This is a genomic window from Pigmentiphaga sp. NML030171, assembly GCF_002188635.1.
GTDB lineage: Bacteria > Pseudomonadota > Gammaproteobacteria > Burkholderiales > Burkholderiaceae_B > Pigmentiphaga > Pigmentiphaga daeguensis.
The window spans coordinates 1-55,934 of sequence record NZ_NINX01000038.1 but is presented as its reverse complement, the minus strand read 5'-3'; the positions used below and the strand labels follow the sequence as shown (position 1 = coordinate 55,934).

Below are 55,934 nucleotides of genomic sequence, written 5' to 3'. Positions count from 1 at the left end.
TTTACCCGGTCTTGTCCGGGGTGCCGGGACCGGCTTCGCTGCGCCCCAACGCGAGCCGCCCCACCGCACCGATCAAGGACGGTTCAAGAACCTGATCCCTGCCATTCACGACCGTCGATTCCACCTAAAGCAGCGTCTGCCCCCCATCGATCACGATGGTCGAACCGGTCACGAACGCCGAGGCGTCGGAGGCCAGCCAGACCACGATCTCCTTCAATTCCTCGGGCCGCCCGATCCGGCCCAGCGGCACGTTCCTGACAAAGGCGGCGTGCTTGGCCGGATCGCTCATTTCCCCTTCAGTCAGTGGCGTCAGGAAACGCCCCGGCGCCAGGGTGTTGACGCGGATGCCCTGCGGCGCCCACTCCATGGCCAGCGCGCGCGAGAAGTTGATCATGGCCGCCTTGGCCGCGCTGTAGGGGGAGTTGTTGGGCCGGCCGCGCAGGCCGGCGGCCGAGGCGATGTTGATGATGGAGCCGCGGCCTTGCGCGTGCATGGCCCGTCCCGCCGCGCGGCAGACATAGAAGGTCGAGTCCAGGTTGGCGCCGATCAGGCGCTTCCATTCATCGTCGGCCAGTTCCAGCACGGGTTTGCGCTGGCTGCCCCCGGCCGAGTGCACCAGGATGTCCAGCGTGCCGAATTCCTCGAGCACGGCCGAGACGGCGCGGTCGACCTGCGCGGAATCGGTCGCGTCGGCGGCCAGCGGCAGGGCGCGGGCGCCGGTCGCGCGGATTTCCTCGCAGGCCGATTCGACGTCCCGTGCCGTGCGTGCCAGCAGCGCCACGTTGGCGCCGGCCTGCGCCAGTCCCATCGCGATGGCCCGGCCCAGGCCCTTGCCGGCGCCCGTGACCAGCGCGGTGCGGCCGTCCAGCCGCATGGTGTTCCACAGGGAAGCGTTCATGGGCGGGTCCTAGTTGAAGACGATGTGGGCCTGCTTGATGACGTCGGTCCAGCGCGCCAGGTCGCGTTTCAGGAAGTCCGCGGCCTGTTCGGGCGTGCCCCCGACGATCTCGGCGCCGAGATCCTTCAGGCGCTGGCGGATGTCCGGCTGCTGCAGCCCGGCGTTGACCGCCTCGTTCAGCTTGTCGACGATCTTGCGCGGGGTGCCGGCCGGCGCGAACATCATGTACCAGGCGCCGATCTCGTAGCCTTTCAATCCCGCCTCGTCCACGGTCGGGACCTGCGGCAGCAGGGCCGAGCGCGAGCGGGACGTGACCGCGAGCGCGCGCAACTGGCCGCCGTTGATCAGGGGCAGCAGCGCCGGCATGTTCTCGAAGGCCAGCTGCACGCGGCCGCCCACCAGGTCGACCAGCGCCGGCGCCGTGCCCTTGTACGGCACGTGCGTCATGTCCACGTGGCCCATCAGCTTGAACAGTTCGCCGCCCAGGTGGGACGATGAACCGTTGCCGACGGACGAGAACGCCAGCTTGCCCGGATTGGCCTTGGCGTAGGCCAGCAGCTCGGGCACGGACTTGACCGGCAGCGACGGGTTGACGACGAGCACATTGGGGACGATGGCCACGAAGGCGATGGGCGTCAGGTCCTTGATGGGGTCGTAGCGCAGGTCGGGGAACATGCTGGGCGCGGTGGAGTACGAAGGCATGCTGCCCAGCGTGATCGTGTAGCCGTCGGCGGGCGACTGGGCAACGTGGGCGGTGCCTATCGTGCCCGAGGCGCCGGGGCGGTTCTCGATCACGACGGGCTGACCGAAGCGCTGGGAGATGGCCTGGCCCAGCGCGCGGGCCAGGATGTCGTTGGCGCCGCCGGGCGTCCACGCGCTGATCAGGCGGATGGGCTTGGCCGGGTAGTCCTGGGCGGCGGCGCAGGCCGCGGCCGTCATCAGGCCAACGGCGGCCGCGATGCGTAGGGAGGATTTCATGAGGGATCCTGTCGCGTGGAGGCGGTCAAGCCGGCGTGATTTCGAAGGTGCACAAGGTCTCGACCGGCGCGGTGTAGATCAGGTCCGGCACGCTCAGGCTGGCGCGGGCCATGGCGGCGCGTTCCGGGCCGAACACCTCGACGAACAGATCGGACGCGCCGTTGGACACATAGGGTGCGCGCTCGAAGCCCGGCGCACCGTTCACGTACACCACCAGTTGCACGACCCGCACGATGCGATCGAGGTCCTTGAGCACCGCCTTCGCCTGGGCCAGGTGGTTGATCGCGCACAGTCGGGCCGACTGGTAGGCCTCTTCCACCGTGACCTTGTCGCCGACCTTGCCCAGGTAGGGAAAGTCGCCGTTGGTGTGGCCCAGGGTGCCCTGGCAGAAGAACAGGCCGCCGGCGGCCACGCCGGGGACCAGGGCCGGGTTTGCCTTGATGACGGGCGCGTCGGGCAGCGTGATGCCCAGTTCCTTCAGGCGGTTTTCGATCGCGGACATGGTGCTTGCTTCCTTGTCATTCGAGAGAGATGTTGGCGGCCTTGATGGCGTCGCGCCAATAGGTGAATTCGGAGCGCCAGAACCGGTCGAGTTCGGCGGTGTTCATGGGCGAGGGGACGGCACCGAGCTCCTTGAGCTTGGCCACCGTTTCCGGATCCCGGGCGGCGGCCAGCACGGCCGACTCCAGGCGGGCCAGCACGGCGGGCGGGACGCCGGCACGGGTGAAGATGGAGATCCAGCTCGAGTTCTTGAACGCGGGCAGGCCGGACTCGGCGATGGTCGGCACGTCGGGCAGCACGGCGATACGCTCTTCCGTGGTCACCCCCAGTGCCGTGACCTGTCCCGCCTTGATCAGGCTGATCGGACCGGTCACGTTGTCGAACACGGCGGTGATGTTGCCGGCCAGCAGGTCCTGGATGGCCGGCGCGGCGCCCTTGTAGGGCACGTGCGTCATCTGGATGCCGGCCATCTTGGCCAGCAGTTCGCCCGACAGGTGCTGCACGCCGCCGGCGCCGCCCGTGCCGAAGGTCACCTTGCCGGGATTGGCCTTGGCCCAGGCGATGAATTCCTGCAGATTGCGCGCGGGCACGTTCTTGTTCAGGATGATCACGTTGGGCAGCTTGCCCACCATGGCGACCGGTTGCAGGTCCTTGATGGGATCGTATTGCAGGTTCTTCTGTGTCAGCGGGTTGATGACCGCCGTGGTCACGATGTTCACCAGCACCGTATAGCCGTCGGGTTCGGCGCGCGCCACTTCGGCGGTGCCGATGGCGCCGGAGGCGCCGGGACGATTGATGACGACCACCGGCTTGCCGAGCTCGGTGGACATCTTCTGCGCGATCATCCGGCCCACGACGTCGGTCGAGCCGCCGGGCGCGAAGCCGATCACCAGCTTCAGCGGCCGGTCGGGAAAGGGCGCCTGCGCCAGGGCGGGCGTGCCGGCGCAGGCCAGCGTCGACAGCGTGGCGGCCAGCAGGGCGCGCCGGATGCGGGGGTGGCTGGTGCTCATGGAAACCTCCGGGTGGGAAGGGAATCAGCGCCTGATGGCGGCGCGCACGTGGGCGATGGCTTCCTGGCGCGTGCCTATCCAGATGTCGTCCGCGGCCTTGGCCTTTTCGATCAGTTGTTCGAACACATGGATGCCGGTGATGCGGCCGAACACGTGGGCGTGGATGGACGGGTCGATGCGCACGGCGCCTTTCTCGCGGGTGCGTACGTAGTCCAGCCAGTCATCGAACATCTCGACCATCATCCGCGGCGAATTGCCGTAGCGGATGTACATGGGCGTGTCGTTCAACTCCATGCCGCCTGGGAACGCGGCGATCTCGCGGTCGCCGAAGCGGACCAGGTAGGGCAGGTCGTCGTTCATGGTGTCGCCGTGCCATTGGTAGCCGGCCTCGGCCAGCAGGCGGGCGGTGCGCGGGCTGGGCGTGGCGCGCGGGCTGATCCAGCCCTGCGGCCGGCGGCCGGTGGCCTGTTCGAACAGCGCCGTGGTGCGCGCCAGGTTGGCGCGTTCCTGTTCCTCGTCCAGGTAGGCGGGGATCACGTCCATGCCGTACGAATGGGCGACGATCTCATGCCCTGCATCCGCGATGCGGCGCACCACGTCGGGATAGCGCTCGGCCAGCACGCCGCAGATGATCATCGTGCTGCGGATGTCATGCTGTTCCAGGATGTCCAGGATGCGATGAATGCCGCGGCGCATGCCGTATTCCACCCACCCCAGCGCGTTCAGGTCCGGCACGCCGGGCTTGAGCGGATTGCCCATCGGCCCCAGCGAGGGCCAGGCGCCGTCCGACCACCCTTCGCAGGCGACGCGGAAGAACACGGCGATGCGCTTGCCACCGGGCCAGAGGAAATCGGGAGGCAGGAGGTATTCCTGGCCTCCGGCATGGACGTCTAGGGTGGGTGCGGGCATGGGATGGTCCTTGCGATGGCGGGGAGGTGGCGGCCGGGAAGGTGATCAGACTTCAGCCACGCATTCGATCTCGAGCAGGAAGTCCTTGCGCGGCAGACGGGCCTCGACGGTGGTGCGGGCGGGCCATTGCATGGAGTCGTTGCCGAAGAACTCGCGGTAGATCTCGTTCATCTCGTCGAAGTCGGCACGGCGGTCCAGGAAGATGTTGACCTTCACCACCTTTTCCAGGCTGGAGCCGGCTTCTTCCAGGATGTTCTTCAGGTTGGTCAGGCATTGCCGCATCTGTGCCGGAAAGTCGCCCTTGGCCAGCTGCATTTCGCCGAAGTAGGCGGGGCAGCCCGACACGAAGACGAGGTTGCCGGTGCGCACGGCGTGGGCGTGGGGCGCCTTGGTGCGGGTGACGTTGGGGCTGTAGATGACGGTCTTGGTCATGGCGGAGATCTCCGTGTTCGATGGATCCAGGGGTGGAGGAGGCGGCGGGCGCGGGGCCCGCCGCGAAAAGGTGGTCGTTGTCCTTCAGGCGGCGCGGCGGCCTGCGCCCACGGGTGCGAGGAAGCCGGCATCCAGTTCGTCCAGCGTGTTGACGCCCAGCATGGCCATGCCGCGGTCCACTTCGTCGCCCAGCAGCCGGACGGCATGGCGAACGCCCGCAGCGCCCGCCACCGCCATCGCGTAGTTGAAGGGGCGGCCGACGAACACGCAGCGGGCACCCAGCGCCAGCGCCTTGAGCACGTCGGTGCCGCGGCGCACGCCGCCGTCCATCATGACCGCCAGGCCGCCCGCCGCCTCGACGATGGCGGGCAGGACGCGCAGCGGCGACACCGCGCCGTCCAGTTGCCGGCCGCCGTGGTTGGACACGATGACGCCGTCCACGCCCAGTTCGCGGGCGCGCGCGGCATCGGCGGGATGCAGGATGCCCTTGAGCACCAGGTGCCCCTGCCAGCGCCGGCGGATGCGCGCCACGTGTTCCCAGTTCAGGTGGTCGCGCGCGGTGAAGTCGCGCATGACGCGGGAGGACAGGATGGGGGCGCCGCGCGTGGCGAACGAGTTCTCGAAATGCGGCATGCCGTGGCGGGCCAGCGTGCGCAGGAAGGTGCCGCACAGCCAGCGCGGATGGCTCACGCCGTCCCAGGCCAGCCTCAGGCTGGGGCGCAGCGGCGTGGAGAAACCCGTGCGCAGGTTGTTCTCGCGATTGGCCATGACGGGGATGTCCACGGTCAGCACCAGGGTGCGGTAGCCGGCCTGCGCCACGCGGTCGATCAGTGGATCGATGCGCGCGGCATCGCCGGGCAGGTAGGCCTGGAACCAGGTGCCGGGCGCATGCGGGGCGACGTCTTCGAGCGGGATCAGCGAACTGCCGCTCATGATCGACGGCATGTCCGCCTCGGCCGCGCCGGCGGCCAGCACGATGTCGCCCCGGTAGGCGGACAGCGCATTGATGCCCATGGGGGCGATGCCGAAGGGGCGCGCGTAGCGCGTGCCGAACAGCGTGATCGACTGGCTGCGCCGGGACACGTCGACCAGGGTGCGGGGAACGAAGCCGTATTCGGCGAAGGCCGAGGCGTTGTCGCGCAGCGAACTGTTGCGCTCGGCGGCGCCGGCGACGTAGCCGAAGATGGGACGGGGCAGGCGCCGCCGGGCCAGATCCTCGAAGTCGTCCAGGCACAGGGCCTCGCGCAGGATGCGCGGCTCGTCCAGCCCGGCCGGCCGGGAGGACGGCTGGGCCGGAGCTGTGCCCAAAGGCAGGGACGTAGGCGTGGGGTCGGCGTTGGCGCTCATCGGGATCGCGGCGTGCGGTAGTTCCAGTCGAACGCCACTCTACGGACCCTGCTTGTATGAAGAAAGCGATAAAATCCCAATAAGCTATTTCGCTTTTTGGAAAATAGGTCCGCCCGCCACGCCATGACGCTCAAGCAACTCGAGGCCTTCTACTGGGCGGCTACCTGCGCCAGCTTCGCCATCGCGGCGGAGCGCCTGCACCTGTCCATCTCCTCGCTGTCCAAGCGCATCAACGAACTCGAACAGTCGCTGGGCGTGGGCCTGTTCGACCGTTCCGGCCACAGGGCGGAGCTGAGCGAGGCGGGGCGCAGACTGGTTCCCCGGGCATGGAACCTGTTGCAGGAGGCCGAAGCCGTGCGGCGCTGCGTGGCGGTGGATACCGGCTTGACCGGCCGGTGCCGCATAGGCGTGGGCGAGCTGACGGCGCTGACCTGGCTGCCCCGGCTGCTGAAGCTGGCGCGGCGCGAGCATCCCGACCTCGTGGTCGAGCCCATGGTGGAGGTGGGCGCGGCCCTGGAGCACGGACTGGAAAGCGGCCAGCTCGACTGCGCCGTGATCGCCGGTCGCTCGCCCCGCCCGGACATCTGTTCCGAACGCATAGGAGAGGCCCGTTTCTCGTGGGTGATCGCCTCGGATACCGAGCCCGCGGCAAGCGCGATGAGCGATCGCCTGCTGGACGCCCATCCCCTGATCACGCTGGCGCTGGGCGCCGGCACCACGAGGTTGCTGGACGACTGGTTGAACGACAGCGGACTGGATGTCCGCCAGCGCCTGATCTGCAACAACTGGGGGGCCATCGCCGGCTTGGTCAGCGAAGGGGTGGGCGTGGGGATGCTGCCCGCCGCCTGGGCCGCCGAGCTGGCCAGGCGCGGCCGCATACGGGTGCTCAAGAGCTCGCCCGCGCTGGGGCCCTTGCCCTATTCGTTCCGCTGGCGGCGGGACGATACGCGGCCGGTGGTGCCCGGCATGCTGGCCATCGCCCGCCAGGCCATCGACTTCTCGGCACGGAACCGGCTGCTGTAGGAACAGGCCCTAGTCGAGCCTGATGTTGGCGTCGCGCACCAGCTTCGCGTTCAGCTTGAGGTCCTTCGCGATCAGTGCGCCCAGTTGCGACGGGGCCCCGGGGGCGACGTCGAAGCCCATGCCGCCCAGCGTGGCCCGCGTGGCGGCCGCTTCCAGCGAGGCGTTGATCGCCTGGTTCAGGTAGGCGACCACCGCGGCCGGCGTGCCGGCCGGGGCCAGCACGCCGTACCAGGAGTTGGTCTCGAAATCCGGGTAGCCCTGTTCAGCGATGGTGGGCAGGTCGGGGGCCAGCGCGGAGCGGGCCTTGGACGTGACGCCGTAGCCGCGCAGCTTGCCGTTGGCCAGGTAGGGCAGCATGTCGGGCAGGTTGTTGAACATCAGGTCCACCTGTCCGCCCAGGATGTCGGTCAAGGCCGGCACGCCGCCCTTGTAGGGCACGTGCAGGATGTCCACGCCGGCCATCTGCTTGAGCATCTCGCCCGCCAGGTGGGCGGAGGTGCCCGTGCCGAACGAGGCATAGGACAACTTGCCCGGATGTTGCCTGGCGTAGGCGATCAATTGCGGCAGGGTCTTGGGCTCGAGTCCGGGCCGGCCCACCAGAATGTTCGCGGTGGCGCCCAGCAGGGCGACCGGCGCGAAGCCGTGTTCGGTGTCGTAGGGCAGCTTGGCGTAGAGCGAGGGGTTGATGGTGAAGCTGTTGGCCACCGTGACCAGGGTGTAGCCGTCGGCAGCGGATTTCGCCACCTGGTCGACGGCGATGACCGTGCCCGCCCCCGGCTTGTTCTCGATGATCAGGGGTTGGCCGAACCGGCCCTGCATGCCCTGCGCGACGGCGCGCACGACCTGGTCCATGGTGCCGCCAGGCGGGAAGGGCACCAGCCAACGCACCGGGCGGGCGGGGTAGGACTGGGCGTGGGCGGGCACCGCGGGCAGCAGCGCGCAGCCCGCCGCGCCGGCCATCGTCAGTAGGGCCTGGCGTCTATCCATGAGTGCGTATCCTCTCGGGAAGGGGAGGTGGACCCGCTTCGTGCCGGGCCGCGCGGGTGTTGGCAAAAGTATCGGGAGATCGGCGGCGGGCGGCAATCGTCCCAGCGGATACACTCTGTTCTCGCTGCGAGAACGGATGTCCCCATGCCTTACCTTGCCCATATCGATTTCCATGCTCCGTCGGCCGAAGTCGGTCCGCTGCTGATCGGCGTGACCCTGCTGGTGGACGGCGTGGGCGGACGCATCGTGGAGGCCGAGGCCTACGACAGGGAGGACCCCGCCTCGCACAGCTTCTCGGGGCCCACGCCGCGCAATGCCTCGATGTTCGGCGAACCCGGCAGGGCCTACGTCTACCGGTCTTACGGCATCCACTGGTGCCTGAACCTGGTCTGCCGCGAATCCGGCCACGGCGCCGGGGTGCTGATCCGCGCGCTGGAGCCGACCCATGGCCTGGACATCATGCGCGCAAGACGCGGGGTGGACGATCCGCGGCTGCTGTGCTCGGGACCGGGGCGCGTGGGCCAGGCCCTGGGCATCGATCGCAGCTTCGACGGCATGCGGCTCGATCGCCCGCCCTTCGAACTGGTGGCGCGCGAGGGCGAGCCGGACATCGCCACCGGTCCGCGCATCGGTATCTCGAAGGCGCTGGACGTGCCGTGGCGTTTCGGGATGGCCGGTTCGCGCTTCCTGAGCAAGCCCTTCCCGCGGCGCTGAGCGCCGCGCGCCGCGGCCCATAGAAAAAGCCGAAGGCGGGTTCCCGATTTTCGAATTGTTGCGGGGGGCGGGCGCGGCCACAATCGCGGTCACTCGGCATTCATGCCCATACCCATGACAGGAGACCCGCCATGCGCGCACGCATTCTTGCCGCGGCACTGGCTTGCTGCCTCGTGCCGGCAGCAAGCCAGGCCGCCCCGGCCGATACCTACCCCGACCGCCCGATCCGCCTCGTGGTGCCCTATGCCGCCGGCGGCGGCGTCGACCTGCTGGCGCGGAAATTCGCCGAGGCGCTGGGCAGCCAGGTGGGGCAGAGCGTATTCGTCGAGAACAAGGTGGGCGCGGGCGGCACGCTGGGCGCGGTGTCGGTCTCGCAGGCCAAGGCGGACGGCTACACGCTGCTGTTCGGCGGCTCGCCCATGATCACCAACAAGCTGATCAATCCCGCCGTGGGCGTGGACGTGCTGAAGAACCTGGCGCCCGTGTCGCTGATCAACATGAATCCCTTCGTGCTGGCGGTGGCGGGGACGTCGCCCTATCGATCGATCCAGGACATCCTGGCGGCCGCCCGCCAGTCCCCGGGCAAGCTGAACTTCGCCTCGGGCGGCGTGGGCACGGGCTCGCACCTGGCGGGCGCCGCGCTGGCCACGGCCACCGGCATCGACGTGGTCCACGTGCCTTATCGCGGCTCGGTGGATCTCGTGCCTTCGCTGCTGGGCGGCCAGACGCAGTTCTGCTTTCCGGTCGTGACGGCGGCGCTGCCGCAGATCGAATCGGGCGCCGTGCGGGTGCTGGGCGTGACCTCGGCCAGGCGCCTGCCCATTCTTCCCGAGGTGCCGACGCTGAAGGAGGCGCTGGGCAACGACGACACGGTGATCGAATCGTGGAACGGCGTCTGGGGGCCGGCGGGCATGCCCGCGGACATCGTGGCCAAGTTGAACCGCGCGATCCACGAGACCTTCAAGCGCGGCGACCTGAACGCGTTCTTCGACAAGAACGGATCGCCGGTGGAGCTGTCGCCGACCGCGGACGATTTCGCCGACTTCCTGGCGAAGGAAACCGCCAAGTTCTCGCGCATCGTGCGCGCTTCCAAGATCGTTCAATTCTAGGCGCATGGCCATTCTATGAACCAAGATTTCCTGCCGCTGGCGGGCGTGCGCGTGCTGGATTTCTCGCACGTCATCGCCGGCCCCCTGGCGACCTTCTACCTTGCCCGGATGGGCGCCGACGTCGTCAAGATCGAGAAACCCGCCGGCGGCGACGTGCTGCGCCGGTCCGAGCGGGGGCCGTCGGCCTTCCTGTCGCTCAATGGCGGCAAGCGCTGTGTATCGCTGGATTTCCGCACCGAGCAAGGACGCGCCCAGGTCCTGGAGATGGCGCGCGAGACCGACGTGTTCGTGGACAACTTCCGCCCCGGATCGCTGGAGCGGCACGGATTGGGCTACGAAGCGATCCGGGCGGTCAACCCGCGCGTCGTCTATTGCTCGATCTCCGGGTTCGGCCGGACCGGGCCCTGGGCCGACCGGCCGGCCTACGACCACGTCGTGCAGGCGATGACCGGCATGGCGATGATGGGAGGCATGGAAGGCGACGACCCGATCAAGACCGGTTTCCCGGTGGTCGACGCGGCCACGGGCATGCTGGGTGCGCTGGCCATCGTGAGCGCCCTGCACCAGCGCAACCGCGACGGCCGCAGCATCCTGCTCGATGTGTCCATGGCGGCGGCGTCCATGCAACTGATGTACAGCTGTGCCGTCGAGGCCCTGACCAAGGGCGTGTCGCCCCGCCGTGTCGGCAACCAGGGCTATTCGGGCAGCCCCGCCGCCGACTTCTTCCGCACGCGCGACGGCTGGATCGCGCTGGGGGCCAATACGCCCGCGCAGTTCGCCCGCCTGCTGGAGGTGCTGGGGCTGCAAGAGCTGGCCACCGATCCTGCCTTGTTCGACGTGTCGTCCGGGCCGGGCGAGCAGGTGTCTTTCCTGAGGGCGAAGGACCCCGTGTTGCTCAAGGCGCGGCTGCGGGAGCGGATGGAAGAATGGGAGGCGGCGCAGCTCGAACAGCGGCTGGCCCAGGCCGGCGTGCCGGCGTCCAAGGTCCGGTCGGTGGCGGAGTTCGCGGCCGACGCCGTCGCCAGCGGTGCGCTGGAGCCGGTGGTGCTCAAGGATGGCGAGGACAGCGCGACGGTGCCGGGGCTGGGCTTTCGCGCCTGGGCCTGAGCCGGGTCAGGCCGCCCGCGCGGCGGCCATCTGCCGGGCCGCCCAGACCACGGCCTGCCGCAGCGGTTCGACCCCGGGTAGCTGCATCACGGGTTGGCGCGCCAGGAACGCCAGCCGGCTGACCGGGATGTCGTCGGCGACGGGCAGTATGTGCACGCGGCCCATCCCGGCATAGTGGCGGACCGGCGACGACGGCGCGAAGGTCAGCATGCGGGTGGCCGCCACGACCTCCAGGTTCGTGTGATACGGGAAGGACTCGATGCGAGGTTCCGGCGGGACCAGGCCGGCGCCCAGGAACACGCGCTCGAGCACCCGTCGGGCCTGGGACGCCTTGGGCGGGACGATCCATTCCTGGTTGGCGAGATCGCTCAGCCGCAGCGAGGCATGCCGCGCGAGCGGATGGTCCGTCGCGCAGGCGAACAGCCGGCTTTCCTCGTGCAGCGGTTCGATGTGCAGGTCGGTCAGGCGGCCGCCCTGCACGGGCAACTCGTCCAGGTGGCAGATCGCGCAATCGATCTCGCTCCGGTCCAGGCCGCCGTACAGCACGTTGATGCCGCCATGCGTGATGGCGATGCGGGGCAGGGTGCCGGTGGATTCCATCCGGGCCATGGCCTGCGGCAGCAGCCAGGCGTCGAGCAGCGGCAGGACGCCGACGCGCACCAGCGGCGTGCTGCCCCGCACCACGCTTTCCAGCGCCGTGTCGAACGATGCCAGCGCGATGCGCAACTGCCTCAGCGCGAGATTGCCGGCGTCGGTCAGGCTGCCCCCGCGTGCGTTGCGTTCGATCAGCGTGGTGCCGAAGACCTCCTCCAGCGTCTGCACCATGCTGGTCACGGTGGGCTGGCTCAGGTGCAGGGCCTGCGCTACCGCGGCCAGCGAATGGTGCTCGGCCACCAGCTCCAGCAGGCGCAGGTGCTTGATGCGCAACTGGTCGCTGCGGTTGCGTCTGCTGTCGATGTTCACGTCGGCGTCTCGCGGAAAACCTAGGACGCCCGCATGGGCAGCCCCAGGTTGCTCATCAGCGTCTTGGCATTGCGAGGCGCTTCCACCTTCGCGTCATTGTCGAAGTAGCAGAACACATGGCGCCCGGCGGCGCGGCGCGGCGCCTTGCCGCCCATGCGGCGGGCGTCGCGTGGTTCGCCGCCGCGTGCCCAGGCCCGGATGCGCCGGGCCCAGCCATCCAGCGCCGCGTCGGTGTAGCCGCTGACGTACAGCTCCTGGTCGCCGTGCAGGCGGATGTAGACGAAATCGGCGGTGACGTCTTCGTAGTAGGGCCATTTGCCGGCGGTGTCAGCCACCACCAGGGCCATGCCGTAATGCCGCAGCATGTCGGTGAACGCCGGATCGACGAAACTGTCGTGCCGGATCTCGATCGCGTGACGCAAGGGCAGGCCGGGCTGGGCAGCCAGGCTGGCGCGGCCCTGCATGCGCGTCTCGTGCCGGGCCGCCAGCGCGCGGGCGTGATCGGTATCGTGCGGCAGGGCCTTGAAGAAGGTTTCGAACAACGCCGGGTCGAACCGCAGGCTGGGCGGGAACTGCCACAGAATGGGGCCCAGCTTGTCCTTGAGTTCGAAAAGCCCCGACGCCAGGAAGTTGGCCAGCGGCCGATCGATTTCGCGAAGCCGCAGGATGTGGGTCATGTAGCGCGGTCCCTTCACGCTGAAAAGGAAGCCCTTGGGCGTGTCGGCATGCCAGCGGGCGTAGCGCTCGGGCGTCTGCAGCGAATAGAACGAACCGTTCAGTTCTATGGTCGAGAATTCGCGCGACGCGTAGGCCAGTTCCAGCCGCTGCGGCAGGTCGTCCGGATAGAACACTCCTCGCCAGGGAGGGTAGCGCCAGCCGGAGATGCCCACGCGCATGTCGCCCATGGTGTCATGGACCGCCGGGAAGGCTGCGGTCACCCTGGCCCAGCGGCAACTGCATCATGACGGTATCGACCCAGCGGCCGTGCTTGAAGCCCACGCTGCGCAGCACGCCGGCGTGTTCGAACCCGACCTTGCGGTGCAGGGCGATGGAGGCCGCGTTGCCGCTGTCGCCGATGACGGCCACCATCTGGCGCCAAGGCCCTTCCTGGCAGCGCGCGATCAGGGCCCGCATCAAGGCCACGCCGATTCCGCGCCCGCCTGTGCCGTCGGCGACGTAGACGGAGTTTTCTATGGTGTGGCGGTAGGCCGGCCGCGCGCGGTAGCTGCCGGCATAGCTGTAGCCGACGATCGTGCCGTCCTGCTCGGCCACCAGGTAGGGCAGGCCAAGCTCGAGCACGGCGGCGCGGCGGGCGCGCATGTCTTCCACGGTGGGCGGAACTTCCTCGAAGCTGGCGATGCCGTTCAGGACATGGAAGGCGTAGATGGCCTGGATGGCGACCAGGTCGGCGTCGCAGGCGTCGCGGATGACGAGCGTGGGCGAGGGGGACAGGAGTGCGGAGGTGCTGGACATGGCGATGAACGTTCCTGGAGCCCGGCCGCGGCCGGGCGCAAGCCATTACTTTACCCAAGAACGCCGCCGCCCCCCATCGGAGGGCGGCGAAGTCGCCGGTCAGTTCTTGGTGGCGTACAGGTAGATCTCGGTGCGGCGGTTGGCGGCGCGGCCTTCCACCGTATCGTTGCTGGCGATCGGGTCGTTGGGGCCGCGGCCTTCGGTGGTCAGGCGCGCGGGCGAGACGCCCTTGCTGGTCAGGTAGTTGACCACCGCCTGCGCGCGGTTCTGCGACAGGGTCTGGTTGAGCGACATCTGGCCGGTGTTGTCGGTATGGCCGACGGCCTTGGCGCGCAGTTCGGGATGCTCGTTCAATGTCTTGGCGACGCTGTCCAGCACGGGCAGCAGCGCCGGCTTGAGCGCGTAGCTGCCGGTGTCGAACGAGACGCTGCTGGGCACGTTGACCTTCAGCGAACCATCGTTCTGCTCGGTCATGTCGATGCCCAGGTCTTTGGAGCCGGACTTCTCGACGTCCTGCTTGACGGTTTTCCAGTTGTAGCCGACCAGCCCGCCCGCCACGGCCCCCAGGCCGGCGCCGATGGCCGCGCCCTTGGAGTTGCCCAGCAGAGCGCCCAGCCCGGCTCCCAGGGCGGCTCCGCCGCCGGCGCCGATGGCCGTGTTGGTCTGCTGCTGGTTGGCGCAACCGGCGACGAAGACGCCAAGCGCCGCGACCAGGGCAATTTTGGAGAGGGTGTTGGTTTTCATGTTGACCTCCTGGAGTGGACTGGGCAAAAGCGCCGTTACGTATTCGCGACGCTTTAGCAGGCTGATGTTAGCCCTTCCATATGACCGGGAATCGCAACATTTTGTACGTTTTGAGGATGGTTTGCATTCTTGCCGCGGCGCTCAGCCGGCGGCGCGGCACTGGTTGCGCACGAACTGCCGGATGCGGTCCATCGCGTGCAGCGAGGCGGGCGAGCCCGGTTCGACGGTGATGAACATATGGGCCTCGTCGTCGTACTTCAGCACGTCGATCGCGCCGCCGGCCCGCCGGTATTGCTCGCCGAAGGCATCGGCGCGGAAGTGGTCGACGTTGGCATCGTCCGTGCCCTGTATTAGCAGCACGGGCGGCAGGTGGCGGGCTTCCCCGCGTTCCACGATCAACTGGGGGTTGTCCCGTTCCATGGCGGCCTCGTCCTGCCAGAAGGCGTGGTGCGCGTCCAGCAGTGGCGCGAGCCGGCGTTCGCGGGCCATCCGGTAGCGTGCCAGCGGATCCAGGATCGGCCAGCAGGCCACCGCAAAGCGGACCAGCGGCGCCGGATCCGCCGCCGCGCCAGGGGCGCCCCCCAGCAAGGCGTTCAGCATCAGCAGGTGGCCGCCGCTGGACGTACCCAGGCCGCCCACCCATTCGGGACGGCTGCCCAGCCGGTTCGCGTGCCGGCGGGCCCAGGCCAGGCCGGCGTGGACGTCGGCGAAGGTGGTGGCCGCTTCGGCCTGCGGCGGCATGCGGAAATCCAGTGCGAACGTGGCAATGCCCTCGTCCGCCAGCGCCTCGTGCATGGAGGCATTGTTCAGCCGGTTGCCCCGGATCCAGGCGCCTCCGTGCACGTCGACCAGCAGGGGGACGGCGGCATCGCAGCGGGGCCGGTACAGCCGCCCCGGCAGGGCCTGGCCGTCGAAGGCGGGGAACTCCAGGTCTTGAATGTCGAATCCGGACATGGGCGGGCTCGCTTGGAGGCGGACGTCCTGTTTTGGTCGATATGCCCCGATCTTCGCACACTTGGCGGCTTTCCGTGCTTTTCGCGGCGCGCATGCGGGGCGACGGCCGGATGCAACAGCCGGGTTACGTTTGCATTCGCCGTTTTGACGTATATCCGGCAGAATGGCTGTGCTTGCCGCGGCGGGCCTCGACCCTTCCTCCGGAAGCTGCTTGCGGGCAAGCTCACTCAAGGAGAGAGAGCATGAAACGTCGTCAGTTCCTCTACGCCACCGCTACCGCCGGCCTGCTGGTCGCCGCGGGTTGCACCACGACCGACCCCAACAAGGGCGGCGACAGCTCGCCCGCCGCCAAGCGCAGCCGGATCGATTCCGGGGTCAACGAAACGCTGAACCGCCTGTATTCCACGGTCGACGGTTCCCGCGAACTGGGCAACAAGGCCCGCGGCATCCTGGTCTTCCCCAGCGTGATCAATGCCGGCTTCATCGTCGGCGGCGAGTACGGTGAAGGCGCGCTGCGCGAAGGCGGACGCACCACCGGCTACTACAGCACCGCCAGCGGCTCGTTCGGCTTCCAGGCCGGGGCGCAGTCCAAGGCGCTGGTGTTCATGTTCATGAACCAGGCCGAACTCGACCGCTTCAAGTCCAGCAACGGCTGGACCGCCGGCGTGGACGGATCGGTGGCGGTGGTCAAGGCGGGTGTCAACGCCGCGGTCGACACCAATACCGCCCGGGCTCCGGTCGTGGCCTTCGCGCTGACCAACGCCGGCCTGATGGCCGGCCTGACGGTGGAAGGCACCAAGATCTCCAAGCTCAATCTGTAGCGGGACCGGCCGCCGGCGGATGGGGATGACCTTCCTGTCCGTCGCGGGATCCTCGCATTGCCGGTGCGGGGCGGTTCCCGGAAACTGGCGGCACCTCCGCGGACGGTTGGGCACGGCGCCCGGCGCGCGGGGGTGGAGTCCCGCCCATGTCTCTTCCTGTTTTCTCCGCCCGGCGGCGTCGGCAGCGCGGCCAGTCCATGGTGGAGTACGTCATCATCGTCGCGCTCGTGGCCGTGGCCGCGATCGCCGTCTACCAGCTGTTCGGGCAGGTGGTCCGTTCCCAGACGGCCGCGATGGCCCGCGAACTCGCGGGCGAGGACGGCTCGACCGAATCGCGGGCGGCGCAGACCGCGGCCAAGGGTGCCCGGTCCCAGACCTCCGCCCGTTCGCTCAAGTCCTTCACCGGCAACGCCGCGCAGGCGGGCGCGAACTAGATGCGCGCCGTGGATCGCTCGCAGGCCGGACAGGCGTTGGTGCTGGCGGTGGCGCTGCTCGCCGCGGCGGCCGCCGGGTTGGTGCAGCTCTTCAACGGCGGGCAGCTGCTGCGCGAGAAGGTCCGGTTGACGCGCGCGCTGGATGCGGCGGCCTATAGCGGCGCGCTGGCACAGGCCCGGAGCCTGAATTTCCTTGCCTATGCCAATCGCGCGCTGGTGGCCCACCAGGTGGGCATGGCGCATGCCATCACGCTGGCCTCGTGGGCCAGATTCGGCGATACGCAGGCGCGCCGGCTGGCGTCTTCCAATCCGCCCGCCAGCCTGATCGGCGGCCTGTTCGGCGCCGCGCATGGCCGGGCCTACCGGAGCGCCGCGGGCGCCGCCGGAGCAGGCAGCGCCGCCGACTGGGGAGACGGCGCGCTGGCCCGCGCCTTCGCCGAACACGATCGCGTCGTGCACGATGTCCTGGTGCGGGCGCAGGCGGCCGTCCAGCAATCGTTGGCCGACACCCGCATGCGGACCATGCGCGCCGTGCTGGCCGCCCACTATGACGATGGCGCCACGCATCTGGACGCATCCCTGCTGGCCGATACGCTGCCGGGTTTCCTGGTCCGGCATGGCGGCGCGGCGCGGAACCGGCTCAGGGGAATGGTGGAAGAGGCCAACGCGCACTACGGCTTTCTGTCGCCGCGCGATCACGACCGTCGCAGTTTGTTGCCAACGGAGTGGCGATGCCCCTGGCTGCGGCACGAGCTGCGGCGCCGGGGCGCGACCTCGCTGATGGGGCTGGATGCCTGGCGGTCGGTCGACACGCTGTCCTTCCATGCGCTGCGGTCCAATCGCTGGATAGGCTGCTACTACCGTGAATACCCCATGGGCTGGGGCAGCGCCAGGAGCGATGCTTCGTTGGCGGACGACGATCTGCCCCATGTCGATGAACCTCCCGAGGATTTCTCCGACCAGGATTTCTGGCGCTGGGTGAGCGGGCATACCGATTGGAACCTGCTGGATGGGGCGGCCAATCCGCTCGCCAATTCGTTCGCGTTGTCGCAAGGCGTGCTGTGGCAGGGCCGAGGACTGCCGTCGTTCGCCGGATTAGCCGGCAAGCAGGCCGGAGAACCGATTCTTCGCTTTGCCGCAAGGGCCACCCGCGATGCGGCGGCCATGAGGACGACGGACGCCGCCGGGCCACGAGGCGGAGCGGGCCGCCTGGCGTCCGGAGCGGGGCTGGGGGCGGGCGGACTGGCCGCGGTCAGCGCCGCGTCGACCTACTATCGACGACCCGTCGGGCGTGCCGACGGGGGCTCGGAGCGACCCAGTCTGTTCATGCCGTACTGGCAGGCCGGCCTGAGTCCGGTCGCGGCGGCGGAGCGCGAGCAGGCATGGCGCAGGCAGGGGGCGACGCGATGAACGGGCCCATGGAGCGCCAGTGTGGCCAGGCCATGGCCGAGGCCCTGCTCGCGCTGGGCGTGCTCGGAACATTGTGGGTGTTGGGCTCGGCACTGGGGCGGCTGCAGGATCTCGCGCTACAGACCGAGTTCGCCGGACGCCATCTTGCCTTCATCGTCGCGCAGGAGGCGCCGCGGGAAATACGCGAGCGCGCACAGGCCTACTTCTTTCATCCTGATCGCCATCGCTGGCTCAACCATGATGGATCCGCATTGCTGCCCGATCGGGCCGGACGATTTTCCATGGACCTCCGGCAGGCGGCCGGGCTGCTGCCAGACCGGGCGCAGCCCGGGGGGAATGCCGAGCCGGCGCGCATGATCAGAGGGGAGTTGTTGCCGGCGTATCCGGGGCTGGTGGCCGGGCGGGTGTCGGTGCAACCCGACGTCGCGCCGGCTGCCAGGCTGGGCGGGTGGGGAACCAGGGCCCCGCTGTCCAGCCGGTTCGCGATCCTGGTGAATGCCGGCCACGCCCGGGACGATGGCGATGTCCAGGCGCGCATCGCCGGCGCTCCCAGGGCGTGGAGCGACGCCGCGCGGCGTACGGAGCGGGCCGGCCGCGCCGTGTCGGCATTGTCGCGCGTCGATCGGCCCTGGGACCGCCCGCCGCCGCAATTCGATTGGCTCACGGCGTGGCAAGGCCTGCTGCCTTCGGACCTTGCGGGAGGCTCGCGATGATCGCCGCCCGGTGCCGCCAGCCGGTGCGAGGTGGCTTCATGCTCGTGATGGGGCTGCTATGGAGCCACGCGGCAGCGGCCCAGCCCAGCGTGCCGCCCGGCGCGGTGGACCGGGGCTGGGGAGGCCGCGTGCGCGTGAACGGCGTGCGCATGGACGTGCGCCTGTTCGAGGTCCGGCAACCGCCGCTCGAGGTCGCCGACGGCGTGGCCAGGCAGCCGGGGCTGGATCCCTGGCTGCTGCCTTTGCCCGATGGCGTGATGCTGAGCGGCATTCGAGACGAGCGCCCCTGGTTGATGCAGCTTCGCCGGTCTCGATCCGGCGCGACGCAGGGACTGCTGGCCGTCGGCCTCGATGCGAAGGCGAATGGGCGCGCCTCGCCCGCCGCGTGGACGCCACCGGGGGCAACGCTGCTGCTGGACCTGCAAACCCAAGACGAGCGGGGTCGGGTGGCCCATCGGCTTTACGTCCACGATGCCGACACCGCGACATTTTCCCGGTTGCTGCAAGCCAGGCTGACGGCGCTTGGATGGCGTGCGGCATCGGATGGAGGACTGATGGAATGGCATCGCGCGCGGCGGGTGCTGCAGCTGGTGGTGGTGGCGCGGGAGCAAGGAAGCGGCTTGCTTGCCGTGGAGATCGAGACGGGCGAATGAAGGAGCGAACGAGCATGATCGTGGCGGGCAGGAGGCGGGGCGCGCGATGGCTGCGGGGGCAATCCGCCGCGGAGTATCTCGTCGTGGCCATGTTGCTGGCCGGCGTGGCCGGCGCAGGATGGTTCGGCGAGGGGGGCGGATTGCTGGCATGGCTGCTCGAGGCCTTGCGCGGTTTTCATCTGCGTTTCGCCGGCTCGCTGGCCTTGCCGCTATGATGCCGCGCCTGCCCCGTCTTCGCGTGGACCGGAAGTGGTGGGTGCTGGCCGTGGCGCTGGGGGCCGGAAGCCTGGCCGCATGGCTTGGGCAGCGCCAGATCCAGGGCCGCATCGACGCCATCGAGGCCGATGCGCGCGCCGCGCGCATCGCCGTGGTCGTTGCCGCGTCCGACCTGGAGGCCGGCCAGCGCCTGTCGGCGGACCTGGCGGCGGTGCGCGAGATCCCGGCCGAGTGGGCGCCGTCCGGCGCCGTCGACCCCGGCAGGTTCGGCGATCTCGACGGCGCTGTGCTGGCCCACCCGGTACGGGCCGGCGAACCTCTCCTGCCGCTGCACCTGGAGGCCGGGCGCCCGGCTCCGCTGGCCGAGCGACTGGGCGAGGGGCGCCGGGCGGTGACCATACCGGTGGACGAGATCAGTTCGGTATCGGGCTTGGTGCAGCCTGGGGACCTCATCGACCTGTACGTGTCCTTCGACCATCGCGGCAAACGGACGACCATGCCGCTGCTGCAACGGATGCGCGTGCTGGCCACGGGACACCAGACCGAGACGCAGGGGGCCGGAGGCGAGGCGCCGCGCGGCGCGTTCTCCACCGTGACGCTGGATGCGACGCCGGACGAGGCGGTCAAGCTCATCATCGCGCGCGATGGCGGAATCCTTACCGCCATGCTGCGCCGTCCGGGGGACGGCAGCCCGGCGCCTGGCCGGGTGTCGGGCGGGCTCGCTTCCCTGCTGGGGCTGGGCGATGCGGAGCCGCCCGAGCCGCGCCGGCGGGCGGGCGCGACCATCATCTATGGCGACCGCGCTCCCCGCCGTATTCCCGGCCTGGGCGAGGCCGGCGAAGGGCAGGGAGGCCTGCCATGAGCGCCGCCATCATGGGGCGAGCCCTGCGCGGCGGTCCCGGTATCGTGTTCGCCATCCTGGCCTGCGCGGCGCAGGCAGCCGAGCCGTCGTCCGCCCCGTGGCCTGCATGGCTCGAGCAGGAAGAGGTGCCCGCGGCGGCACCTGCGGCCCAGTCCGGCCAGGACCTTCCGGACGTCGAGATGTACGTCGGCGAGACCCAGGTGTTCCCGGCGCCGGGCGTGGCGCGGGTGGCCGTGGGCAATGGCCGGGTCATCAACGCGGCCACGGCCGACGACAGGGAGGTCGTGGTGTTCGCCAACGCGGCCGGCACGTCGTCGCTGGTCATCTGGGACGGGGACGGCGCCATGCGGCGCATGCGCATCACCGTCGTGCCGGGCCAGTCCTCGCGCGTGCAGCGGGAGATCGAGGCCTTTCTCGCCACCATCCCATCGGTGCGCAGCCGGCTCGTCGGCGACAAGATCATCGTCGAAGGCGACGACCTGAGCGACGCGGACCAGGCCCGCATCGCGCTGCTGGCGCGCCGCTATCCGCAGGTGGTCGATTTCACCGGGCAGCTCGGCTGGGAGCGCATGGTGATGATGGACGTCAAGGTGGTCGAGATGCCGCGTTCGAGGCTGCGCGAACTGGGCGTGCGCTGGGATGGCGCGAGCACCGGCGGCCTGAACGCGGGGCTGGCCTGGGACGCCGCGGTGGGGCGGCCCCTGCGGGCGGCAGCCGGCGACGCCGCGCAACGTCCCGGAGGCGGCCCCATCGAGTTGCCGTTCCCGGCCACGTCCCCGGCGGGGTATCTGGGCATGAATGCCCTGTTGTCCGCGCGCATCCAGGCCATGGCCCAGAGCGGCGAGGCGGTCATCCTGGCCCAGCCGCAACTGTCGGCGCGCAGCGGCTCCACCGCGCGCTTTCTTGCGGGCGGGGAAGTGCCCTATGCGACGGTGGACAGGAACGGCGCGTCGAACACGACCTTCAAGCCCTATGGCGTCACCTTGCAGATCGCGCCGCGGGTCGATGCGGGCGGCACGGTGCGGTCCGTCATCGACGTCGAGGTCAGCGCCGTGGATCCTTCGGTGACGGCCACGGGCGGCCCCGCGCTCAAGGTGCGCAGGACCGCCACGGAGTTCAACGTGCGCTCGGGCGAGACGCTGGTCCTGAGCGGCTTCCTGTCGCGCGAGCAGTCCCAGGACCTGGATGGGTTGCCCGGCCTGTCCAGCCTGCCCATCCTGGGGCCCTTGTTCGGGTCGCGCAGGTTCCAGCGGCGCGAGACCGAACTGGCCATCTTCGTCACCCCGACCGTCGTCACCCAGCGCAATCCCGACCTGCGAGAGCGCATCGACCGCGGGCAGCGAGTGCTGGACGAGACCTTCGGGCCGGAACGGCTGAACGTCCCCGTGCGGCCCGACGTCCCTTTCCTGGAGCGATGATGCTGGACATCGAGATCCTGACCGACGAGGACCATGCGGCCTCGTTGAGCGTGGCGTCGCCGGCGGTGATCGGACGCGGGGATGGCTGCGAGATCCGCCTGCGCCACTGGCGGGTCGCCCGCCGGCACGCCCGGCTGGAAGAGCGGACCGAAGGCGTGTTCGTGGAAGACCTGGGATCGCTGGGCGGGACCTTGGTCAACGGCCGCCGCATCCTCCAATACGGACCCTTGTTGCCCGAGGACGAGATCGTCGTCGGCGCCGTGATGTTGCGTGTACGAGCGGTTGCCGCGCTGGCCGGCGAGGCGTCGTCGCCAGGCGGCGCGCCCCCGTCGGCGGACGGGGCGGCCGCGCCGGTTGCCCGGTCCGCCGCGGGCCACACGCAAGAAGCGGCGATGGTCGAATGGCGGCGCCGGCTGCATGCGCGCCTGCTGGAGGCCCTGGACCTGCGCCGGCGCGACGTGTCCGCCATGAGCGATGCGGCCTTGCGGCAGGAGGCCGACCGCCTGCTGGAAGCGCTGGTGCTGGATGCCGATGCCGAGATTCCCGCTGACCTGGACCGCGATGCGCTCCGCCGGCAGGTCGTGGACGAGGCGGTCGGGCTGGGCCCGCTGGAGTCCTTGCTGGCCGACCCGGACATCTCCGAGATCATGGTCAACCGGCACGATGAGCTGTATGTAGAGCGCGGCGGCGTCCTGTGCCGGTATCCGGCGGTATTCAGCAGCGATCAGTCGGTCCTGGGAGTGATCGAGCGCATCGTCTCGCCGCTGGGCCGCCGCATCGACGAAAGCTCGCCCATGGTCGATGCCAGGCTGCGCGACGGCTCGCGGGTGAATGCGATCATCGCGCCGTTGGCGCTGAAGGGGCCGGCCCTGACCATACGCAAGTTCCCCGCCCGCCGCTTGCGGATGGAGGACCTGGTGGAGGGCGGATCGCTGGATGCGCACATGGCGGCGTTCCTGCGCTTGTGCGTGGAGCGGCGCAAGAACATCGTCGTCTCCGGCGGGACCGGCTCGGGCAAGACGACGCTGCTCAACATCCTGTCGAACTTCATCCCGCCGGCCGAGCGTGTCATCACCATCGAGGACGCCGCCGAATTGCGCCTGGCGCACGAGCACCTGGTCTCGCTGGAGGCGCGGCCGGCCAACCTGGAAGGCCGGGGCGCGGTCTCCATCCGGGACCTGGTGCGCAACGCGCTGCGCATGCGGCCGGACCGCATCGTGGTGGGCGAGTGCCGGGGCGCCGAGGCGCTGGACATGTTGCAGGCGATGAACACCGGCCACGAGGGCTCGTTGACGACGCTCCACGCCAACACGCCGCGCGACGCGATGTCGCGGCTCGAGACCCTGGTGCTGATGGCGGGCATGGACCTGCCGCTGGGAGCCATACGCGAGCAGATCGCCTCGGCGATCGACATCGTGGTCCAGCAGGGCCGCAGCGCGGCCGGGCAGCGGCGGGTGACCGCCATCGTCGAGGTCAGCGGCATCGAGAGCGGCCGTATCCAGCTGCAGGAGCTGTTCCGTTTCGAGCGGCCGGATGGTGCGGTGCCCGGCGACGCCGGATACTTCCAGGGCTGCGAGCTCATGCCCAGTTTCCTCGATGAGTGGCGGGCCGCCGGCGCCGTCATTTCGCCGCAATGGTTCTGCGAGCGCACGCCGGCGCCGGACGGGCCCCGGAGCCTTGCATGAGCGCACGCGCCATCGACGCGCTCATCGCCTGCGCGGTGCTGGTCTGCGTATCGCTGCTGGTCTGGATCGCCTGCGGGTGGGTGCGCGACAGCCTTGTCCGGTACCGGGAGGTGTTCACCGAGACCGCCCGCGTCCGCATGAGCGAGTTCTTCCTGTTCGTGGACGTGAACCAGCTGTGGGTGGCGCACGTTGCGGTGGTCGGCCTGCTGGCGGCCGTCGGCGGGTGGTTCGCGCAGAGCTGGGTCTTCGCCGCCGCCGGCGCGGCGGCCGGGGCGTGGCTGCCGCGCCAGGTCGCCCGCCACCTGCGCACGCGCCGCATGCGCAGGTTCGATGCGCAATTGCCCGACGCGCTGCTGGCCCTGGCCAGCGCCTTGCGCGCCGGCGCCAGCCTGCAGGCGGGGCTGCGCCAGATAGCGACAGAAAGCGAGGCGCCGCTGGCCCAGGAGTTCGCGCTGCTGATGCGCGAGCAGCGCTTTGGCGTGAGCATGGACCAGTCGCTGGCGAACCTGCATGCGCGCGTACCCACCGAAGCGGCCAGCCTGGTCGCTTCGGCGCTGCGGATCGCCGCCGATACCGGCGGCAACCTGGCCGAGACCCTGGAGCGGATAGGCGCGACCGTGCGTGCACGGCTGCACATGGAAGGACGGGTACGCGCGCTTACGGCCCAGGGCCGCTTGCAGGCCAGGGTGGTGGGAGTCCTGCCGTGGCTGCTGCTGGCCACGCTGCATCGCCTGGAGCCCGAGGCGATGCAGCGTCTGTGGACCACTCCCGGGGGATGGGCCGTGCTGGCCCTGGTCGCGGCGCTGGACATCCTCGGGTTGTGGATGATCGCCCGCATCGTCCGGATCGACATATGACAACCGAAGGCGGACTTCATGGGGAAGGCGGCGCTCACGCGACGAGGCCGGCATGGGCATGATCGCGTTGCTGATCGGCCTGGCCGTGGCGGCGCTGGCGGTCCTGGCCTGCCTGCTGGTCATCGACCCGCCCCCCTTGCCGGACCGGACGGCCGAGGCGCCGCCGCGCGCGTTCCGGCTGGCCTGGCCCCTGGTCTCGGCGGCCGCCCACTATGGCCGGCCCTGGCTTTCGTGGCAGGGCCGGCGCCGCATCGAGTCCCAACTGGTCCGGTCCGGCCTGCGCCATGGCCTGGCACCGGTGCACATCCTGGGAGCGCAGGTGCTGTGCGCCTGCGCCGGTGGATTGGTCGCCGCGCTGCTGGCGTCGTCGTGGTCCGGGCTTCCCGCCCTGGCGGCCTGGGCCGCGGCGGGCGCGGCGGCGGGCGGAACCTATCCGCGTCTCTGGCTGCGCGACCGGGTGCGCCGCAGGCGGCGGGACATCCTGCGGGCCCTGCCATTCGTGCTGGACATGACCACCCTGTGCGTCGAGGCCGGCCTGCACGTGGGCGCGGCTCTGCAGCAGGCGGTCCAGAAAGGGCCGCCCGGGCCGCTGCGCGATGAACTGCGCCGCGTGCTGGGCGACGTGCGCACCGGCGTGCCGCGCACGCGCGCGCTCAAGGACATGGCCGAACGCCTGGAGATTCCCGAGATACGGGCCTGGACCGGCACGCTGGCCCAGGCCGACGCGCTGGGCATGAACCTCGCTCCCATCCTGCGCGCACAGTCCGACCAGCGCCGGGCCGAACGCTTCCTGCGCGCCGAGCGCCTGGCGCTGGAGGCGCCGGTCAAGATGCTGCTGCCCCTGATCGCTTGCATCTTTCCGTGTTCCTTCGTCGTGATCGGCTTTCCGATCGCGGTCAAGCTCATGGATACGGGTTGGTAGGGGCATGGCCTGGCATCGCGCGACCAGCTGCCTGGGCCGCCTGCGCGGATGGTTGGGGCAAGTCCCGCCGGCGCCGGGCGATGGCCTGTGGATCGTGCCCTGCCGGGCGGTTCACACCGTGGGCATGTCCTGGCCCATCGATGTCGTCTTCGTGGACCGGCGGGGCAGGGTGCTGCGCATCGTGCCGGCATTGCGCCCGGGCCGGGCGGCCTGTTGCTGGCGCGCGTGGGGCGTGCTCGAACTGGCGGCCGGAGAAGCCGCGAGGCTGGGATGGAAGCAGGGGATAAGAGTGAGCCGGCGCCGCGCATCGACGCCGATGCGGTCCGGCCCATGAGGCGGGTGCGGCGCGGGCCGCACCCCGCGGACGTCAGCCGCGCGTCTCGTCCAGCACGCGCTGCGCTTCCTCGCGCACGCGGGCCGGGGAGGTGCCGCCGATGTGCGAGCGCGACGCCACCGAGCCTTCCAGCGTCAACACCGCGTGGATGTCCTCGCCCACCAGCGGATGGAAGGCGCGCAGCTCGTCCACCGACAGGTCGGCCAGGTCGCAGCCGCGTTCCACGCAGGCACGCACGGCCAGCGCGACCGCTTCGTGCGCGTCGCGGAAGGGCACGCCCTTCTTGACCAGGTAGTCGGCCAGGTCGGTGGCGGTGGAGAAGCCTTGCAGCGCGGCGGCGCGCATGGCCTCGGGCTTGACCTGGATGCCGCCGGCCATGTCGACGAAGATGCGCAGGGTGTCGCGCACGGTGTCGGCGGTGTCGAACAGGCCTTCCTTGTCTTCCTGGTTGTCCTTGTTGTAGGCCAGCGGCTGGCCCTTCATCAGGGTCAGCAGCGCCACCAGGTGGCCGTTCACCCGGCCGGTCTTGCCGCGCGCCAGCTCGGGCACGTCGGGGTTCTTCTTCTGCGGCATGATGGAGCTGCCGGTGCAGAAGCGGTCGGCCAGGTCGATGAAGCCCACGCGCGGGCTCATCCACAGCACCAGCTCTTCCGACAGGCGCGAGATGTGCGTCATGACCAGCGCGCCGGCGGCGCAGAATTCGATCGCGAAGTCGCGGTCGGACACCGCATCCAGCGAGTTGCGGCACACGCCGTCGAAGCCCAGCGTGCGGGCCACGCGCTCGCGGTCGATGGGATAGGAGGTGCCGGCCAGCGCGGCGGCGCCCAGCGGCAGGCGGTTGACCCGCTTGCGGCAGTCGGCCAGGCGCTCGGCGTCGCGGCCGAACATTTCGGCATAGGCCAGCAGGTGGTGGCCGAAGGTGACGGGCTGGGCGACCTGCAGGTGGGTGAAGCCGGGCAGGATGGTGTCGGCGTGCTGCAGCGCGAGCGTGGCCAGCGCGTGGCGCAACTGGCGCAGCAGGTCGGTCAGCGTGTCGATCTCGGCGCGCAGCCACAGCCGGATGTCGGTGGCGACCTGGTCGTTGCGCGAGCGGCCGGTGTGCAGGCGCTTGCCGGCGTCGCCCACCAGTTCGGTCAGGCGGCGCTCGATGTTCAGGTGGACGTCTTCCAGGTCGAGCAGCCATTCGAAGCGGCCGGCGTCGATCTCGGTTTCGATGGCGGCCATGCCGCGGCGGATGTCGGCAAGGTCCTGCTGGGTCAGGATGCCCACGGCATGCAGCATGTCGGCATGCGCCAGGGAACCCTGGATGTCGAACTTGGCCAGGCGTTTGTCGAAGTCCACCGAAGCGGTGTACCGTTTGACGAGGTCGGACACCGGTTCGGAGAACCGGGCTGACCAGGCTTCGGCCTTCTTGGCGAACTGGTCTTGGGGGCGGGGGTCGGTCGATTTGGACATGGCGCGGATTATAAAGCGGGTTATGGCGGTTACTGTATCGGGAACGGGCTCGCCCGGGGTACTGGTGGTAGGGCGGGACGCGGCGTTCTGCCGCCGCCTGTCGGCGCAGCTCAGGACGCTGGCCAGGCGCCTGCCGTTGCATCTGCTGCCGCCCGCCGTGGGCGCCGACCAGGCGCGGCGGGCGGATCCGGCCCCCGGCGTGGCGCTGCTCGACCTGGGCCTGCCCGACGCCCAGGGCTACGCGCTGGCCCGGGCCTGGGAACGGTCGGGGCCCCGGCTGGTGCTGCTCCTGCCCTCGCTCGACAGCCTGCCCCAGGCCGAGCAACTGCGCGCGAGCGACCTGCTGGTGCCGCCGATACGCATCGACCGCCTGGAGCAGGCGCTGCGGCAAGCGCTGGGCACCGGCCCATCGCCGGACGCCCTGATGGCCCACGGGCGAGACGGCACGGTCGCGGTGCCGGTGGAAGAAGTGCTCTACCTGCGCGCCGACGGCAAGTACGTCAGCCTGCGCACCCGCCAGGGCGAATTCCTGACCGATCGCGCGCTGGCCGACCTGTCGCGCGCTTTCCCCGAACGTTTCATCCAGGCCCATCGCAACGCGCTGGTGGCCCGCTCGGCCATCGCCGGCGCGCGCCTGGTCACCCCGGAACTTACCGGGGGCGATGCCGATCCCTATTGGGAACTGCTGCTGCATGGCGTGCCCGACCGCATCGCGGTGGCGCGCCGGCGCTGGCCGCTGGTGCGGCGCTGCCTGCCGCAAGGCCGTGCGGCCCAGTCCCTTTCCCCGGAGGCGATTTGACCGATACCGCCGTCGAATTGATCGACGACCTGGGCACCCTCGATCCGGCCGCCTGGGATGCCCTGGCCGCCGGCAACCCTTTCGTCGCGCACGCCTATCTGCACGGCCTGCACGCCACCGGCTGCGCCGTCCGGCGCACGGGCTGGCAGCCCACCTGCCTGGTGCTGCGGCGGGCGGGCAAGCTCGTGGGCGCCATGCCGCTGTACGTGAAGTCCCATTCCCGGGGCGAATACGTGTTCGACCAGGCCTGGGCGGAAGCCTTCGAGCGCCATGGCCTGCCGTACTACCCGAAACTGTTGTGCGCCGTGCCGTTTACGCCCGTGGGCGGCCCGCGCCTGCTGGCGGCGGCCCACGAGGACCGGGTGCTGCTGGCCCGCGCCGCGATCGAGGTCGCGCGGCAGGCGGGCGTCTCGTCGCTGCACGTGCTGTTTCCCCGCGACGACGACCTGCGGGCGCTGCGCGAGGCGGGGTACATGCTGCGCGAAGGGGTCCAGTTCCATTGGCGCAACGACGGCTATGACAGTTTCGACGCCTTCCTGGCCGCGATGAACCACGACAAGCGCAAGAAGATCCGCCAGGACCGCAAGAAGGTCGAGCAGGCGGGCATACGCTTTCGGCACCTGCGCGGCGCGGCCATCTCCGCCGACGACCTGGCGTTCTTCTATCGCTGCTACGCCTCCACCTATGCCAACCACTGGTCCTCGCCCTACCTGAAACCGGCCTTCTTCCAGGCGCTGCACGCCGCCATGCCTGAGGCGCTGCTGCTGGTCATGGCCGAGCGGCACGGCGAGCCGGTCGCCTGCGCGTTGAACGTGGCCGCCGGCGACACCCTGTACGGCCGCTACTGGGGCTGCGTGGATTTCGTATCGGGCCTGCACTTCGAGACCTGCTACCTGCAGGCCATCGCCTATTGCATCGCCCACGGCATCGCCCATTTCGAAGGGGGCGCCCAGGGCGTGCACAAGATGTCGCGCGGCCTGCTGCCGGTGCCGACCTGGTCGGCGCACTGGGTGGCGGACGAACGTTTCGCCGCCGCCATCGCCGATTTCCTGGACCGCGAAACCCGTGGCATGAACCGGTACCTGGACGAACTGGAGTCGCACTCGCCCTTCAAGGCCCCGGCCGATTGACCGGGCAGGGCGGCTGCCGGGACGTCGGCGGGCCATCGGCCTTATGATGTGAGCTACTCCTTGGCGCTGACTTACACGATGAAAGGCAATTTCTTCAACCTCTACGCGCACCGGTTCGCGCGGGTGGCCGTGGGCGTGCCCCGCTGCCGGGTGGCCGACCCCGCGTTCAACGCGGCACAGACGCTGGACCTGGCGCGGCAGGCGGCCGCGCAGGGAGCGGCGCTGGTGGCCTTCCCCGAACTGGGGCTTTCCGCCTACACCTGCGACGACCTGTTCCACCAGGCCGCGCTGCTGGAGGCCTGCGAACGGGCGCTGGGCGACATCGTGGCCGAGTCCGCCGGGCTGCCGGCCGCGCTCATCGTGGGGCTGCCGCTAAGGGTGAACCATTCCCTGTTCAATTGCGCCGTGGTGGTGGCGCGCGGACGCATCCTGGGCGTCGTGCCCAAGACCTACCTGCCCAACTACGGCGAGTTCTACGAGGCCCGCCAGTTCACCGCGGGCGATGCCACGGTGGCCACCCACGTCGAGCTGGCCGGACAACGGGCGCCATTCGGGCCGGACCAGCTGTTCGAGGTGGCCGACGTGCCGGGGCTGCGCTTCCACGTCGAGATCTGCGAGGACGTGTGGGTGCCGATTCCGCCGTCGTCCTTCGCGGCACTGGCGGGGGCCAGCGTGCTGGTGAACCTGTCGGCGTCGAACATCGTGGTGGGCAAGTCGGGATACCGGCACCAGCTCGTCAGCCAGCAGTCGGCGCGCTGCCTGGCGGCCTACCTGTACACCTCGGCAGGGCGGGGCGAATCGTCCACCGACCTCGCCTGGGACGGCCAGTCCATCATCTACGAGAACGGCGAGCTGCTGGCCGAGTCCGGCCGCTTCCTGGACGACTCGCATCTCATCCTGGCCGACGTCGATCTCGAGCGCCTGTCGCACGAGCGCATGCGGCAGACCACGTTCGGCCAGTCGGTGCTGCGCCACAAGGCCGAGACCGAGCGTTTCCGGACGACTGCCTTCGAGATCGGCCTGGCCGTGGACCAGCCCCTGGCGCTGCGGCGCAAGGTCGAGCGCTTTCCCTACGTGCCGGCCGACCGCCGGCGCCGCGACGAGCGCTGCGACGAGGTCTACAACATCCAGGTCCAGGCGCTGGTGCAGCGGCTGTCCGCCATCGGCATGGACAAGGTGGTGATCGGCGTGTCCGGGGGACTGGATTCGACCCACGCGCTGTTGGTCTGCGCCAAGGCCATGGATCGCCTGAACCTGCCGCGCGCCAACATCATCGGCGTGACCATGCCGGGCTTCGCCACCAGCGGGCGCACCCTGCAGCAGGCGCGCGCGCTGATGCGCGTGGTCGGCTGCACGGCCATGGAGATCGACATCCGGCCCAGCTGCGCGCAGATGCTCAAGGACATCGGGCATCCGTACGCCTCGGGCCAGGAACTCTACGACATCACCTTCGAGAACGTGCAGGCCGGCGAGCGCACCAGCCACCTGTTCCGGCTGGCCAATTTCCACAACGCCATCGTCATCGGCACCGGCGACCTGAGCGAACTGGCGCTGGGCTGGTGCACCTATGGCGTGGGCGACCACATGTCGCACTACAACGTCAACGCCAGCGTGCCCAAGACCCTGATCACCCACCTGGTGCGGTGGGTGGCCGAGACGGGCAAGGTGGGTGACGGCAGCCAGGTGCTGCTGGACATCCTGGGCACCGAGATCAGTCCCGAGCTGGTGCCGGGCAAGACCGACGGCGCGCCCGCGCAGCGGACCGAACAGTTCATCGGGCCCTACGAGCTGCAGGACTTCAACCTGTACTACATCCTGCGCTATGGCTTCGCGCCGTCGAAGGTCGCCTTCCTGGCGCTGGCCGCCTGGCACGACCGCGAGCGCGGCGACTGGCCCGAGGAAGCGCACGTGCCGCGCAACCAGTACGAACTGGCCGCCATCAAGCGCAACCTGGGCATCTTCGTGCACCGGTTCTTCAAGACCAGCCAGTTCAAGCGTTCGTGCGTGCCCAACGCGCCCAAGGTCGGCTCGGGCGGTTCGCTGTCGCCGCGCGGCGACTGGCGCGCCCCCAGCGATTCCGAAGAGATCGTCTGGAAGGCCGACCTTGCGAACGTTCCCGATACTCCGCCGGACGCCTGAAGGCCGGCGCCCGGCCGGCTACAATCCCAGTCATCGCATCTTCGCCATTCCCGCCAGCATCTCGACAAAGGTCCAGCCATGAAGCAAGTCACCGCCATCATCAAACCGTTCAAGCTCGACGAGGTCCGCGAAGCACTGGCCCAGGTCGGCGTCAATGGTCTGACCGTGACGGAGGTCAAGGGCTTCGGCCGCCAGAAGGGACATACCGAGCTCTATCGCGGCGCCGAATACGTGGTCGACTTCCTGCCCAAGATCCGCATCGAGCTGGTGATCGCCGACGATCTGGTCGACCAGGCCGTGGAGGCCATCATCCGCGTGGCGCGCACGGGCAAGATCGGCGACGGCAAGATCTTCGTGACGCCCGTCGAGCAGGTCATCCGCATCCGCACCGGCGAGACCGGCGAAGCCGCGGTCTGACGTCCGGGCGGCCATTGCCGCCCCCGGCGTCCGCCATATATTTCTCACAAGAATAAAGAAATGATGAATATATGGTTTGATGACATATGTGGATTTGTTACGTTTACGTCTCTCGCATCCACATAGTCAGAAGAAGGACGCCGTTTCATGTTCAAGAAGATCATCGTGCTCGCGGCCACCTCGGCCGCGCTGCTCACGGCAGTGACGGGGACGGCGCAAGCCCAGGACAAGCCGCTGCTGAACGCCTCGTACGACGTTGCGCGCGAGGTGTTCGCCGCGGTCAATCCCAAGTTCCAGGCGTACTGGAAGACCAAGACCGGCCACGACATCAAGATCGACCAGTCGTTCGCCGGCACCTCGCGCCAGGCGCAGGACATCATCCAGGGCAAGAAGGTCGACGTCGTGACCTTCAACCAGGTGCCCGACGTCGACATCCTGGCCCAGCGCGGATTGCTGCGCAAGGACTGGCAGAAGGCCTTCCCGAACAACAGCTCGCCCTACTACAGCACCATCGCCTTCCTCGTGCGCAAGGGCAACCCCAAGAACGTCAAGAACTGGGACGACCTGGCGCGCGACGACGTCAAGCTGGTGTTCCCGAACCCCAAGACCTCGGGCAACGCGCGCTATACCTACCTGGGCGCGTGGCTGTACGCCAACGAGAAGTTCGGCGGCGATCAGGAGAAAATCAAGCAGTTCGTCGGCAAGGTCCTGCACAACGTCGTCAACTTCCCCACCGGCGGGCGCGGCGCGACCGTGGCGTTCGCGCAGAACGGGCAGGGCGACGTGCTGCTGACCTTCGAGTCGGAAGTGATCAACATCGCCAAGGGCGAGGAATTCAAGGCGGGCGGCTATGAGGTCGTGGTGCCGCCGGTGTCCGTGCTGGCCGAGTTCCCCGTGGCCGTGGTCGACAAGGTCGTGGACGAGAAGGGCACCCGCCAGCTCGCCACCGAATACCTGAACTACCAGTACACCCGCGAGATCCAGCTGCTGCTGACCACCTTCAACTACCGGGTCAACCATCCCGACGTCGCCAAGGTCGTGGCCGACCGTTATCCCAAGGTGCGCCTGATCGACCCGACCAAGGTGCTGGGGTCCTGGGATGACATCACCAAGAATCACTTCGGTTCCAACGGCGTGCTGGACCAGTTGCTGGCCAAGCGCTGATCGTGGCGGCGCCGGTCCCGGGGCCGGTGCCGTACAATCCTTCCCGGCAAGGCGCGGCCACCCCGCAGGTGGGCCGCGCTTCTTCGCTTCCGCCCCGATCCCGCCGCCTACGCCGTGAATCCGTCCTTCCGTTTTTTCCGTCGTCCGCCGGTCCTGCCCGGTTTCGTGCCGAGCTTCGGCTTTTCGGTGCTGTTCCTCAGCCTGGTCATCCTGGTGCCCTTGTCGGCCCTGCTGCTGTACGTCGGCGACATGACCTGGGCGCAGTACTGGCGGGCGATCTCCGATCCCCGCGTGGTGCAGAGCTACAAGATCACGGTGTCGGGGGCGTTCTACTCGACCGTCATCGTCACCGGCGTGGGCTTCGTGCTGGCCTGGATCGTGTCCCGCTACGATTTTCCCGGCCGGCGGCTGATCGATGCGCTGGTCGACCTGCCGTTCGCGCTGCCCACGGCGGTGGCCGGCATCACCCTGTCGGCCCTGTTCGTGCCCACCGGCTGGCTCGGGCGCTGGTTCGAGCCCCTGGGCATCAAGATCTCGTACGCCTACCCCGGGCTGGTGGTGGCCATGATCTTCACCAGCCTGCCGTTCATCGTGCGCTCGCTCCAGCCCGTGCTGGAAGACCTCGAGCCCGAATTCGAGGAGGCCGCGTCCACGCTGGGCGCCACGCGCTGGCAGACCTTCTGGCGCGTGCTGCTGCCCAGCCTGGTGCCGGCGCTGATCTCCGGCGCTTCGCAGGCCTTCATCCGCAGCCTGGGCGAATTCGGCGCGGTCATCATGATCGCCGGCAACATCCCGTTCCAGACCGAGATCACGTCGCTGATGATCTTCGTGCGCCTGCAGGAGTTCGACTATCCCGCCGCCGCCGCCATCGCCTCGGTAGTGCTGATCGCCTCGCTGCTGCTGCTGTTCCTGCTGCAAGTCGTCCAGGGACGACTGCTACGCCGATGATGAGCCCACCCCCTACGCGCTTCGCGCGCCCCCTCAAGGGGGCGACGCTGGCGGACCGGCGGAGCCGGATCCGCGGCGTCCTGGGTCGGGCGGGGCCTTCTGGCCTTATGGATAACTGACACGACTGCCCATGACCAACAAACGGCCCACTCTCGTCCATCAATGGTTGCTGATCGCGCTGGGCATCGTGCTGACAGTGCTGATCCTGGTCGTGCCGCTGGCGCTGATCTTCTCGCAGGCGCTGTCGGGCGGCTGGAGCCTGCTGGCCCAGAACCTGGATGAAGACTTCATGAAGCACGCGATCGGCCTGACCGTGCTGACCACGCTGGCGACGGTGCCGATCAACCTGGTGTTCGGCATCCTGCTGGCCTGGTGCGTGACCCACTACGATTTCTTCGGCCGGCGGCTGCTGACCACCCTGGTCGACATTCCCTACGCGACCTCGCCCGTGGTGGCGGGCCTGTGCTATCTGGTCGTCTACGGGCTGGAAAGCACGCTGGGCAAGTGGCTGTACAGCCATGACATCCAGCTGATGTTCGCCTGGCCCGGCATCATCATGGTGACGGTGTTCGTGACCTCGCCCTACGTGGCCCGCATCCTGATCCCGCTGATGCAGGCCCAGGGCGCCGACGAGGAAATCGCGGCGCTGTCGCTGGGCGCCTCCGGCTGGCAGATCTTCCGGCGCGTGACCCTGCCCAACATCAAGTGGGCGCTGCTCTACGGCATCGTCATTACCAATGCCCGGGCGGTGGGCGAGTTCGGCGCGGTGTCGGTGGTGTCCGGCACCATCATGAACCAGACCCTGACGCTGCCTTTGCTGGTCGAACAGCTCAACAACGACTACAAGACCGCCGCCGCCTTCACGGCCGCGGCGCTGCTGGCCTGCATGGCCATGCTGACGCTGCTGCTCAAGACCATCATGGAGTGGCGCCAGAAGCGGCGCGACGACACGCCGGCGCATTTCTCGCCCGAGGCGATGACCAAGCGCTGAAAACCGTCCGGGTCAGGCCGGCCGGTCCGGCCCTCGCAGCAGCACCAGCACCACGCCCGAGCCGCCGTCGTTGGCCCGGGCCTCGACGAAGGCCAGCACTTCTTCCTTCTGCACGAGCCAGCGCCGCACCTTTTCCTTCAGGATAGGCGTGCGGTTCTTCGATCCCAGTCCCTTGCCGTGGATGATGCGCACGCAGCGCATCTCCTGCCGCACGCAGGCGCGCAGGAATTCCCCCAGCGCCTCGCGGGCCTCTTCCACCCGGTGGCCGTGCAGGTCGAGCTGGGCCTGCACCGTCCACTGGCCGCGCCGCAGCTTGCGCACGATGTCCTGTCCCAGGCCGGTGCGGCGGTAGGACAGCGTGTCGTCGGTATCGATCAGCCAGTCGGCGCCGTAGTCGTCGGAAATGGATTCCCGCAGCACCTCGGATTCGTCTTCCCAGCGCTTGTAGGGCAGGGGAGCGGGCGCGACCGGCGAGGGATCGATCCTGCCCGTGTCCTTCAGCGGCACCACCCCGCCCACCAGCGCCCGAAACTCGACCGCCGCCCGCCGGGCTTCCTCCGCCCGCCGCCGAGCCTCCCGCTCAGCGGCTTCCGCCGCCAGCCGCTGCTCCTGCAACTCCCGTTGCAACACCTTTAGACTGGACAGGCCCCCCCCTACGCGCTTCGCGCGCCCCCCAGGGGGCGATGCGGGTGGACCGGCGGAGCCGGATCCACCGCATCCTGGGTCTGTGTCGATCTTCTTGGTACGAGACACCACTTGTCTGCCTTGATCCAGGGCGCCGCGGATCCGGCTTTGCCGGTCCGCCAGTGCCGCCCCCTTGAGGGGGCGCCCAAAGGGCGTAGGGGGTGGGCTTCTCTTGGGGTTACACCGCTTCGCCGTCCAGCCAGCGCTGGGCGTCCAGCGCCGCCATGCAGCCCGTGCCGGCGCTGGTGATGGCCTGGCGATACACGTGGTCCTGCACGTCGCCGGCGGCGAACACGCCGGGGACCGAGGTCATCGTGGCCAGCCCGTTCAGGCCGCTGCGCGTGATGATGTAGTCGTCCTTCATCTCCACCTGGCCCTTGAAGATGCCGGTATTGGGCTGGTGGCCGATGGCGATGAAGACCCCGGTGACGGCGATGTCCTCGGTCTGGCCGGTCTGGTTGTTGCGCAGCCGCGCCCCGGTTACGCCCGAGTCGTCGCCCAGCACTTCCTGCAGCTCGTTGAAGAGTTTCAGGATCACGCGTCCTTCCTGGACCTTCTCGTTGAGCTTGTCCACCATGATGGGTTCGGCGCGGAACTTGTCGCGGCGGTGGATCAGGGTGACGGTGCGGCAGATGTTGGCCAGGTACAGCGCTTCTTCCACGGCCGTGTTGCCGCCGCCGACCACGGCGACGTCCTGGTTCTTGTAGAAGAACCCGTCGCAGGTCGCGCAGCCCGAGACGCCGCGGCCCTTGTAGTTTTCTTCCGACGGCAGGCCCAGGTACTTGGCCGAGGCGCCGGTGGCGATGATCAGCGCGTCGCAGGTGTAGGTGCCCGAGTCGCCGACCAGCTTGAACGGCCGCTGGTCCAGGTGCGTGGTATGGATGTGGTCGAAGACGATGTCGGTATTGAAACGCTCGGCATGCTGCTGGAAGCGCTGCATCAGCTCCGGTCCCTGCACGCCGTTGACGTCGGCGGGCCAGTTGTCCACCTCGGTCGTCGTCATCAACTGGCCGCCCTGCTCGACGCCGGTGATCAGCATGGGCGACAGGTTGGCCCGGGCGGCGTAGACGGCGGCGGTATACCCGGCCGGCCCCGACCCGAGGACGAGGACTTTGGCGTGTTTGTCTTGGCTCATGATCTCAACAATTTCCTGGCGTCGTGCGCCCGATTTGCAACCGTCATCATAGGTGATCCCGCCCCGTCGCGTTTTCAACCCTGGAGCCTGCCGGGGGGCGGGAGAACGGAATTGTATATTTCTATGGCTGCGATAGCCCCGGGGGAGCTTGACCGGGCGCCACCCACTTATAATCAGCCCATGGCACGTACCGCTACCGCGGGAAATACCCGCAATTCGCAGAACACCGGCAATTCGTCCGGTGCCTTGCCCGGCCGCCTGTCCCGCCTGTTCCGCGAGGCGCGCTGGATCCTGTTCGCCGCCCTGGCCGTCTATCTGACCCTGGTGCTGGCCACCTACAACTCGGGCGACCCGGGGTGGTCGCATGCCGTGCAGATCGACCACGTCCACAACAGCGGGGGCCGTTTCGGCGCCTGGCTGGCGGACCTCATCCTGTTCCTGATCGGCGCCTCGGCCTGGTGGTTCGTGGTGCTGTTGTTGCAGCGCGTCTACGCCAGCTACCTGCGTCTGGCCCACCAGTTCCTGCGCGGCGGCTCCGACGCCGACGTGCCCCAGCGGGTGCGCTGGGAGCAGGGCCTGGGCTTTTGCGCCCTGATGATCGGTTCGGTCGGCCTCGAGGCGCTGCGCCTGCGGTCCTTCGGCGAATCCCTGCCGCACGGCAGCGGCGGCATGATAGGCGAGAGCATCGCCAAGTACGCCTCGTCCTCGTTCGGCTACACCGGCGCGACCCTGCTGCTGCTGGTCCTGTTCGCCATCGGCGCCAGCCTGTTCTTCGGTTTTTCGTGGCTGGTGGTGGCCGAGAAGATCGGTTCCTGGCTGGAGCTGGGGCTGCGCGGGGCCAGGAATTCCTGGCAGGCCCGCGAGGACCGCAAGGTGGGCGAGGTGGCCGTGCAGGCCCGCGCCGAGGTCGTGGTGGCCAAGCAGGAAAAGCTGGTCCACGAGCAACCCGTGCGCATCGAGCCGGCGGTTACGGTCGTCCCCAAGTCCGAGCGGGTCGAGAAGGAAAAGCAGCAGGCCTTGTTCGCCGAGATCACCGACAGCCAGTTGCCGCCCCTCAGCCTGCTCGATCCGCCGCCGCCGACCCAGGAAACCGTCTCCACCGAGACCCTGGAGTTCACCTCGCGCCTGATCGAGAAGAAGCTGGCCGACTTCGGCGTCCAGGTCTCCGTGGTCACCGCCCAGCCCGGGCCGGTCATCACCCGCTACGAGATCGAGCCCGCGGTGGGCGTCAAGGGCAGCCAGATCGTCAACCTGGCCAAGGACCTGGCGCGGGCGCTGAGCCTGGTCAGCATCCGGGTGGTCGAGACCATACCCGGCAAGAACCTGATGGGCCTGGAGCTGCCCAACCTGCGGCGCCAGACCGTCAAGCTGTCCGAGATCCTGGGCTCGCAGACCTACCACGGCAGCTCGTCGGTGCTGACCATGGCGCTGGGCAAGGACATCGCCGGCAAGCCGGTGGTGGCCGACCTGGCCAAGATGCCCCACCTGCTGGTGGCGGGCACGACCGGGTCGGGCAAGTCGGTGGGGATCAACGCCATGATCCTGTCGTTGCTGTACAAGGCCGATCCCAGCCAGGTGCGCCTGATCCTGATCGATCCGAAGATGCTCGAAATGAGCGTCTACGAGGGCATCCCGCACCTTCTGGCGCCGGTCGTGACCGACATGCGCCAGGCCGCCAACGCGCTGAACTGGTGCGTGGCCGAGATGGACAAGCGCTACCGGCTGATGAGCAAGATGGGCGTGCGCAACCTGGCCGGCTACAACACCAAGATCCACGACGCCATCAAGCGCGAGGAGCCCATCCCCAATCCGTTCTCGCTCACGCCCGATTCGCCAGAGCCGCTCCAGCCGCTGCCCATGGTGGTGGTGGTGATCGACGAGCTGGCCGACCTGATGATGGTGGTGGGCAAGAAGATCGAGGAACTGATCGCCCGCCTGGCGCAGAAGGCCCGCGCCGCCGGCATCCACCTGATCCTGGCCACCCAGCGGCCCAGCGTGGACGTGATCACCGGCCTGATCAAGGCCAACATCCCGACCCGGATCTCGTTCCAGGTCTCGTCCAAGGTCGATTCGCGCACCATCCTCGACCAGATGGGCGCGGAAGCCCTGCTGGGCCAGGGCGACATGCTGTACATGCCGCCGGGCTCGGGCCTGCCCACCCGCGTCCACGGCGCCTTCGTCACCGACGACGAAGTGCATCGGGTGGTCGAGCAGTTGAAGGCGCAGGGCGAGCCCAACTACGAGGAAGGCATCCTGGAAGGCTCCATCGAGGGCGAGACCGGCGATGGCTTGAGCAGCGTGACCGGCATGGGCGACGCGGAGTCCGACCCCATGTACGACCAGGCCGTGGAAGTGGTGCTCAAGCACCGCCGCGCCTCGATATCGCTGGTGCAGCGCCACCTGCGCATCGGTTACAACCGTGCCGCCCGCTTACTCGAACAGATGGAGCGTTCGGGTATGGTTTCCGCCATGCAGTCCAACGGCAACCGGGAAATCCTCGCCCCCGCCAGCCAGGACGAATGACCGGTCCTGCCGCGCTGCGCTACGGAGAGTCCCCTATGACGTTCGTTTCCAAGACCACCGCCTTCCTGGCCCGCGCCGCCGCCGGCGCCGGGCTGGCCGCGGCCCTGGCCCTGCCGGGCGCCGCGCTGGCGGGCGCCATCGACCAGTTGCACGCCTTCGCCAGCAACACCCAGTCCGCGCGCGGCAGTTTCTCGCAAGTCACGCGCGGGGCGTCGGGGCAGGCGGCGCCGGCTCAGTCCGGCAGCTTCTCGTTCCAGCGCCCCGGGCGCTTTCGCTGGGAAGTGGCCAAGCCCTACGAACAACTGATTGTCTCGGATGGCAAGCAGTTGTATCAGTACGACCCCGACCTGAGCCAGGTCACCGTGCGGGACGTGGGGCAGGCCATCGGGTCCTCGCCGGCGCAGATCCTGTTCGGATCGGGATCGCTGGAGCAATCCTTCAACGTGGCCGAGCAGCCCGAGCGCGACGGCCTGCAGTGGCTGCGGGCCACGCCCAAGACGCCGGACGCCGGTTTCTCGCGCGTGGACATCGCCTTCAAGGACGGCCTGCCGGCCCGCCTGGAACTGCTGGACGCCTTCGGCCAGACCACGGCCATCACCTTCAGCGGCATCGCCCGCAATCCGCAGCTGCCGCAGGACAGCTTCCGCTTCACGGCGCCCGCCGGCGTGGACGTCGTGCGCATGGGCGGACAGGCGCCGGCCGGCGGCCGCTGATCCACGTCTTTCCACCCATGTCCGATCTGTTTCCCGACGACACGCCCGCGGCCGCCAAGGTGCCCGACGCCGCCGCGCCGCTGGCCGAGCGGCTGCGGCCGCGCACGCTGGACGAGGTCGTCGGGCAGAGCCATCTGCTGGGCCCGGGCAAGCCGCTGCGCGTAGCCTTCCAGTCGGGGCGGCCGCATTCGATGATCTTCTGGGGGCCGCCGGGCGTGGGCAAGACCACGCTGGCGCGCCTGATGGCCAACTCCTTCGATGCCCAGTTCATCGCCATCTCGGCCGTGCTGGGCGGGGTCAAGGACATCCGCGACGCGGTGGTGGCCGCCCAGGCGGCGCAATTGAAGGGGCGCCGCACCATCCTCTTCGTCGATGAAGTGCACCGCTTCAACAAGGCCCAGCAGGACGCCTTCCTGCCCTATGTGGAAAGCGGCCTGTTCACCTTCATCGGCGCCACCACCGAGAACCCGTCCTTCGAGGTCAACTCGGCCCTGTTGTCGCGGGCGCGGGTCTACGTGCTGCAATCGCTCAGCGCCGACGAACTGCGGCAACTGATCGCCAAGGCCATCGCCATGCTGGGCGACATCGAGTTCGACGAGGCCTCGCAGGAGCAACTGGCGGCCTGGGCCGACGGCGATGCCCGCCGCGTCATCAACGCGGTCGAGGTGGTGGCCGATTCGGCGCGCGGGGCGGGGCGCACGCAGGTCGACGCCGAATGGCTGGAGACCGCGCTGTCGCAGAACCTGCGCCGCTTCGACAAGGGCGGCGACGCCTTCTACGACCAGATCAGCGCCCTGCACAAGGCCGTGCGCGGCTCGGATCCGGATGCGTCCTTGTACTGGTTCTGCCGCATGCTGGATGGGGGCGCGGATCCGCGCTATCTCTCGCGCCGCATCATCCGCATGGCGGTCGAGGACATCGGCCTGGCCGACCCGCGCGCGCTGGACATCGCCACGGCGGGCGCCGACGTGTACGAACGCCTGGGGTCGCCCGAGGGCGAACTGGCGCTGGCCCAGGCCGTGGTCTACCTGGCCTGCGCCGCCAAGTCCAACGCCGTCTACAACGCCTACAACATGGCCAGGCGCTTCGCCGCCGACAACGGCAGCGCGCCCGTGCCCATGCACCTGCGCAACGCGCCCACCAAGCTGCTCAAGCAACTGGGGCACGGCAAGCAGTACCGCTACGCGCACGACGAACCGCACGCCTACGCGGCCGGCGTCGATTACTTCCCGGACGGCCTGCGCGCGAAGTTCTACCAGCCCACCGACCGCGGGCTGGAAGCCAAGATCGGCCAGAAGCTCGCCTTCCTGCGCGAGCTCGACAAGGAAGCGAAGAAGGGTTAGGCGGCCGCGCCGCCGCAGGCGAAATGCGGCCGTAGCGATGGCGGCATCCCCCGCACCCGGCGCCGGTACTCCGACGGCGTCCAGCCCGTGTTGCTTTTCATGAAGCGCGTGAAGTGGGGCGGGGCGCTGAAGCCCAGATCGTAGGTGATCTCGAAGATGCTCTTCGCTTCGCCGGCCAGCAGCGCGAAGGCGGCGTCCAGGCGCCGCATGTTGTAGTAGGCCCGGGGCGTCATCCGCGTCGCCCGCCGGAACAGGGTGTAGAAGTAGCGCTCGGACACGCCATAGGCGCCCGCGCCGCGCCGGAACGCGGCGAAATCTTCCAGGTCGCGCAACTGGCCGGCGCGGGCATCGCGGCCCACGCGTTCCTCCAGGCTGTTGGCCTGGGCTGACGTGTCGGGGGCGGGGTGGGGCGTCCGGTTTTCCAGCGAACGGACCACGGCCGCCTGGTACAGGGTTCGGACGCCCTGCGACACCGCCCGGGGGTCCGGGCCGGCGCGGAACAGTTCCGCCACCAGTTGCATGGCGTCGGCGCGCAGCGGGCCGGGCAGGGTGATCATGTCGACCGGATCGTCGTCCCCGGCATGGCCGACGGGCCCGGCGCTGTCGTTCAACAGCGGCGAGGCCTTGATCAGGATGGATCCGACCTGTCCCGGATGCCGCGCGCGTCCCGGCGCGGGCGGGATGGCATAGGTCTGCCGGGGATGGATGACCAGCGCGCGGAACTGGTCCAGGCGGTGCAGGCCGCCGTTCAGGCGGACCGGCAGCGGTTCCTGGTGCATGTTCACCAATACCTGCACGCAGTCGCGGGCGTGGTCCGCCAGATCGACGCCCGACGCCATGACCGAGACCCGGCCGTAGTCCCCGCCGCAATAGCAAAGGTGGGGCGACTCGTGGGCGTCAGTTGGGATCGACAATATTCTTCTCCTTCGCCACCTTCGACCACAGGGCCTTCTCGGTCTGCACGACGTGTTCGAGGCTGGTCCGCCGCGTGTCCGGGACTTCGGCGCCCCACGAGGCGACGAGCTTGCGCACGTCGTCGTTGCCCGCCGCGGCGGTGATCTGCGAGGACAGCGCATCCAGTATATCGGCGGGCAGGCCGGCCGGGCCGAACAGCGCGATCCAGGAAGAGATGGCGGGCACGCCGCGCAGCTTCTTCTCGGTCAGCGTCGGTACCGCCGGCAGCTCCGGGCTGCGCGCCGCGGTGCTGACCGCCAGCGCGTCCAGCTTGCCGATCTTGATCTGCGGCAGCGCCGTCACCAGCGAAATGATGGCGATGTCCACGTCGCCCGCCAGCAGGGCCTGCAACTGGCGCGCGCCCGAGGCGTAGGGAATGTGGACCATGTCGATGCCGGCCGAGGTCTTGATCATCTCGCCCAGGAAGTGCATGCCCGAGCCCACGCCGGGCGACGCGTAGTTGAGTTTCTTCCGGCTGTTGCGGGCGCTTTCCAGGAACTTGTCGAAATCGGCGTAGGCGCCCGCGCGCGAGACGATGACGTACGGCGTGGCGACCAGTTGCGCGATGGGCTGCAGGTCGACTCCCGGATCGACGTTGCCCGGGCGCAGCGCCCACGAGGTCGTGACCGAGGTGCCCGTGGCCAGCAGCGTGTAGCCGTCGTGGGCGGCGTTCTTCACGTGCCGGGCCGCCACTTCGCCGCCCGCGCCCTGCTGGATCTCGACCACGACGGGCTGTTTCAGGCGTTCCGACAACTCCTTGGCGAACAGGCGCGTGGAGTTGGCGGGAAAGCCGTCGCTCCAGGCCATCACCACCTTGATGGGGCGGTTGGGGTAGGGCTGGGCGGTGGCCGGCTGGGGCAGCCATAGCGCAAGCAGGGCGGCGGCCACCCAGGCGTGAGGGCGGGTCTGGAGAAGGCGGAGCGGCACCACTTGTCGTTGTCTCCTGGAGATTGGTCGGGCGGGGGCCGTATGGGGCGGTTTCATTCTAGGAGCGGCCGCCGCGGCGGGCTTACCCTGGACTGAACAGGTGGGCAGCATTTACCCCCATTCGTGTCCGGTCCCGCTGTTCAGCGGGCGGTAACGCCCCGGGCCGGGCGCTCGCCAACAATGCTCGGGCCGTTTCCAACAACATGCCAATGACTTTTCCAACTATGGATATGACTCACGTATCGGTTCGCGGCGGACACGCATTCGAGCCGGCCTTCGTGCAGGCCGAGGACCTGCTGGCCCGCCCGAACGACGACAGGCTGTTCGTCGATGTCCGCCTGGGCGACCCGGAGATCGAATACCGCGCGTACCGCGACGGCCACATCTTCGGTGCCGTCCATGGCCAGATCCGCGATGCATTCGCGGCGGAACCCACCCCGGCAAGCGGCAACCTGCCGCTGCCCGGCCTTGGGCAACTGGCCGACACCCTGAGGAACTGGGGCGTCGGCCGGGACACCGAGATCGTCGTCTACGGCCCGACCCCGGCGCTGGCCGCCCGCGGCTGGTGGGTACTGCGCTGGGCTGGACTCGCCAGGGTGTTCCTGCTCGATGGCGGACTGAAGGCCTGGATCGCCGCCGGCGGCGCGCTGGCGCGCGGCGACGAACCCCATCGGCGCCGGTTGCCCGAAGTCCTGTCCCTGGCCGGAGGACATCTGCCGCAGATCGAGGTGGACGAGGTCGAGCGGCTGCCGGACGGCGCCGTGCTGGTCGATGCGCGGGACGAGGCATCCTACCTGGCCGGGCATATTCCCGGCGCCCGGCATCTGGCCGCCTCCGAGTTCTGGACCCCATCGGGCCGGCTGCGGCCCGCCGGCGAACGGGCCCGCCTGCTGGCGCAGGCCGGCCTCGAGCCCGGCGACGAGGCCGTGGTGTATTGCGGCGGCGGCGTCCTGTCCGCCCTGGTCGCCATGGCCATGGCCGACGCCGGCATCCGGCCCCGGCTGTACGTCGGATCGTGGTCCGAGTGGAACAAGGACCCGGAACGCATGCGCCGCAGCGCGGTGGGAGAGCGGGCATGAACGGGGCAACGGTCCAGGTCGACGTCGCCATCTGCGGCGGCGGCCCCGTCGGCCTTGCGTTGGCCTATCTGCTGGGCCGGGAAGGGCTGCGCGTCGCGCTGTTCGAGAAACGCCCCAGCACCACCGTGCTGCCCAAGGGCCAGTACGTCCATGCCTCCACCGCCGAGCTCTACCGGCAATGGGGCGTCTGGGAACTGCTGGAAGGCAAGGGGTGGTCCATTCCCCGCTCCAACGGCCAGGGCTTCTACGTGCGCATCGCCCAGGGCCCGGTGGCCGACGTCCGCTCCTCGCTGGGCACCGACGCGGAATACGAACACAAGTGGGCGCAGCTCGCGCCCGTCTATCCGCGCAAGGTCCCGGCCTCCGACTACGAGGCCGCGCTGCGCCACCAGGCGGCCGCCTGGCAAAGCGTCGCGCTGCACTTCGGCACCCAGGTGGTGGACGTCGAGGACCTGGGCCGCGGCGTGCGGCTGTCGGTGAAGGAACTCGAATCGGGCCTGCTGCGCGAGGTCGGCGCGCGCTATCTCGTGGCCTGCGACGGCGCCCGCAGCTTCGTGCGCAACCGCATCGGCCGGGGCGAGGACCATGGGCCCACCTTCGGCAACCAGGTGCTGGCCGAGTTTCGCGCCGACCTGGACGATACCCTGGGGCGCGACGGCTACTTCCATTCCTTCGTGCTGGATCCGCGCTATGCCGGCTGGTTCGGCAGCAAGCACCCGGATACCGGGCTGTGGCGCTACAGCTTTCGCCACGACGAGGATCCGCTGCCCGATACAGAAGCCCTGCTCGAACGGATACGCGGCGCGCTGGGCATGCCCGAGCTGCCCGTCGAGATCGTCCGCGTCTACCGCTTCGACTACACCACGGGCCTGCTGCGCAAGTGGCGCGAAGGCAATGTCCTGTTCGCGGGCGACGCGGCCCATTGGCATTCACCCTGGGGCGGCTTCGGCGCCAACACCGGCGTGCAGGACGCCAACAACCTTGCCTGGAAGCTGGGCCTGGTGCTGCGCGGCGCCGCGCCCGACACGCTGCTCGACACCTACGAGGTCGAGCGCAAGGGCAAGGCCCTGCTTACCGTCAAGGCGGCCACCTACAACTCGCTCAACTTCCAGGCCATCGCGGCGGCCATCGCCGTGGGCGAGCCCGGCGTCAGCCTGCACGGGACCTTCAGCCCGCAAGCCGTCGCCTTCCTGCGCGAATGCGTCGCGCCGCACGGCGACAACAGCGTGCTGCATACCGGCTTCCAGCTCGGCACGGTCTACGATTCCGCCGCCGTGATCCGCGACGGCGACCAGCCGCCGCGCGCCACCCTGGAGCACTACGAGGAAAGCACCGTGCCCGGCGTGCGCGCCCCCCACGTCTGGCTGTACGACTCCGCCGGCCGGCGGCTGTCCACCGTCGACCTGTGGGGCACCGCCTTCTCGCTGGTCGTGCAGCGCGATGTCCAGGCCTGGACCCAGGCCGCCCGCGCCGTGGGCCGGGAATTGGGCGTGGCCCTGCGCGTCGTGCATATCGGCCCCGAGGGCCACTACCGGGCCGACGAACCCAAGTTCGGCCGGCTGTATCCGGTGGCGGACGGCGGCGCCGTGCTGGTGCGGCCCGACGGATTCGTCGCGCGCCGCCTGCCGGCGCAGGCCGAGGGCGCCGCCGGGCCGGCGCTGCGCGACACCCTCCGGCGCCTGCTGACCCTGGAACCGGACACCCGGGCGGCAGCAAGCCTGCCCGGACAAGAGGCCCCCTTGGGGTGAAGGCCGGCCGGGGAGGCTAAAATCGGAATACCCCGGCCGGGCCGCCTCGCGCGCCGCCCGCCGGGGCGACCTTTTTTCCTCCTCCCAACACGGCTTTTTCCCATGCTCGATATCGCTCTGCTGCGCAAAGACACCCAGGCGGTGGCCGCCCGGCTCAAGGACCGGGGCTACACGCTAGACCTCGACGGCTTCAACTCGCTCGAGTCGCGGCGCAAGTCGGTGCAGACGGAGACCGAAACCCTGCAGGCCCGCCGCAACGCGCTGGCCAAGCAGATCGGCATGCTCAAGGCCAAGGGCGAGGATGCCTCCGCCGTGCTGGCCGAATCCCAGGCCATCCCGGCCCGCCTGAAGGCGCTCGAGGAAGACCTGGCCGGCATCCAGCGCGACCTGCAGGACCTGCTGCTGGCCGTGCCCAACCTGCCGCACGCCAGCGTCCCCAACGGCGCCTCCAGCGACGACAACGTCGAGGTGCGCCGCTGGAGCCGCGACGGCAACGACCCCGCGCCGCTGCCCTTCGAGGCCAGGGACCACGTCGCCCTGGGCGAACCGCTGGGCCTGGACTTCGAGACCGCCGTCAAACTGTCCGGCTCGCGCTTCACCCTGATGCGCGGCCCCATCGCCCGCCTGCACCGCGCCCTGGCGCAGTTCATGCTGGACGTCCAGACCGGCGAGCACGGCTACACCGAGTGCTACACGCCCTACATCGTCAACACCGCCACCCTGATCGGCACCGGCCAGCTGCCCAAGTTCAAGGACGACATGTTCTGGGTCACCAAGGGCGGCGAATCGGTCGACGAGAACGGCAACGCCGTGCCGCGCGAAGACCTCTACCTGATCTCCACCTCCGAGATCACCCTGACCAACACCGTGCGCGGCGAGATCGTCAACGCCGAATCGCTGCCCATCAAGCTGACCGCCCACACCCCGTGCTTCCGCTCCGAGGCGGGCAGCGCCGGCCGCGACACCCGCGGCATGATCCGCCAGCACCAGTTCGACAAGGTCGAGATGGTGCAGATCGTCCATCCCGAACGCTCCTACGACGCGCTCGAGGATATGGTCGGCCACGCCGAAGCCGTGCTGCGCAAGCTCGGCCTGCCGTACCGCGTCGTCCTGCTCTGCACCGGCGACATGGGCTTCGGCGCCGCCAAGACCTACGACCTGGAAGTCTGGCTGCCGGCCCAGGGCGCGTATCGCGAGATTTCTTCCGTGTCCAACTGTGAAGCGTTCCAGGCCCGCCGCCTGCAGGCGCGCTTCCGCAACGCCCAGGGCAAGCCCGAACTGCTGCATACGCTCAACGGTTCCGGACTGGCCGTGGGACGGGCGCTGGTCGCGGTTTTGGAGAACTACCAGCAGGCCGACGGCAGCATCGTCGTGCCCGAGGCCCTGCGGCCCTACATGGGCGGGGTGGAGCGACTCACTCCGTAACATTCCTTGCCCGCTTTCTCCTCCGGGGTGCGTTAGGGTTGAAAAACCTACATCCCGGAGGAGCCAGCCATGTTGAAGTGGGCACTGATCTTTTTCGTGATTTCCATCATCGCCGCGCTGTTCGGATTCACCGGCATCGCCGCCGGCGCCGCCGCCATTGCCAAGTTCCTGTTCTTCCTGTTCCTGATCCTGTTCGTGATCTTCCTGGTGCTGGGGCTCACGGTGTACAAGAAAATCACGGATTAGCGACGGCAAGACACGGCGCGAATTTCTGTGCTATATTTGCGGGCTGTTGTCTGGTTCCGGCCACGGGCCAGGCAAGCACTGAAAGGTGCACGGAGAGGTGGCAGAGTGGTCGAATGTACCTGACTCGAAATCAGGCGTACGGTAACCCCGTACCGTGGGTTCGAATCCCACCCTCTCCGCCAGTCATTGCAAGAACCCCTTGATTTCATCGATCAAGGGGTTTTTTGTTGCCGCGGTCAAAACGACTATCAAAATAGCCGTGGCTTCAGGCGAGTCGTTATGGATTGATTCGGTCGGCTGTTATTACAAATAAAGCGCTTAGTGCCCATCGCGCGCCCCGGCGCGAATCGACTCCTTCTCCGTCGTGACGAGCGTGCTCATCGGGTCAACTCGGGTTCGAGCAGTCAAAGGGGTAGGTTGACTGCCGCTGCATTCTCATTAGTTCCTTTCTTGATCATGATCAATTCGGCCTGCATCAAATCTTTCACAATCTAGACATGCCCTCCGGTGGCGTAGTGGAACTGGATGGTGCAATACGGAGAACATCATGAAAGGTGACGAGTCCCGCACCAAAGGGAAGTGTGTCCACGGTGCTCCTCAAGTCGACGCTACCAAGAGTGTCGCCCGGGAAACTGGGGAGGGAATCCGATCGGGTGAGCAGCAGACGGATGATGGGATCGCGCAACGTGCTGCGCGAGCTATTACCTGGGACGCGATGATCCCCCGCGGCAGAGTTCATGTCGAAGTTGTGCAGGGCTGGGTAACATTGACCGGGCGTGTCGGATGGCCATTTCAGCGCAAGGCGGCCGAGGGCGCGGTGCGGCTGCTATCGGGTGCGAGGGGGGGCAGCAATTTAATCGAGGTGGAGACATCGGCCTCAACGGAGAGCTGCGTCAACGGTCGAGCGTTGCGGCTGAGTCTGACCAGCGGAAGTGGCCTCACGGGGCATGACAAGAAACGAGATTGGGAGTCTGTTCGTGGTGCAGGCTCGGGCATAGTGCTGTCGTCCGGGCCTGAGATGTTTCTCGTGTCCTTCATGGCGGAAGACTAATCGGCGGAATCCGCGAGATCCTGCTGGACTGGACATTGGGCATCACGACATGGGACGGCTTTTTGCAAAAGGAGTGAGGACGGCGCCAGGCTGCCCTCGGTGCAAGCGTTGGCGCATTTCAGCTTCGTTTGTCATGGCGCAGGTCGTGGCGGGGTGTACTTCCATCGTACCGAAACAGCATCCCGTCCTGCCGGTTCCATCCAATTGGCCGGCCGACACGATGGACAGGCAGGGCGAGGGTGCCCGAGTCCGCGCGGCAGAACTGTCCTGGCAAGCGTTTTTCCGGGACCCACCGCTTCGTTTGTTGGTGGAAGCTGCGTTGACCAACAACCGTGATATGCGCGTAGCGATACTCCGTGTCGTTGAGGCGCGGGAAGCCTATGACATCCGGCACGCTGCCCAATTCCCAGAGCTCGATTTGAATGTGAAGGGGGAGCGGTCGCGCGTACCCGGCGATCTCAACGTAACAGGGCGGTCGGTGACTGCAAGTCGTTATGGTTTTACAGTAGGTGTGACGAGCTGGGAGATCGATCTGTGGGGACGTGTCCGCAGCCTAAAAGAAGCCGCCCTGCACGAGTATCTCGGCATGGACGCGACACGGCGTGCAGTGCGTGTCTCGATGATCGCTGCGGTCGCGAATGCCTACCTCGGCCTGCGCGAGCTCGACGAGAGAATTGCCTTGGCGGCCCGCACGGTAGATAGTCGGCGGGAGTCATTGCGCATCTTTTCGTATCGCTATCAGGTAGGCGCTACCTCGCAACTTGAGCTGACCCAAGTGCAGACGCTCCTTAGCCAGGCTCAGATGCTGTACGCGCAGTTGGCGCAGAGCCGTGCCGCGCAAGCGCATGCTCTCGGACTACTGGTGGGGCGGCTGGAGCCAGTTCAGGTCGCGACCACCGTACCGCACAACGATCGAGACTTGTTTCACGACCTGCGGGCGGGTGTGCCCGGCGACCTTCTGGCGGATCGTCCGGACATCGTCGCCGCTGAGCATGCGCTGCTTGCCGCCAACGCCAATATCGGCGCCGCGCGTGCTGCCTTTTTCCCTCGGGTCGCCTTAACGGGGGAGTTTGGTATGGCAAGTGCTCAATTGAATGGGTTATTCAATGGAGAAGGGCGCGCCTGGTCGTTTGCACGGTCATTTCGTTGCCGATCTTCGATGGCGGGCGGCGCCGTGCCAATCTGAGCTTGGCCCAGGCGCGCGCCGATACCGCTGTGGCGAATTACGAACTGGTGATCCAGAGGGCCTTTCGTGATGTAGCCGACTCCCTGGCCGCACGGCGTTGGCTGACCGAGCAGGTCGTCATCCAACGCGCCGCGCTGGATGCGCAGAGCGAGCGCGCGCGGCTTGCACAGCTACGCTACGACAGCGGGGCCATTTCGTATTTGGAAGTGCTCGATGCACAGCGGGATTTGTTCGCCGCGCAGCAAAGCCTGGTGCAGGTACGGCGCTATTTGCTCTCCAGCAATGTCACCCTGTACGCCGCACTGGGGGGAGGTGCCCAGGACCCAATTGCCTCCATCGGTTAACGCTGACGCTCATCCAATGCCCATCATCTCCTCTCGACAACAGATACTGCTTCTTCTGGGCACCGTGATTGCCTTGGTCCTTGGCTGGTATGTTTGGATCCAGGTGCGCAATGACGGGTCTGCCGAAGGATTCGCCAGCGGAAATGGCCGGATCGAGGCGACGGAAGTCGATATCGCGACCAAGTTCGCCGGGCGGGTGCAGAAAATCCTGGTCGGCGAAGGGGATTTCGTCAAGGCCGGCCAGACGCTGGCGCGCATGCAGGTCGATGTCTTGCAGGCGCAGTACAACGAAGCGGCCGCGTTGCATCAGGAGGCCCTGCATGGCGTGGGAGCCGCACAGGCCCAGGTGGCCCTGCGCGAGAGCGACGTCGCGGCCGCCCGTGCGATGGTCGAGCAGCGACAGGCGGAAGCGGATGCGGCCAGGCGCCGCCTGGCACGCTCGGAACTGCTGGCGAAAGAAGGGGCCTCTTCCCAACAGGAACTGGACGACGATCGGGCACGATTCACCAGCGCGACGGCGACAGTCGCGGCTAGCCGGGCTCAGGTGGTGGCGGCCCAGGCTGCGGTCGAGGCGGTGAAGGCTCAGCTCACGGGAGCGCGAGCACGGGTGGAGGCCACTGTCGCCTCGACCGCTCGAATTCAAGCGGATATCGCGGACAGCGAGCTCAAGTCGCCACGCGACGGACGCATTCAATTCCGGGTGGCCCAGCCCGGCGAGGTACTGCCCGCCGGTGGCCGACTGCTGAATCTGGTCGACCTCACTGACGTCTATATGACGATCTTCCTTCCGGAGCCTGTGGTCGGTCGAGTCGCTCTGGGCAGCGAAGCGCGCATCGTGCTGGACGCGGCACCGCAGTTCGTCATCCCGGCGCGTGTATCGTTCGTGGCCAGTACGGCGCAGTTCACACCCAAGACCGTGGAGACCGCCTCCGAGCGGCAGAAGCTTATGTTTCGCGTCAAGGCGCGAATATCGCCCCAGTTGCTGGAGCAGCATCTTGCCCAAGTGAAGACTGGCCTGCCGGGAGTGGCTTGGATCAAGCTCGATCCGCAAGCCCGTTGGCCCGATATCCTCGCAGTCCGTGTGCCGGAGTAGGCCGTGAACATGGGAAGCATCGACCGGGAGCTGGCAAGCCTGCGCGATGTCAGCCTGCGCTACGGCCAGAAAATGGCGTTGGACGATGTGTCGCTAGCCATTCCCGCTGCCTGCATGGTGGGGTTCATCGGTCCCGACGGGGTGGGAAAATCGAGTCTGCTGGCTCTTTTGGCTGGTGCCCGCAGCGCACAGGATGGTGAGGTATGGGTGCTGGACGGTGACATGGCGGCCAGATCTCATCGCGAGAGGGTGTGTTCACGTATTGCCTATATGCCGCAAGGCCTGGGCAAGAATCTCTACCCGACTCTGTCTATCGAGGAAAACCTGCAGTTTTTCGCCCGTTTGTTCGGTCACGATCGAACGGAGCGGCGTAGGCGGATTGATGAGCTGACCACAAGCACCGGGCTGTACCCTTTCCTGAAAAGGCCGGCAGGCAAACTCTCGGGAGGAATGAAGCAGAAGCTCGGCTTGTGCTGCGCATTGATCAACGATCCCGACTTGCTCATCCTCGACGAACCCACCACGGGGGTCGATCCGCTAGCACGTTCGCAGTTCTGGGATCTGATAGGACGAATGCGGCGAGGCAGGCCATCCTTGAGCGTCATCGTGGCGACCGCCTACATGGAAGAGGCGCAGCGCTTCGATTGGTTGGTTGCCATGGACGAGGGCAAGGTGCTGGCCATGGGAACAGCGTCGGACCTGATGAAGCGATCCGGGGAGCGGACGCTCGAAGCCGCGTTCATAAGGCTGCTGCCTGACAGCCGCAGGCATGACCACCACGAGATCATCATTCCGCCGCTGACCGAGGAGGACGAAGACATCGCCATCGAGGCCGAGGGTCTGACCATGCGCTTCGGTGATTTCGTGGCAGTGGATCACGTCAGCTTTCGTATACGTCGCGGTGAGATCTTCGGATTTCTCGGCTCCAACGGCTGCGGCAAGACGACCACGATGAAGATGTTGACAGGGCTGCTACCGGCCAGCGAGGGCCGTGCGCGGCTGTTTGGCCGCGAGGTGGCCGCTCGCGATATTGCGACGCGCCGGCGGGTCGGCTACATGTCCCAGGCATTCTCGTTGTATGGCGAACTCACCGTGCGGCAGAATCTCATGCTGCATGCGCAGCTTTTCCATGTGCCGGGCGCCGAGATCACCCAGCGCGTCGATGAGATGGTCGAACGGTTTGGGCTTCGGGGCGTTCTGAATGCGCTGCCGGACGCATTGCCATTGGGCATGCGGCAGCGGCTATCGCTTGCGGTGTCGGTGGTGCATCGCCCGGAGCTCCTGATCCTGGATGAGCCGACGTCGGGCGTCGATCCCATCGCGCGAGACGGCTTCTGGCGTCTGCTCATAGAGCTGTCGCGGCGCGACAAGGTCACGATCTTCATTTCGACTCATTTCATGAACGAGGCGCAGCGCTGCGACCGTATATCGATGATGCATGCGGGAAGGGTGCTCGATAGCGATACGCCCGGTAACCTCGTCCGATGCCAGAAGCGCATGTTGATCGTGGTCAAACAAAAAGCAGACAAGACTTCATGATTTGCGAGTTGGAGGCAATGGCTGGGGACCGTCAGGCCAAGCTTATCGGCCCGAAAATCGGCGGCGCATTGGAGGCGCCGCTCTTTGGACGATCCGCGCCATCAGCGATTTGCAGCCCTAGAGCACCAGCAGCAGCCCAGTACCCAGGCTGGCGGCCAGCAGCATGTCGCCCCAGGGGCAGCATAGGGAACGAAAACATGCGTTCGGCCGGGGGGCGGGGGGCAGGTCACCTGGATCTCGAGCACGCTCATGCCTCCGGGGAGAACATGGCCACAATCCGCTCGTCGAACCCGGTAAAGCCGTGCTCGCGCCTGGGGGTCAGGATTGGATCGACGTTGTGGTCACACGGCCGCGCGGCAGCGCCACTTCGAGCAAGGCATTCCGCGCAGGATTTCATGTGGCAAGATGCCGCTGGATATCCTCTATCGAGCAATGAGCCAGATCCTTGCTCAATGCACCGATGACTGCTTGTTCGACGGCTCTTGGCATGTGTTCTCGCATCCATCCCATTACGTTCGCCGGAGCGACGAGAATGATTTTGTCGGTCTCTTTCATGCGAACGGCTTGCGCAAGCCGGCTCATCATGCTTCTGAGAAGATCGGTCTCTGCCTTCTGGTGCAGATCAGTCTGCTCCAGCGCGCTACGGGCCGTCCCGGCCCGTAGCATGACTCGTCCGGGACGGCTCGTGCCAAGTTCATGCGTAAGCTTCCCTTGGTTGGACGCCCCCCATATGGTGACCAGACTGGGGGCGCAAGCACTTCCTCTGTTGCGTAGCACCAACGCCTGTCCGCCGTCGCAAACTGCGACCAGGCAGTTTTCCGGCACTCGCATCGTGGAATTTTTCATTACCGTACCTGCCGTACAAGATCTACGAAAGAATGGATGTGGATGCCCATGACGATGCCGCGGACAAAGAGAAGCGTGCGCTGCAGGGCCCCAACCAGTCTTGCGCTAGATCAAGTTTTCTAGCCAGCCGATGACGAGATGCAAATCCGTTGCTCACGTGGCAGGCGGTGGGTCATTTGCCGAATGCCGCTCATGCGACGCGACAACATAGCAACGCTGCGAAATCTGCCGCGGGCATGGGGGCCCCCAGCCAAAAGCCCTGAACAGAATCACAGCCGATTTCGCGTGCAAACTCCAGTTGCTCGCTGTTTTCTATTCCTTCGGCTACCACCACCAAGCTCAAGGACTTGGCCAGAGAGACAATCGCTTCAGTTATCAGGAGTGACTTGGCGTCGAAGCTGCTGTTCTGGATGAAGTATTTATCGATTTTGACGCAATCAATAGGCAGCGTCTTCAGATGACCAAAAGTCGAATATCCTGTGCCGAAATCATCTATGGCAATGGACAGTCCCAATAGCGACAATCCGGAGATGACTCTGGCAGCCATATCGACGTTGGTCATCAAGGCATCCTCGGTCACTTCAATCACAATCTTTCTGCCGTCCACTCCACGCATTTTCAGCGCTTCAGAGAATAAGGAGGGAAGCTTTCCATCGCAAAGCTGGCGCGGTGATAAATTCAATGAAACCGGTACGGTGCTATTTCGGCGCGACCACTCGGCAACCTGTTCAGTAATCGCCTGCACTGACCACTCGTTCAGGAAATGACCAAGCGCTGACTCATCGATCAGCGATAGAAAATCTCCTGGTGCCAAGAGCCCGAGGCTTGGATGCCTCCACCTCAGCAGAGCTTCGGCCCCAGTCAATTGCCTCGTCGAAGCGTCATAAATGGGCTGATAGTAAAAGCAAAACTGATCGGTGCCAATTGCGCTACGCAGGTCTCGCCTCAGTCTGTTCTTTAGATGGTCTCTCTCTGCCAAAGCGAGGTTGTAATCCCGCACGAGGAATCCACCTTCTTTCTTTGCCTCATACATAGCCGCGTCGGCCTGAACCAGAAGCTCTTCTGCAGATCGTGCCGTATCAGGATAAAAGGCTATGCCAATACTGCCTCCTACATGAAACTCGTAGCCGGACAGCACAAAGGGCTCGCGTAGCATGCCCAGGATTTCTTCAGCGAATTGACGCGCCGTCTCTATGGGCGCGTGAGGAAGCAGGAACAGAAACTCGTCGCCGCTAAGACGCCCTACAAAGCCGGCATCACGTATGGCATTGCGAAATTTCTCTGAGATGGATTTGAGTAACTGGTCACCCACAACGTGACCAAAGGAATCGTTAACCTCTTTGAATTTGTCGAGATCTAGGAATAAGGCCGCCACCGCTCCGCCAGTTCTCCGCGCTTCATCGACCAGCATCTGCGCCGTGTCTTCCGAGACGCGCCGATTGGGCAAACCCGTCAGGCTGTCTTCCTGTGCCAATTCTCGCAGACGCGCTTCGTACTCCTGGGATAGCGTCACATCCTTGATGATGAGGTTGAATCCGTCTGCTTCCGGGAAAATTGTCAACTGCAGCCAACGGCGGTTCGGGGATAAATGATTTTCCCTCTGCTGCCGCCGAGATCTCATGGCCTTGACCTGCAACTCGGCAATGGTGCTCTTCAGATAGTCCGGTACAGCCTCTGTAACCAGCAATCCTTTAAGAGGCAGTTCTTCCGCAATGTGGCAAATATTGCGCGCTTCGCGATTGATGAAGAGTATTCTGCCATCGTTGCCGGCACTGATGAAGCCGTCCGAAGAGTGGTCCAGGAGAGCCTGCGCGGCAGGCGATGAGGTCACCAGCGCTTTCTTCCGCCGAATTTGCGCCGGAGAACCATTCTTCACGCAAAGAATCTCGCCATCGTCCAACCGGGAAAGGTGCCACCACGTAAGCATATGTCGGCCGCTGCCGTCCACCAGTTGTACGGCGGCTTCATTGAGCACGTTTCTGCGCCCCAGTCGCTTCGCCAGCCAAACGAGACGGCGTTGGAACGATGCGGGAACAAATTGGGTGATATGGGCTTCCCGAAGTACGTGACCCGGCGTTTTCATCACCTTGGCTGCTGCTGTATTCGCCTCCTTGATGATGCCGTGGCGATCAAGAATGAGGATAGGGTCCGAAGCTCTATCCAGAACCGACTTTAATATTTGGTAGCTTGTGTGCAGCGAATGTCTTCCCTGAACACTGGAGGTCACATCGCGCTGCAACGCGACCATCACACAACTCTGGTTGGCCTCGTCTATAACGGGTGTCAATGATATGTCGCTCCAGTACTGCGATCCGTCTTTGCGAGTAGACTGCAGAGTGCAGGTATACGCGGCCCTCTCGCGCAAAGCCTTAAGCAATCTTCGTGTGACTGGATCCCCACGTCGACATCCCAAAAAGCGAAAGATGCTTTTGCCAATGACATCCCGCGGCAGATTGGGCTTGCCCCGTTACTCCGGACAGATCAGATGGCATGATCATGCCTGGAGAGCGAAGCGATGGCACGAAACAGAAGACATTTCACGGACGAGTTCAAGCGCGAGGCGGTGAGGCTGGCGGAACAG

General features: G+C 67.6%; 54 protein-coding genes, 1 tRNA gene and 1 pseudogene. 36 read left to right on the top strand and 20 right to left on the bottom strand.

The window, feature by feature from the left end:
• Positions 1-124: 124 nt before the first annotated feature.
• The 7 genes from CDO46_RS18080 to CDO46_RS18050 form a co-directional block, all read right to left on the bottom strand.
• Entirely contained in the window at positions 125-898 is a 774-nt protein-coding gene (locus tag CDO46_RS18080) for an SDR family NAD(P)-dependent oxidoreductase (protein ID WP_087839877.1), read from the bottom strand.
• Between the two features lie 9 nt (positions 899-907).
• Entirely contained in the window at positions 908-1,876 is a 969-nt protein-coding gene (locus tag CDO46_RS18075) for a tripartite tricarboxylate transporter substrate binding protein (RefSeq protein ID WP_087839876.1), read from the bottom strand.
• A gap of 25 nt (positions 1,877-1,901) precedes the next feature.
• On the bottom strand, positions 1,902-2,378 hold the full coding sequence (locus CDO46_RS18070; RefSeq protein WP_087839875.1) for a RidA family protein: 477 nt from the start codon (positions 2,376-2,378) through the stop codon (positions 1,902-1,904).
• A 16-nt stretch (positions 2,379-2,394) separates the two neighbouring features.
• Entirely contained in the window at positions 2,395-3,387 is a 993-nt protein-coding gene (locus CDO46_RS18065; RefSeq protein ID WP_087839874.1) for a tripartite tricarboxylate transporter substrate binding protein, read from the bottom strand.
• 24 nt (positions 3,388-3,411) lie between these two features.
• A complete protein-coding gene (locus CDO46_RS18060; protein ID WP_087839873.1) occupies positions 3,412-4,296 on the bottom strand; it encodes a polysaccharide deacetylase family protein in 885 nt (294 codons plus the stop codon).
• A 45-nt stretch (positions 4,297-4,341) separates the two neighbouring features.
• Complete coding sequence (locus tag CDO46_RS18055) at positions 4,342-4,728, bottom strand: RidA family protein (RefSeq protein ID WP_087839872.1); 387 nt, start codon at positions 4,726-4,728, stop codon at positions 4,342-4,344.
• Positions 4,729-4,812: 84 nt separating this feature from the next.
• Positions 4,813-6,075, bottom strand: coding sequence for an alpha-hydroxy acid oxidase (locus CDO46_RS18050; protein WP_087839871.1), 1,263 nt, complete (start codon positions 6,073-6,075; stop codon positions 4,813-4,815).
• Positions 6,076-6,198: 123 nt separating this feature from the next.
• Here CDO46_RS18050 and CDO46_RS18045 point away from each other — a divergent pair, with 123 nt between their 5' ends.
• On the top strand, positions 6,199-7,098 hold the full coding sequence (locus CDO46_RS18045) for a LysR family transcriptional regulator (protein WP_087839870.1): 900 nt from the start codon (positions 6,199-6,201) through the stop codon (positions 7,096-7,098).
• A 9-nt stretch (positions 7,099-7,107) separates the two neighbouring features.
• Here CDO46_RS18045 and CDO46_RS18040 read toward each other — a convergent pair whose 3' ends face one another.
• The gene (locus CDO46_RS18040; RefSeq protein ID WP_176400785.1) at positions 7,108-8,085 is read right to left on the bottom strand and encodes a tripartite tricarboxylate transporter substrate binding protein; all 978 of its coding nucleotides are present in this window, start codon (positions 8,083-8,085) and stop codon (positions 7,108-7,110) included.
• A 144-nt stretch (positions 8,086-8,229) separates the two neighbouring features.
• On the opposite strand from CDO46_RS18040, the gene CDO46_RS18035 reads away from it, so the two are divergent.
• The 3 genes from CDO46_RS18035 (at position 8,230) to CDO46_RS18025 (ending at position 11,015) form a co-directional block, all read left to right on the top strand.
• Entirely contained in the window at positions 8,230-8,799 is a 570-nt protein-coding gene (locus CDO46_RS18035; protein ID WP_087839868.1) for a DNA-3-methyladenine glycosylase, read from the top strand.
• A gap of 131 nt (positions 8,800-8,930) precedes the next feature.
• Complete coding sequence (locus CDO46_RS18030) at positions 8,931-9,908, top strand: tripartite tricarboxylate transporter substrate binding protein (RefSeq protein WP_087839867.1); 978 nt, start codon at positions 8,931-8,933, stop codon at positions 9,906-9,908.
• Positions 9,909-9,923: 15 nt separating this feature from the next.
• On the top strand, positions 9,924-11,015 hold the full coding sequence (locus tag CDO46_RS18025; protein ID WP_087839866.1) for a CaiB/BaiF CoA-transferase family protein: 1,092 nt from the start codon (positions 9,924-9,926) through the stop codon (positions 11,013-11,015).
• Between the two features lie 6 nt (positions 11,016-11,021).
• Here CDO46_RS18025 and CDO46_RS18020 read toward each other — a convergent pair whose 3' ends face one another.
• The 5 genes from CDO46_RS18020 to CDO46_RS18000 all read right to left on the bottom strand — a co-directional run bounded on the left by CDO46_RS18020 (position 11,022) and on the right by CDO46_RS18000 (position 15,149).
• Positions 11,022-11,978: a LysR family transcriptional regulator gene (locus CDO46_RS18020; RefSeq protein WP_087839865.1), complete on the bottom strand. Its 957-nt coding sequence runs from the start codon at positions 11,976-11,978 to the stop codon at positions 11,022-11,024.
• 20 nt (positions 11,979-11,998) lie between these two features.
• Positions 11,999-12,883: a DUF72 domain-containing protein gene (locus CDO46_RS18015; protein ID WP_087839991.1), complete on the bottom strand. Its 885-nt coding sequence runs from the start codon at positions 12,881-12,883 to the stop codon at positions 11,999-12,001.
• Positions 12,884-12,887: 4 nt separating this feature from the next.
• Positions 12,888-13,451, bottom strand: a complete 564-nt coding sequence (locus CDO46_RS18010) for a GNAT family N-acetyltransferase (RefSeq protein ID WP_087839864.1) — start codon at positions 13,449-13,451, stop codon at positions 12,888-12,890.
• A gap of 99 nt (positions 13,452-13,550) precedes the next feature.
• Entirely contained in the window at positions 13,551-14,195 is a 645-nt protein-coding gene (locus tag CDO46_RS18005; protein ID WP_087839863.1) for an OmpA family protein, read from the bottom strand.
• A 141-nt stretch (positions 14,196-14,336) separates the two neighbouring features.
• Entirely contained in the window at positions 14,337-15,149 is an 813-nt protein-coding gene (locus CDO46_RS18000; RefSeq protein WP_087839862.1) for an alpha/beta hydrolase, read from the bottom strand.
• 242 nt (positions 15,150-15,391) lie between these two features.
• Between CDO46_RS18000 and CDO46_RS17995 the strand changes: the two genes are divergently transcribed.
• From CDO46_RS17995 to CDO46_RS17945, 12 genes are all read left to right on the top strand, one after another.
• Positions 15,392-15,970, top strand: coding sequence for a YSC84-related protein (locus tag CDO46_RS17995; protein WP_087839861.1), 579 nt, complete (start codon positions 15,392-15,394; stop codon positions 15,968-15,970).
• Between the two features lie 146 nt (positions 15,971-16,116).
• Positions 16,117-16,404, top strand: a complete 288-nt coding sequence (locus CDO46_RS17990; RefSeq protein WP_087839860.1) for a hypothetical protein — start codon at positions 16,117-16,119, stop codon at positions 16,402-16,404.
• Positions 16,405-17,814 carry a hypothetical protein gene (locus CDO46_RS17985; RefSeq protein WP_087839859.1) on the top strand — a complete coding sequence of 470 codons (1,410 nt, stop codon included), beginning with the start codon at positions 16,405-16,407 and terminating at the stop codon, positions 17,812-17,814. It begins immediately after the preceding gene.
• Between the two features lie 32 nt (positions 17,815-17,846).
• Positions 17,847-18,527 (top strand): hypothetical protein, encoded by a 681-nt coding sequence (locus CDO46_RS17980; RefSeq protein ID WP_132979273.1) that lies wholly within the window; start codon positions 17,847-17,849, stop codon positions 18,525-18,527.
• A gap of 44 nt (positions 18,528-18,571) precedes the next feature.
• Positions 18,572-19,180, top strand: coding sequence for a hypothetical protein (locus tag CDO46_RS17975; protein WP_140416873.1), 609 nt, complete (start codon positions 18,572-18,574; stop codon positions 19,178-19,180).
• Entirely contained in the window at positions 19,177-19,395 is a 219-nt protein-coding gene (locus CDO46_RS28410; RefSeq protein WP_176400784.1) for a hypothetical protein, read from the top strand. Before CDO46_RS17975 ends, CDO46_RS28410 begins: the two co-directional genes overlap by 4 nt.
• Complete coding sequence (gene cpaB / locus CDO46_RS17970) at positions 19,392-20,258, top strand: Flp pilus assembly protein CpaB (protein WP_176400783.1); 867 nt, start codon at positions 19,392-19,394, stop codon at positions 20,256-20,258. Before CDO46_RS28410 ends, cpaB begins: the two co-directional genes overlap by 4 nt.
• Positions 20,255-21,676: a type II and III secretion system protein family protein gene (locus tag CDO46_RS17965; protein ID WP_254914629.1), complete on the top strand. Its 1,422-nt coding sequence runs from the start codon at positions 20,255-20,257 to the stop codon at positions 21,674-21,676. Before cpaB ends, CDO46_RS17965 begins: the two co-directional genes overlap by 4 nt.
• The gene (locus CDO46_RS17960; RefSeq protein ID WP_087839855.1) at positions 21,676-23,361 is read left to right on the top strand and encodes an ATPase, T2SS/T4P/T4SS family; all 1,686 of its coding nucleotides are present in this window, start codon (positions 21,676-21,678) and stop codon (positions 23,359-23,361) included. The genes CDO46_RS17965 and CDO46_RS17960 overlap by 1 nt, the downstream gene beginning before the upstream one ends.
• On the top strand, positions 23,358-24,218 hold the full coding sequence (locus CDO46_RS17955) for a type II secretion system F family protein (RefSeq protein WP_087839854.1): 861 nt from the start codon (positions 23,358-23,360) through the stop codon (positions 24,216-24,218). Before CDO46_RS17960 ends, CDO46_RS17955 begins: the two co-directional genes overlap by 4 nt.
• 52 nt (positions 24,219-24,270) lie before the next feature.
• Positions 24,271-25,140, top strand: a complete 870-nt coding sequence (locus tag CDO46_RS17950; RefSeq protein WP_243724417.1) for a type II secretion system F family protein — start codon at positions 24,271-24,273, stop codon at positions 25,138-25,140.
• Between the two features lie 4 nt (positions 25,141-25,144).
• Entirely contained in the window at positions 25,145-25,474 is a 330-nt protein-coding gene (locus CDO46_RS17945) for a DUF192 domain-containing protein (protein ID WP_087839853.1), read from the top strand.
• Between the two features lie 33 nt (positions 25,475-25,507).
• Here the strand turns inward: CDO46_RS17945 and argH are convergent, their stop codons facing one another.
• Positions 25,508-26,929: an argininosuccinate lyase gene (gene argH / locus CDO46_RS17940; protein WP_087839852.1), complete on the bottom strand. Its 1,422-nt coding sequence runs from the start codon at positions 26,927-26,929 to the stop codon at positions 25,508-25,510.
• 22 nt (positions 26,930-26,951) lie between these two features.
• Between argH and CDO46_RS17935 the strand changes: the two genes are divergently transcribed.
• The 7 genes from CDO46_RS17935 to cysW all read left to right on the top strand — a co-directional run bounded on the left by CDO46_RS17935 (position 26,952) and on the right by cysW (position 34,517).
• Entirely contained in the window at positions 26,952-27,728 is a 777-nt protein-coding gene (locus CDO46_RS17935) for a LytTR family transcriptional regulator DNA-binding domain-containing protein (protein ID WP_176400782.1), read from the top strand.
• The gene (locus CDO46_RS17930) at positions 27,725-28,858 is read left to right on the top strand and encodes a GNAT family N-acetyltransferase (RefSeq protein WP_087839850.1); all 1,134 of its coding nucleotides are present in this window, start codon (positions 27,725-27,727) and stop codon (positions 28,856-28,858) included. The genes CDO46_RS17935 and CDO46_RS17930 overlap by 4 nt, the downstream gene beginning before the upstream one ends.
• A gap of 78 nt (positions 28,859-28,936) precedes the next feature.
• Positions 28,937-30,997 (top strand): NAD(+) synthase, encoded by a 2,061-nt coding sequence (locus tag CDO46_RS17925; protein WP_087839849.1) that lies wholly within the window; start codon positions 28,937-28,939, stop codon positions 30,995-30,997.
• Between the two features lie 78 nt (positions 30,998-31,075).
• A complete protein-coding gene (locus tag CDO46_RS17920) occupies positions 31,076-31,414 on the top strand; it encodes a P-II family nitrogen regulator (RefSeq protein WP_087839848.1) in 339 nt (112 codons plus the stop codon).
• Positions 31,415-31,561: 147 nt separating this feature from the next.
• Positions 31,562-32,578, top strand: coding sequence for a thiosulfate ABC transporter substrate-binding protein CysP (cysP, locus tag CDO46_RS17915; RefSeq protein ID WP_087839847.1), 1,017 nt, complete (start codon positions 31,562-31,564; stop codon positions 32,576-32,578).
• A gap of 114 nt (positions 32,579-32,692) precedes the next feature.
• Positions 32,693-33,526, top strand: a complete 834-nt coding sequence (gene cysT / locus CDO46_RS17910) for a sulfate ABC transporter permease subunit CysT (protein ID WP_087839846.1) — start codon at positions 32,693-32,695, stop codon at positions 33,524-33,526.
• A gap of 130 nt (positions 33,527-33,656) precedes the next feature.
• Complete coding sequence (gene cysW / locus CDO46_RS17905; protein ID WP_087839845.1) at positions 33,657-34,517, top strand: sulfate ABC transporter permease subunit CysW; 861 nt, start codon at positions 33,657-33,659, stop codon at positions 34,515-34,517.
• A 12-nt stretch (positions 34,518-34,529) separates the two neighbouring features.
• On the opposite strand, the gene CDO46_RS17900 is transcribed toward cysW, so the two are convergent.
• Both CDO46_RS17900 and trxB read right to left on the bottom strand, forming a co-directional pair.
• On the bottom strand, positions 34,530-35,147 hold the full coding sequence (locus tag CDO46_RS17900) for a Smr/MutS family protein (protein ID WP_243724418.1): 618 nt from the start codon (positions 35,145-35,147) through the stop codon (positions 34,530-34,532).
• A gap of 232 nt (positions 35,148-35,379) precedes the next feature.
• The gene (gene trxB / locus CDO46_RS17895) at positions 35,380-36,336 is read right to left on the bottom strand and encodes a thioredoxin-disulfide reductase (RefSeq protein ID WP_087839844.1); all 957 of its coding nucleotides are present in this window, start codon (positions 36,334-36,336) and stop codon (positions 35,380-35,382) included.
• Positions 36,337-36,516: 180 nt separating this feature from the next.
• On the opposite strand from trxB, the gene CDO46_RS17890 reads away from it, so the two are divergent.
• From CDO46_RS17890 to CDO46_RS17880, 3 genes are read left to right on the top strand one after another with little or no spacing between them, the layout of a single operon-like run.
• The gene (locus CDO46_RS17890; protein WP_087839843.1) at positions 36,517-38,859 is read left to right on the top strand and encodes a DNA translocase FtsK; all 2,343 of its coding nucleotides are present in this window, start codon (positions 36,517-36,519) and stop codon (positions 38,857-38,859) included.
• A gap of 35 nt (positions 38,860-38,894) precedes the next feature.
• Positions 38,895-39,572 (top strand): outer membrane lipoprotein chaperone LolA, encoded by a 678-nt coding sequence (gene lolA, locus CDO46_RS17885; RefSeq protein ID WP_087839842.1) that lies wholly within the window; start codon positions 38,895-38,897, stop codon positions 39,570-39,572.
• A gap of 17 nt (positions 39,573-39,589) precedes the next feature.
• On the top strand, positions 39,590-40,915 hold the full coding sequence (locus CDO46_RS17880) for a replication-associated recombination protein A (RefSeq protein ID WP_087839841.1): 1,326 nt from the start codon (positions 39,590-39,592) through the stop codon (positions 40,913-40,915).
• Here the strand turns inward: CDO46_RS17880 and CDO46_RS17875 are convergent.
• Positions 40,912-41,829, bottom strand: coding sequence for a helix-turn-helix transcriptional regulator (locus CDO46_RS17875; RefSeq protein ID WP_132979279.1), 918 nt, complete (start codon positions 41,827-41,829; stop codon positions 40,912-40,914). The two genes, CDO46_RS17880 and CDO46_RS17875, sit on opposite strands and share 4 nt — an antisense overlap.
• On the bottom strand, positions 41,813-42,796 hold the full coding sequence (locus tag CDO46_RS17870) for a tripartite tricarboxylate transporter substrate binding protein (RefSeq protein ID WP_165963065.1): 984 nt from the start codon (positions 42,794-42,796) through the stop codon (positions 41,813-41,815). The genes CDO46_RS17875 and CDO46_RS17870 overlap by 17 nt, the downstream gene beginning before the upstream one ends.
• 224 nt (positions 42,797-43,020) lie before the next feature.
• On the opposite strand from CDO46_RS17870, the gene CDO46_RS17865 reads away from it, so the two are divergent.
• The 10 genes and pseudogenes from CDO46_RS17865 to CDO46_RS17825 form a co-directional block, all read left to right on the top strand.
• Positions 43,021-43,875, top strand: a complete 855-nt coding sequence (locus tag CDO46_RS17865; RefSeq protein ID WP_176400781.1) for a sulfurtransferase — start codon at positions 43,021-43,023, stop codon at positions 43,873-43,875.
• On the top strand, positions 43,872-45,623 hold the full coding sequence (locus CDO46_RS17860) for an FAD-dependent oxidoreductase (RefSeq protein ID WP_087839837.1): 1,752 nt from the start codon (positions 43,872-43,874) through the stop codon (positions 45,621-45,623). The genes CDO46_RS17865 and CDO46_RS17860 overlap by 4 nt, the downstream gene beginning before the upstream one ends.
• A 102-nt stretch (positions 45,624-45,725) precedes the next feature.
• Positions 45,726-47,048: a serine--tRNA ligase gene (serS, locus tag CDO46_RS17855; protein ID WP_087839836.1), complete on the top strand. Its 1,323-nt coding sequence runs from the start codon at positions 45,726-45,728 to the stop codon at positions 47,046-47,048.
• A 69-nt stretch (positions 47,049-47,117) separates the two neighbouring features.
• A complete protein-coding gene (locus CDO46_RS17850) occupies positions 47,118-47,294 on the top strand; it encodes a DUF1328 family protein (protein WP_087783244.1) in 177 nt (58 codons plus the stop codon).
• Between the two features lie 91 nt (positions 47,295-47,385).
• Positions 47,386-47,476, top strand: a tRNA-Ser gene (locus tag CDO46_RS17845).
• A gap of 365 nt (positions 47,477-47,841) precedes the next feature.
• Positions 47,842-48,345 (top strand): BON domain-containing protein, encoded by a 504-nt coding sequence (locus tag CDO46_RS17840; RefSeq protein ID WP_087839835.1) that lies wholly within the window; start codon positions 47,842-47,844, stop codon positions 48,343-48,345.
• 49 nt (positions 48,346-48,394) lie between these two features.
• Positions 48,395-49,531 (top strand): efflux transporter outer membrane subunit, encoded by a 1,137-nt coding sequence (locus tag CDO46_RS17835; protein ID WP_369597223.1) that lies wholly within the window; start codon positions 48,395-48,397, stop codon positions 49,529-49,531.
• On the top strand, positions 49,492-49,875 hold the full coding sequence (locus CDO46_RS28695) for a TolC family protein (RefSeq protein ID WP_254914627.1): 384 nt from the start codon (positions 49,492-49,494) through the stop codon (positions 49,873-49,875). Before CDO46_RS17835 ends, CDO46_RS28695 begins: the two co-directional genes overlap by 40 nt.
• Positions 49,876-49,891: 16 nt before the next feature.
• Positions 49,892-50,968 carry an HlyD family secretion protein gene (locus CDO46_RS17830; protein ID WP_087839834.1) on the top strand — a complete coding sequence of 359 codons (1,077 nt, stop codon included), beginning with the start codon at positions 49,892-49,894 and terminating at the stop codon, positions 50,966-50,968.
• 9 nt (positions 50,969-50,977) lie between these two features.
• Positions 50,978-52,438 (top strand): annotated as a pseudogene (locus tag CDO46_RS17825) (ATP-binding cassette domain-containing protein); the annotation flags it as partial.
• A gap of 462 nt (positions 52,439-52,900) precedes the next feature.
• On the opposite strand, the gene CDO46_RS17820 reads toward CDO46_RS17825, so the two are convergent.
• The gene (locus CDO46_RS17820; protein ID WP_087839832.1) at positions 52,901-53,353 is read right to left on the bottom strand and encodes a host attachment protein; all 453 of its coding nucleotides are present in this window, start codon (positions 53,351-53,353) and stop codon (positions 52,901-52,903) included.
• A gap of 190 nt (positions 53,354-53,543) precedes the next feature.
• Positions 53,544-55,790 carry an EAL domain-containing protein gene (locus CDO46_RS17815; RefSeq protein ID WP_254914631.1) on the bottom strand — a complete coding sequence of 749 codons (2,247 nt, stop codon included), beginning with the start codon at positions 55,788-55,790 and terminating at the stop codon, positions 53,544-53,546.
• Between the last annotated feature and the right edge of the window lie 144 nt (positions 55,791-55,934).

Excerpts from the sequence above, each read along its gene's own strand:
- CDO46_RS17945 (WP_087839853.1), top strand. The coding sequence starts at position 25,145 with ATGGCCTGGCATCGCGCGACCAGCTGCCTGGGCCGCCTGCGCGGATGG.
- CDO46_RS18015 (WP_087839991.1), bottom strand. The coding sequence starts at position 12,883 with ATGGGCGACATGCGCGTGGGCATCTCCGGCTGGCGCTACCCTCCCTGG.
- CDO46_RS18080 (WP_087839877.1), bottom strand. The coding sequence starts at position 898 with ATGAACGCTTCCCTGTGGAACACCATGCGGCTGGACGGCCGCACCGCG.
- cpaB (WP_176400783.1), top strand. The coding sequence starts at position 19,392 with ATGATGCCGCGCCTGCCCCGTCTTCGCGTGGACCGGAAGTGGTGGGTG.
- CDO46_RS17925 (WP_087839849.1), top strand. The coding sequence starts at position 28,937 with ATGAAAGGCAATTTCTTCAACCTCTACGCGCACCGGTTCGCGCGGGTG.
- CDO46_RS18045 (WP_087839870.1), top strand. The coding sequence starts at position 6,199 with ATGACGCTCAAGCAACTCGAGGCCTTCTACTGGGCGGCTACCTGCGCC.
- CDO46_RS17830 (WP_087839834.1), top strand. The coding sequence starts at position 49,892 with ATGCCCATCATCTCCTCTCGACAACAGATACTGCTTCTTCTGGGCACC.
- trxB (WP_087839844.1), bottom strand. The coding sequence starts at position 36,336 with ATGAGCCAAGACAAACACGCCAAAGTCCTCGTCCTCGGGTCGGGGCCG.
- CDO46_RS17890 (WP_087839843.1), top strand. The coding sequence starts at position 36,517 with ATGGCACGTACCGCTACCGCGGGAAATACCCGCAATTCGCAGAACACC.
- CDO46_RS17995 (WP_087839861.1), top strand. The coding sequence starts at position 15,392 with ATGAAACGTCGTCAGTTCCTCTACGCCACCGCTACCGCCGGCCTGCTG.
- CDO46_RS18000 (WP_087839862.1), bottom strand. The coding sequence starts at position 15,149 with ATGTCCGGATTCGACATTCAAGACCTGGAGTTCCCCGCCTTCGACGGC.
- lolA (WP_087839842.1), top strand. The coding sequence starts at position 38,895 with ATGACGTTCGTTTCCAAGACCACCGCCTTCCTGGCCCGCGCCGCCGCC.
- serS (WP_087839836.1), top strand. The coding sequence starts at position 45,726 with ATGCTCGATATCGCTCTGCTGCGCAAAGACACCCAGGCGGTGGCCGCC.
- CDO46_RS18030 (WP_087839867.1), top strand. The coding sequence starts at position 8,931 with ATGCGCGCACGCATTCTTGCCGCGGCACTGGCTTGCTGCCTCGTGCCG.
- CDO46_RS18075 (WP_087839876.1), bottom strand. The coding sequence starts at position 1,876 with ATGAAATCCTCCCTACGCATCGCGGCCGCCGTTGGCCTGATGACGGCC.
- CDO46_RS18070 (WP_087839875.1), bottom strand. The coding sequence starts at position 2,378 with ATGTCCGCGATCGAAAACCGCCTGAAGGAACTGGGCATCACGCTGCCC.
- CDO46_RS18060 (WP_087839873.1), bottom strand. The coding sequence starts at position 4,296 with ATGCCCGCACCCACCCTAGACGTCCATGCCGGAGGCCAGGAATACCTC.
- CDO46_RS17990 (WP_087839860.1), top strand. The coding sequence starts at position 16,117 with ATGTCTCTTCCTGTTTTCTCCGCCCGGCGGCGTCGGCAGCGCGGCCAG.
- CDO46_RS17950 (WP_243724417.1), top strand. The coding sequence starts at position 24,271 with ATGGGCATGATCGCGTTGCTGATCGGCCTGGCCGTGGCGGCGCTGGCG.
- CDO46_RS17920 (WP_087839848.1), top strand. The coding sequence starts at position 31,076 with ATGAAGCAAGTCACCGCCATCATCAAACCGTTCAAGCTCGACGAGGTC.
- CDO46_RS17880 (WP_087839841.1), top strand. The coding sequence starts at position 39,590 with ATGTCCGATCTGTTTCCCGACGACACGCCCGCGGCCGCCAAGGTGCCC.
- CDO46_RS17840 (WP_087839835.1), top strand. The coding sequence starts at position 47,842 with ATGAAAGGTGACGAGTCCCGCACCAAAGGGAAGTGTGTCCACGGTGCT.
- CDO46_RS17960 (WP_087839855.1), top strand. The coding sequence starts at position 21,676 with ATGCTGGACATCGAGATCCTGACCGACGAGGACCATGCGGCCTCGTTG.
- CDO46_RS18010 (WP_087839864.1), bottom strand. The coding sequence starts at position 13,451 with ATGTCCAGCACCTCCGCACTCCTGTCCCCCTCGCCCACGCTCGTCATC.
- CDO46_RS17955 (WP_087839854.1), top strand. The coding sequence starts at position 23,358 with ATGAGCGCACGCGCCATCGACGCGCTCATCGCCTGCGCGGTGCTGGTC.
- CDO46_RS17865 (WP_176400781.1), top strand. The coding sequence starts at position 43,021 with ATGGATATGACTCACGTATCGGTTCGCGGCGGACACGCATTCGAGCCG.
- CDO46_RS17935 (WP_176400782.1), top strand. The coding sequence starts at position 26,952 with ATGGCGGTTACTGTATCGGGAACGGGCTCGCCCGGGGTACTGGTGGTA.
- CDO46_RS18065 (WP_087839874.1), bottom strand. The coding sequence starts at position 3,387 with ATGAGCACCAGCCACCCCCGCATCCGGCGCGCCCTGCTGGCCGCCACG.
- CDO46_RS17965 (WP_254914629.1), top strand. The coding sequence starts at position 20,255 with ATGAGCGCCGCCATCATGGGGCGAGCCCTGCGCGGCGGTCCCGGTATC.
- argH (WP_087839852.1), bottom strand. The coding sequence starts at position 26,929 with ATGTCCAAATCGACCGACCCCCGCCCCCAAGACCAGTTCGCCAAGAAG.
- CDO46_RS17820 (WP_087839832.1), bottom strand. The coding sequence starts at position 53,353 with ATGAAAAATTCCACGATGCGAGTGCCGGAAAACTGCCTGGTCGCAGTT.
- CDO46_RS18055 (WP_087839872.1), bottom strand. The coding sequence starts at position 4,728 with ATGACCAAGACCGTCATCTACAGCCCCAACGTCACCCGCACCAAGGCG.
- CDO46_RS18040 (WP_176400785.1), bottom strand. The coding sequence starts at position 8,085 with ATGGATAGACGCCAGGCCCTACTGACGATGGCCGGCGCGGCGGGCTGC.
- cysW (WP_087839845.1), top strand. The coding sequence starts at position 33,657 with ATGACCAACAAACGGCCCACTCTCGTCCATCAATGGTTGCTGATCGCG.
- CDO46_RS18035 (WP_087839868.1), top strand. The coding sequence starts at position 8,230 with ATGCCTTACCTTGCCCATATCGATTTCCATGCTCCGTCGGCCGAAGTC.
- CDO46_RS28410 (WP_176400784.1), top strand. The coding sequence starts at position 19,177 with ATGAAGGAGCGAACGAGCATGATCGTGGCGGGCAGGAGGCGGGGCGCG.
- CDO46_RS17980 (WP_132979273.1), top strand. The coding sequence starts at position 17,847 with ATGGCCGAGGCCCTGCTCGCGCTGGGCGTGCTCGGAACATTGTGGGTG.
- CDO46_RS17985 (WP_087839859.1), top strand. The coding sequence starts at position 16,405 with ATGCGCGCCGTGGATCGCTCGCAGGCCGGACAGGCGTTGGTGCTGGCG.
- CDO46_RS17835 (WP_369597223.1), top strand. The coding sequence starts at position 48,395 with ATGGGACGGCTTTTTGCAAAAGGAGTGAGGACGGCGCCAGGCTGCCCT.
- CDO46_RS17860 (WP_087839837.1), top strand. The coding sequence starts at position 43,872 with ATGAACGGGGCAACGGTCCAGGTCGACGTCGCCATCTGCGGCGGCGGC.
- CDO46_RS18050 (WP_087839871.1), bottom strand. The coding sequence starts at position 6,075 with ATGAGCGCCAACGCCGACCCCACGCCTACGTCCCTGCCTTTGGGCACA.
- CDO46_RS18005 (WP_087839863.1), bottom strand. The coding sequence starts at position 14,195 with ATGAAAACCAACACCCTCTCCAAAATTGCCCTGGTCGCGGCGCTTGGC.
- cysP (WP_087839847.1), top strand. The coding sequence starts at position 31,562 with ATGTTCAAGAAGATCATCGTGCTCGCGGCCACCTCGGCCGCGCTGCTC.
- CDO46_RS18025 (WP_087839866.1), top strand. The coding sequence starts at position 9,924 with ATGAACCAAGATTTCCTGCCGCTGGCGGGCGTGCGCGTGCTGGATTTC.
- CDO46_RS17850 (WP_087783244.1), top strand. The coding sequence starts at position 47,118 with ATGTTGAAGTGGGCACTGATCTTTTTCGTGATTTCCATCATCGCCGCG.